This window comes from Streptosporangium sp. NPDC002524 (assembly GCF_040295985.1).
Lineage (GTDB): Bacteria > Actinomycetota > Actinomycetes > Streptosporangiales > Streptosporangiaceae > Streptosporangium.
Map to the genome: position 1 here is coordinate 1 of NZ_JBEOWK010000027.1, position 56,748 is coordinate 56,748.

Annotated in this window: 51 protein-coding genes (1 of these 51 only partly in view); 31 read left to right on the forward strand and 20 right to left on the reverse strand. The window is 72.3% G+C overall.

Annotated elements, in window-relative coordinates; translation table 11 throughout:
* Window positions 1-41: 41 nt before the first annotated feature.
* Window positions 42-1,394, reverse strand: coding sequence for an isochorismate synthase (locus ABT053_RS34770; protein WP_350975006.1), 1,353 nt, complete (start codon window positions 1,392-1,394; stop codon window positions 42-44).
* A 20-nt stretch (window positions 1,395-1,414) separates the two neighbouring features.
* A complete protein-coding gene (locus ABT053_RS34775; protein ID WP_350975007.1) occupies window positions 1,415-2,176 on the reverse strand; it encodes a 2,3-dihydro-2,3-dihydroxybenzoate dehydrogenase in 762 nt (253 codons plus the stop codon).
* Window positions 2,177-2,572: 396 nt separating this feature from the next.
* On the opposite strand from ABT053_RS34775, the gene ABT053_RS34780 reads away from it, so the two are divergent.
* The gene (locus ABT053_RS34780) at window positions 2,573-2,782 is read left to right on the forward strand and encodes an MbtH family protein (RefSeq protein WP_350975008.1); all 210 of its coding nucleotides are present in this window, start codon (window positions 2,573-2,575) and stop codon (window positions 2,780-2,782) included.
* A gap of 212 nt (window positions 2,783-2,994) precedes the next feature.
* Here ABT053_RS34780 and ABT053_RS34785 read toward each other — a convergent pair whose 3' ends face one another.
* The 3 genes from ABT053_RS34785 to ABT053_RS34795 all read right to left on the reverse strand — a co-directional run bounded on the left by ABT053_RS34785 (window position 2,995) and on the right by ABT053_RS34795 (window position 6,212).
* Window positions 2,995-4,440 (reverse strand): RNA polymerase sigma factor, encoded by a 1,446-nt coding sequence (locus ABT053_RS34785; protein ID WP_350975010.1) that lies wholly within the window; start codon window positions 4,438-4,440, stop codon window positions 2,995-2,997.
* Between the two features lie 195 nt (window positions 4,441-4,635).
* Entirely contained in the window at window positions 4,636-5,010 is a 375-nt protein-coding gene (locus tag ABT053_RS34790; protein ID WP_350975011.1) for a hypothetical protein, read from the reverse strand.
* Between the two features lie 50 nt (window positions 5,011-5,060).
* Window positions 5,061-6,212 (reverse strand): AMP-binding protein, encoded by a 1,152-nt coding sequence (locus ABT053_RS34795; protein ID WP_350975013.1) that lies wholly within the window; start codon window positions 6,210-6,212, stop codon window positions 5,061-5,063.
* Between the two features lie 151 nt (window positions 6,213-6,363).
* On the opposite strand from ABT053_RS34795, the gene menB reads away from it, so the two are divergent.
* A complete protein-coding gene (menB, locus tag ABT053_RS34800) occupies window positions 6,364-7,215 on the forward strand; it encodes a 1,4-dihydroxy-2-naphthoyl-CoA synthase (protein ID WP_350975188.1) in 852 nt (283 codons plus the stop codon).
* A gap of 329 nt (window positions 7,216-7,544) precedes the next feature.
* Window positions 7,545-9,200, forward strand: coding sequence for a 2-succinyl-5-enolpyruvyl-6-hydroxy-3-cyclohexene-1-carboxylic-acid synthase (gene menD, locus ABT053_RS34805; RefSeq protein ID WP_350975014.1), 1,656 nt, complete (start codon window positions 7,545-7,547; stop codon window positions 9,198-9,200).
* On the opposite strand, the gene ABT053_RS34810 is transcribed toward menD, so the two are convergent.
* Window positions 9,193-9,927, reverse strand: coding sequence for an ABC transporter permease (locus ABT053_RS34810; protein ID WP_350975016.1), 735 nt, complete (start codon window positions 9,925-9,927; stop codon window positions 9,193-9,195). The two genes, menD and ABT053_RS34810, sit on opposite strands and share 8 nt — an antisense overlap.
* A complete protein-coding gene (locus ABT053_RS34815) occupies window positions 9,924-10,610 on the reverse strand; it encodes an ABC transporter ATP-binding protein (RefSeq protein WP_350975018.1) in 687 nt (228 codons plus the stop codon). Before ABT053_RS34815 ends, ABT053_RS34810 begins: the two co-directional genes overlap by 4 nt.
* Before the next feature lie 154 nt (window positions 10,611-10,764).
* Between ABT053_RS34815 and ABT053_RS34820 the strand changes: the two genes are divergently transcribed.
* From ABT053_RS34820 to clpB, 8 genes are all read left to right on the forward strand, one after another.
* Entirely contained in the window at window positions 10,765-11,865 is a 1,101-nt protein-coding gene (locus ABT053_RS34820) for a sensor histidine kinase (RefSeq protein WP_350975020.1), read from the forward strand.
* 371 nt (window positions 11,866-12,236) lie between these two features.
* Window positions 12,237-12,878, forward strand: a complete 642-nt coding sequence (locus ABT053_RS34825; protein ID WP_350975021.1) for a response regulator — start codon at window positions 12,237-12,239, stop codon at window positions 12,876-12,878.
* A gap of 395 nt (window positions 12,879-13,273) precedes the next feature.
* The gene (locus ABT053_RS34830; protein WP_350975023.1) at window positions 13,274-13,756 is read left to right on the forward strand and encodes a YflT domain-containing protein; all 483 of its coding nucleotides are present in this window, start codon (window positions 13,274-13,276) and stop codon (window positions 13,754-13,756) included.
* Window positions 13,757-14,229: 473 nt separating this feature from the next.
* On the forward strand, window positions 14,230-16,146 hold the full coding sequence (gene dnaK, locus ABT053_RS34835) for a molecular chaperone DnaK (RefSeq protein WP_350975024.1): 1,917 nt from the start codon (window positions 14,230-14,232) through the stop codon (window positions 16,144-16,146).
* A 433-nt stretch (window positions 16,147-16,579) separates the two neighbouring features.
* A complete protein-coding gene (locus tag ABT053_RS43525) occupies window positions 16,580-17,050 on the forward strand; it encodes a nucleotide exchange factor GrpE (RefSeq protein ID WP_502991941.1) in 471 nt (156 codons plus the stop codon).
* The gene (locus ABT053_RS34845) at window positions 17,050-18,012 is read left to right on the forward strand and encodes a DnaJ C-terminal domain-containing protein (protein WP_350975027.1); all 963 of its coding nucleotides are present in this window, start codon (window positions 17,050-17,052) and stop codon (window positions 18,010-18,012) included. The genes ABT053_RS43525 and ABT053_RS34845 overlap by 1 nt, the downstream gene beginning before the upstream one ends.
* The gene (locus ABT053_RS34850; protein WP_350975030.1) at window positions 18,009-18,653 is read left to right on the forward strand and encodes a chaperone modulator CbpM; all 645 of its coding nucleotides are present in this window, start codon (window positions 18,009-18,011) and stop codon (window positions 18,651-18,653) included. The genes ABT053_RS34845 and ABT053_RS34850 overlap by 4 nt, the downstream gene beginning before the upstream one ends.
* Complete coding sequence (gene clpB / locus ABT053_RS34855; RefSeq protein ID WP_350975033.1) at window positions 18,650-21,250, forward strand: ATP-dependent chaperone ClpB; 2,601 nt, start codon at window positions 18,650-18,652, stop codon at window positions 21,248-21,250. Before ABT053_RS34850 ends, clpB begins: the two co-directional genes overlap by 4 nt.
* A gap of 274 nt (window positions 21,251-21,524) precedes the next feature.
* Here clpB and ABT053_RS34860 read toward each other — a convergent pair whose 3' ends face one another.
* Together ABT053_RS34860 and ABT053_RS34865 are read right to left on the reverse strand one after the other, a co-directional pair.
* Window positions 21,525-23,834 carry an AAA family ATPase gene (locus ABT053_RS34860; RefSeq protein ID WP_350975035.1) on the reverse strand — a complete coding sequence of 770 codons (2,310 nt, stop codon included), beginning with the start codon at window positions 23,832-23,834 and terminating at the stop codon, window positions 21,525-21,527.
* A gap of 423 nt (window positions 23,835-24,257) precedes the next feature.
* The gene (locus ABT053_RS34865) at window positions 24,258-24,998 is read right to left on the reverse strand and encodes a GntR family transcriptional regulator (RefSeq protein ID WP_350975037.1); all 741 of its coding nucleotides are present in this window, start codon (window positions 24,996-24,998) and stop codon (window positions 24,258-24,260) included.
* A gap of 331 nt (window positions 24,999-25,329) precedes the next feature.
* Between ABT053_RS34865 and ABT053_RS34870 the strand changes: the two genes are divergently transcribed.
* The 3 genes from ABT053_RS34870 (at window position 25,330) to ABT053_RS34880 (ending at window position 29,043) form a co-directional block, all read left to right on the forward strand.
* Complete coding sequence (locus ABT053_RS34870; RefSeq protein ID WP_350975039.1) at window positions 25,330-26,133, forward strand: inositol monophosphatase family protein; 804 nt, start codon at window positions 25,330-25,332, stop codon at window positions 26,131-26,133.
* A 231-nt stretch (window positions 26,134-26,364) separates the two neighbouring features.
* Complete coding sequence (locus ABT053_RS34875) at window positions 26,365-27,687, forward strand: lanthionine synthetase LanC family protein (protein ID WP_350975041.1); 1,323 nt, start codon at window positions 26,365-26,367, stop codon at window positions 27,685-27,687.
* 465 nt (window positions 27,688-28,152) lie between these two features.
* Window positions 28,153-29,043, forward strand: coding sequence for a glycoside hydrolase family protein (locus tag ABT053_RS34880; protein WP_350975043.1), 891 nt, complete (start codon window positions 28,153-28,155; stop codon window positions 29,041-29,043).
* A gap of 102 nt (window positions 29,044-29,145) precedes the next feature.
* On the opposite strand, the gene ABT053_RS34885 is transcribed toward ABT053_RS34880, so the two are convergent.
* Window positions 29,146-30,132, reverse strand: coding sequence for a sulfotransferase family protein (locus ABT053_RS34885; protein WP_350975044.1), 987 nt, complete (start codon window positions 30,130-30,132; stop codon window positions 29,146-29,148).
* A gap of 721 nt (window positions 30,133-30,853) precedes the next feature.
* On the opposite strand from ABT053_RS34885, the gene ABT053_RS34890 reads away from it, so the two are divergent.
* From ABT053_RS34890 to ABT053_RS34900, 3 genes are read left to right on the forward strand one after another with little or no spacing between them, the layout of a single operon-like run.
* Entirely contained in the window at window positions 30,854-31,849 is a 996-nt protein-coding gene (locus ABT053_RS34890) for a sugar ABC transporter substrate-binding protein (RefSeq protein WP_350975046.1), read from the forward strand.
* A complete protein-coding gene (locus tag ABT053_RS34895) occupies window positions 31,846-32,874 on the forward strand; it encodes an ABC transporter permease (protein WP_350975048.1) in 1,029 nt (342 codons plus the stop codon). Before ABT053_RS34890 ends, ABT053_RS34895 begins: the two co-directional genes overlap by 4 nt.
* Before the next feature lie 14 nt (window positions 32,875-32,888).
* Complete coding sequence (locus ABT053_RS34900; protein ID WP_502991947.1) at window positions 32,889-33,737, forward strand: ATP-binding cassette domain-containing protein; 849 nt, start codon at window positions 32,889-32,891, stop codon at window positions 33,735-33,737.
* Between the two features lie 69 nt (window positions 33,738-33,806).
* Here the strand turns inward: ABT053_RS34900 and ABT053_RS34905 are convergent, their stop codons facing one another.
* A complete protein-coding gene (locus ABT053_RS34905; RefSeq protein WP_350975049.1) occupies window positions 33,807-34,943 on the reverse strand; it encodes a ferredoxin reductase family protein in 1,137 nt (378 codons plus the stop codon).
* Between the two features lie 43 nt (window positions 34,944-34,986).
* On the opposite strand from ABT053_RS34905, the gene ABT053_RS34910 reads away from it, so the two are divergent.
* Window positions 34,987-35,136, forward strand: a complete 150-nt coding sequence (locus tag ABT053_RS34910) for a hypothetical protein (protein ID WP_350975051.1) — start codon at window positions 34,987-34,989, stop codon at window positions 35,134-35,136.
* A 376-nt stretch (window positions 35,137-35,512) separates the two neighbouring features.
* Here the strand turns inward: ABT053_RS34910 and ABT053_RS34915 are convergent, their stop codons facing one another.
* Together ABT053_RS34915 and ABT053_RS34920 are read right to left on the reverse strand one after the other, a co-directional pair.
* Window positions 35,513-36,112, reverse strand: coding sequence for a DUF305 domain-containing protein (locus tag ABT053_RS34915; protein ID WP_350975052.1), 600 nt, complete (start codon window positions 36,110-36,112; stop codon window positions 35,513-35,515).
* Between the two features lie 109 nt (window positions 36,113-36,221).
* Window positions 36,222-37,679, reverse strand: a complete 1,458-nt coding sequence (locus tag ABT053_RS34920) for a DUF1996 domain-containing protein (protein ID WP_350975055.1) — start codon at window positions 37,677-37,679, stop codon at window positions 36,222-36,224.
* Window positions 37,680-38,272: 593 nt separating this feature from the next.
* Here ABT053_RS34920 and ABT053_RS34925 point away from each other — a divergent pair.
* The 3 genes from ABT053_RS34925 to ABT053_RS34935 all read left to right on the forward strand — a co-directional run bounded on the left by ABT053_RS34925 (window position 38,273) and on the right by ABT053_RS34935 (window position 42,085).
* On the forward strand, window positions 38,273-40,195 hold the full coding sequence (locus ABT053_RS34925) for a sigma-70 family RNA polymerase sigma factor (protein WP_350975056.1): 1,923 nt from the start codon (window positions 38,273-38,275) through the stop codon (window positions 40,193-40,195).
* Between the two features lie 88 nt (window positions 40,196-40,283).
* The gene (locus tag ABT053_RS34930) at window positions 40,284-40,913 is read left to right on the forward strand and encodes a YigZ family protein (RefSeq protein ID WP_350975058.1); all 630 of its coding nucleotides are present in this window, start codon (window positions 40,284-40,286) and stop codon (window positions 40,911-40,913) included.
* A gap of 536 nt (window positions 40,914-41,449) precedes the next feature.
* Window positions 41,450-42,085 (forward strand): DedA family protein, encoded by a 636-nt coding sequence (locus ABT053_RS34935; RefSeq protein ID WP_350975059.1) that lies wholly within the window; start codon window positions 41,450-41,452, stop codon window positions 42,083-42,085.
* 99 nt (window positions 42,086-42,184) lie between these two features.
* Here the strand turns inward: ABT053_RS34935 and ABT053_RS34940 are convergent, their stop codons facing one another.
* Window positions 42,185-42,475, reverse strand: a complete 291-nt coding sequence (locus ABT053_RS34940) for an antibiotic biosynthesis monooxygenase family protein (RefSeq protein ID WP_350975060.1) — start codon at window positions 42,473-42,475, stop codon at window positions 42,185-42,187.
* A gap of 62 nt (window positions 42,476-42,537) precedes the next feature.
* On the opposite strand from ABT053_RS34940, the gene ABT053_RS34945 reads away from it, so the two are divergent.
* A complete protein-coding gene (locus ABT053_RS34945) occupies window positions 42,538-42,990 on the forward strand; it encodes a MarR family winged helix-turn-helix transcriptional regulator (RefSeq protein ID WP_350975063.1) in 453 nt (150 codons plus the stop codon).
* A 154-nt stretch (window positions 42,991-43,144) separates the two neighbouring features.
* Here ABT053_RS34945 and ABT053_RS34950 read toward each other — a convergent pair whose 3' ends face one another.
* Complete coding sequence (locus ABT053_RS34950; protein WP_350975066.1) at window positions 43,145-43,621, reverse strand: DUF6194 family protein; 477 nt, start codon at window positions 43,619-43,621, stop codon at window positions 43,145-43,147.
* Window positions 43,622-43,684: 63 nt separating this feature from the next.
* Here ABT053_RS34950 and ABT053_RS34955 point away from each other — a divergent pair, with 63 nt between their 5' ends.
* The 3 genes from ABT053_RS34955 (at window position 43,685) to ABT053_RS34965 (ending at window position 46,341) form a co-directional block, all read left to right on the forward strand.
* Window positions 43,685-44,401 carry a MerR family transcriptional regulator gene (locus tag ABT053_RS34955; protein WP_350975068.1) on the forward strand — a complete coding sequence of 239 codons (717 nt, stop codon included), beginning with the start codon at window positions 43,685-43,687 and terminating at the stop codon, window positions 44,399-44,401.
* Window positions 44,402-44,539: 138 nt separating this feature from the next.
* Complete coding sequence (locus tag ABT053_RS34960; protein WP_350975070.1) at window positions 44,540-45,706, forward strand: sensor histidine kinase; 1,167 nt, start codon at window positions 44,540-44,542, stop codon at window positions 45,704-45,706.
* Window positions 45,697-46,341 carry a response regulator transcription factor gene (locus tag ABT053_RS34965; RefSeq protein ID WP_350975072.1) on the forward strand — a complete coding sequence of 215 codons (645 nt, stop codon included), beginning with the start codon at window positions 45,697-45,699 and terminating at the stop codon, window positions 46,339-46,341. The genes ABT053_RS34960 and ABT053_RS34965 overlap by 10 nt, the downstream gene beginning before the upstream one ends.
* A gap of 27 nt (window positions 46,342-46,368) precedes the next feature.
* On the opposite strand, the gene ABT053_RS34970 is transcribed toward ABT053_RS34965, so the two are convergent.
* From ABT053_RS34970 to ABT053_RS34985, 4 genes are all read right to left on the reverse strand, one after another.
* Window positions 46,369-47,079, reverse strand: a complete 711-nt coding sequence (locus tag ABT053_RS34970) for a L,D-transpeptidase family protein (protein ID WP_350975073.1) — start codon at window positions 47,077-47,079, stop codon at window positions 46,369-46,371.
* 283 nt (window positions 47,080-47,362) lie between these two features.
* Window positions 47,363-47,863: a M15 family metallopeptidase gene (locus ABT053_RS34975; RefSeq protein ID WP_350975075.1), complete on the reverse strand. Its 501-nt coding sequence runs from the start codon at window positions 47,861-47,863 to the stop codon at window positions 47,363-47,365.
* 466 nt (window positions 47,864-48,329) lie between these two features.
* On the reverse strand, window positions 48,330-48,824 hold the full coding sequence (locus ABT053_RS34980) for an NUDIX domain-containing protein (protein WP_350975076.1): 495 nt from the start codon (window positions 48,822-48,824) through the stop codon (window positions 48,330-48,332).
* Entirely contained in the window at window positions 48,821-49,483 is a 663-nt protein-coding gene (locus tag ABT053_RS34985; protein ID WP_350975077.1) for an XRE family transcriptional regulator, read from the reverse strand. Before ABT053_RS34985 ends, ABT053_RS34980 begins: the two co-directional genes overlap by 4 nt.
* Window positions 49,484-49,727: 244 nt before the next feature.
* On the opposite strand from ABT053_RS34985, the gene ABT053_RS34990 reads away from it, so the two are divergent.
* The 4 genes from ABT053_RS34990 (at window position 49,728) to ABT053_RS35005 (ending at window position 54,575) form a co-directional block, all read left to right on the forward strand.
* The gene (locus ABT053_RS34990) at window positions 49,728-50,174 is read left to right on the forward strand and encodes a hypothetical protein (protein WP_350975078.1); all 447 of its coding nucleotides are present in this window, start codon (window positions 49,728-49,730) and stop codon (window positions 50,172-50,174) included.
* A 241-nt stretch (window positions 50,175-50,415) separates the two neighbouring features.
* Window positions 50,416-51,525 (forward strand): aldo/keto reductase, encoded by a 1,110-nt coding sequence (locus tag ABT053_RS34995; protein ID WP_350975080.1) that lies wholly within the window; start codon window positions 50,416-50,418, stop codon window positions 51,523-51,525.
* Window positions 51,522-52,349, forward strand: coding sequence for an endonuclease/exonuclease/phosphatase family protein (locus tag ABT053_RS35000; protein WP_350975082.1), 828 nt, complete (start codon window positions 51,522-51,524; stop codon window positions 52,347-52,349). Before ABT053_RS34995 ends, ABT053_RS35000 begins: the two co-directional genes overlap by 4 nt.
* A gap of 93 nt (window positions 52,350-52,442) precedes the next feature.
* Window positions 52,443-54,575, forward strand: coding sequence for a B12-binding domain-containing radical SAM protein (locus tag ABT053_RS35005; RefSeq protein WP_350975084.1), 2,133 nt, complete (start codon window positions 52,443-52,445; stop codon window positions 54,573-54,575).
* An 11-nt stretch (window positions 54,576-54,586) separates the two neighbouring features.
* Here ABT053_RS35005 and ABT053_RS35010 read toward each other — a convergent pair whose 3' ends face one another.
* Window positions 54,587-55,216, reverse strand: a complete 630-nt coding sequence (locus ABT053_RS35010; protein WP_350975085.1) for a hypothetical protein — start codon at window positions 55,214-55,216, stop codon at window positions 54,587-54,589.
* 313 nt (window positions 55,217-55,529) lie between these two features.
* Here ABT053_RS35010 and ABT053_RS35015 point away from each other — a divergent pair, with 313 nt between their 5' ends.
* Together ABT053_RS35015 and ABT053_RS35020 are read left to right on the forward strand one after the other, a co-directional pair.
* Window positions 55,530-56,189 (forward strand): class I SAM-dependent methyltransferase, encoded by a 660-nt coding sequence (locus tag ABT053_RS35015; protein WP_350975087.1) that lies wholly within the window; start codon window positions 55,530-55,532, stop codon window positions 56,187-56,189.
* Window positions 56,190-56,417: 228 nt separating this feature from the next.
* A protein-coding gene (locus tag ABT053_RS35020; protein WP_350975089.1) for a helix-turn-helix domain-containing protein crosses the window boundary here: on the forward strand, window positions 56,418-56,748 show its 5' portion. 53 nt of this gene lie beyond the right edge of the window; only the first 331 of its 384 coding nucleotides appear in the window; it begins with the start codon at window positions 56,418-56,420; the stop codon falls past the right edge of the window.

Below are 56,748 nucleotides of genomic sequence, written 5' to 3' on the forward strand. Positions count from 1 at the left end.
CAAGCGGCTGGTGGTCGGCGGGCTGGAGAAGGTCTTCGAGATCAACCGCAACTTCCGCAACGAGACCCCCGGGGCCTCTCCCCGATGACGGTGACGGCGCCCATCCCGGCAACCGGGTCCGCGCCCAGGCCGGTGCCCACGTCGGTGCCGTGGCCGCCCACGTCGGTGCCGTGGCCGGTGCCCAGGCCGGTGTCCAGGTCAGTGCTGTGGCCGGTGTCCAGGTCGGTGCTGTGGCCGGTGCCGAGGTCCAGGTCCACGTCGAGGTCCGGGGCCAGTCCGAGGGCCTGCAGGAGGGTGCGGAACTTCGCGGAGGTCTCGGCCAGCTCCTCCTCGGGGACCGAGCCCGTGACGATCCCGCCACCGGCGAACAGCCGGACGCCGCCGCCGGTCACCTCCGCGCAGCGGATCGCCACCGCCCACTCGCCGTCCCCCGAGGCGTCGCACCAGCCGACCATGCCGGTGTAGAAGCCCCGGTCGAAGGGTTCGATGCCGGCGATCGCGGCGCGCGCCGCGGCGGTGGGCGTCCCGCAGACCGCGGGGGTGGGGTGCAGGGCGACCGCCAGGTCGAGCGCGGTGGTGCGCGGGTCGGCGAGCCTCCCGGTGATCCTGCTGGACAGGTGCCACATGGTGGAGGTGCAGATCAGCGACGGCTCGGCCGGGACGCTCAGCGTCCGGCAGTGCGGGGCGAGCGCGGCGGCCACGGCCTCGACCACGACCGCGTGCTCGTGCTGCTCCTTGGCCGAGCAGAGCAGCGCCGCCGCGCGGCGGCGGTCCTCGGCGCGGTCGGCGCTGCGCGCGGCGGAGCCGGCCAGCGGGTTGGCGACGACGGCGGGCCCGTCCCTGGAGACCAGCAGCTCGGGGCTGGCGCCCACCAGGGTCCGCCCGCCGGGCAGGTCGACGGCGAAGACGTGGCCGTGCGGGTCGCGGACCGCCAGGCGCCGGACCATCGCGGCGACGTCGACCGGCTCCGGCCTCGTCAGCTCCAGCGACCTGGCCAGCACCACCTTCTCCACCGCGCCGGTGCCGAGCAGCTCCAGCACGCGTCGTACGCTCTCCAGGTGCTCCGCGGGGGTGGGGACGGGGGTGATCCGCCATGGTCGGGCGCCCTGGCGGGGAGGGGGTTCGCCGGGGACGAAGGGGTCGGCCCAGCGGGCCCGTACCGGGGTGATCAGCCGGGCCGAGGCGGGGTCGTCGAACGGGATCGCGCCGAGAACCAGGTCGTGGTGCTCGCGTACGCGTTCGGCCAGCTCCCGCATGGTCCAGGCGGGCGCCACCACGTCGGCGACGCCTCCGGCGAGAAGGGTGTGCCGGGGAGAGGAGAAGATCGATGAGGAGCCCGGCCGGTACTCGCCGAGAAGTTCGGTGGCGCTGACCGCCTCGTATGCGATTGTCAAGGCTGACCTTTCGGGGGAGCTCAGGCCCTGAGCGTGGCGCCGCCGTCCACGTACAGGTCTTGCATGGTGATGTGCCGGGCGCGGTCCGAGGCCAGGAAGATCACGGCCTCGGCGACGTCCTCGGGGTCGGCCAGCCGGCCCAGCGGGATGCCCACGCGATAGGAGGAGGGGTCTCCTTCGAGCACCGCGCGGGGGTCGAACCCCGCCTGCATGGCGGTGTCGGTCGATCCGGGCGAGACCACGTTGCAGCGGATGCCGTGGCGGGCGAGCTCCAGCCCGGCGCACCGGGTGAACATCACCGCGGCGGCCTTGGACGCCGCGTACGCCGCCATGCCGACGCGCGGCACGCCCGCGGCGTTGGACGCCACGGTCACGATCGTCCCGCCGCCGCGGGGGATCATGCGGCGGGCGACGGCCCGGACGGCGTGGAAGACCCCGCCCGCGTTCACCGCGAACACCCGGGCCCAGTCGTCGGCGCCAATCTCGGTCACCGCGCCGGTGCGCAGCACGCCCGCGACGTTGACCAGGATCCCGATCGGTCCCAGCTCGTCCTCGACCTTCCCGACGACCGCGTCCACCTGCCCGGGGTCGGCGACGTCGGCCCGGTGGCGGGCCACCGGCCCTTCGCGGCCGTCCCAGGGCCCGTCTCGTACGTCGACTCCGGCCACGACCGCCCCGGCACGGGCGAGGGCTACCGCGACGGCGGCCCCGATGCCCCCGGCGGCGCCCGTGACGAGGGCCACCGTCCCGGGAAGCCCGGGATGGTCCTGCCTATCGATCACGCTCACCTCACTGATAAGTTAGGTTAGCCTTGCCTCATTTACCCTGATTGTCGAGAGTGCGGCGGTTGAGAGTCAAAGTTGATCTGCTTCCTGATGATTGGTCATCTTGACATTGGCGTCAATGGGGTAGATTTTAGGTTAGGCTTCCCTAATAAGACACTCCGCCCCAGTGGTCTCTCCGGCCACTCGTACAACGTCGTGACCAGGCACTTCGCTGAGGTGCACGCAGTTATGCCATTTTCGTCTGCCTTTTTCTCGTGCCCGGACGGGCTCCTCGCGTCCGGCGGGAAAACGGCGGCCGCCGCCCCCGGGCGCGCCGGTGGGAGACCCCGCACCGCCCGTGCGGGCGGCCGGCGCCGGGTTCGCCGTCCGACACGATCACGCTGGAGGTATCCGATGACCAACCCCTTCGACGACGAGAGCGCGTCCTTCGTGGTGCTCGCGAACGCCGAGGGCCAGCACTCGCTGTGGCCCGCGTTCGCCGACGTCCCCCCGGGTTGGGAGATCGTCCACGGTGAGGACTCCCGCGCCGGCTGCCTGGCCTACGTCGAGGGCTCCTGGACCGACATGCGTCCCAGGAGCCTCGTCGCCGAGATGGGCGGCTGATTCCCACAGGACCTTCGAGGGCCGGTACGGGAACCGTCGCCCCGGTTTTCCGTACCCGGACCCTCGGGGAGGGGCGCTCCGGCGCTCCTGCCGGTCCCTCCGGGGGGCACTCCCCGCGAGGGCCGGAACGCGGCGAAGGGCGCCACCGCGGACCGGGAGGTTACGCGGTGGCGCCCTTCGTGATGCCGGGACGGGGGCCTGGCCTGGCTGGGTCAGCTGGCCCAGTCGAGCAGCGGGCGGGTGTTGCTGGGGTGGCGGAGCTTGGAGAGCGACTCCTTCTCCAGCTGGCGGATGCGCTCGCGCGTCAGGCCGAGATACTTGCCGATCTCGTCGAGGGTGTGGGGCTTGCCGTCGACGAGGCCGAAGCGCAGGGCCATGATCTTGGCCTCCCTGGGGGAGAGGTTGCCGAGCACGCCGCGCAGCTGCTCGCCCAGCAGCTGGCGGTCGACGACCTCCGAGGCCTCGGGCGAGTCGACGTCCTCGATGAGGTCGCCGATGGTGGTCTCGCCGTCCTCGCCGATGGTGGCGTTGAGGCTGATCGGCTGGCGGCTGGTGCGCAGCAGCTCCTCGATCTGGTCGGGGGTCTTGTCGAGCTCGGCGCCCAGCTCCTCCGGCGTGGGCTCGCGGCCCAGACGCTGGTGCATGTCACGCTCGACGCGCGACAGCTTGGAGAGCATCTCCAGCACGTGCACCGGCAGCCTGATGGTGCGGGCCGAGTCGGCGAAGCCGCGCTGGATGGCCTGGCGGATCCACCACATGGCGTAGGTGGAGAACTTGTAGCCCTTGGTGTAGTCGAACTTCTCCACCGCGCGGATCAGGCCCAGGTTGCCCTCCTGGACCACGTCGAGCAGGGCCATGCCCCGGTCGGTGTACTTCTTCGCCACGGAGACGACCAGGCGGAGGTTGGCCTCCAGCATGTGGTCCTTGGCCCGGCGGCCGTCCTCGGCGATCCACTCCAGGTCGTCGCGCGCGACCGCGGACAGGCCCGGCTCGGCCTCCAGCTTGGACTCGGCGTACAGGCCGGCCTCGATGCGCTTGGCCAGCTCGACCTCCTGCGCGGCGGTGAGCAGGGTGCGGCGGCCGATCGACTTCAGGTAGGTGTGCACCGAGTCGCCCATGACGGAGGACTGGTCGTCGAGGTCGAGGGTCGGCTCGGCCTCCACCTCGGCCACCTCGGCCTCCTCCGGCGGGTTCCACTCGTCGTCGAGCTCCGCCGCGACGGCCTTGGCGTCCTTGACGTCCTTGACGTCCTTGACGTCCTTGGTGGTCGTGGCGCTCGTGGTCTTCTTCGCGGCCCTGGCGGTCTTGAGACCGCCCGCGGGCTCGGCGCCGGCCGGGGCGTCGGCCGCGGTCTCGGTCCTCGCCGTGCCCTTGCGGGCGGGCGCGGTCTTGGTGGTCTTGCGCGCCGGGGTCTTGGCGGCGGTCTTACGGGTGCTCTTGGCGCCGGACAGCGCGGGCTCGTTCTCCGCCGCCAGGCTGACGCCCGCCTCGGTGAGCTCCCGCAGGATCGACCTGCCCTCGGTGGGGCTGATCCCCGCCTCGGCGAAGGCGTGGCGCAGCTCCGCGAGGGAAAGGTGGCCCTGGACTCGCCCTCGGTCAAGGAGCTGGTCGAGGGTCGTCGGGGCCTCAGATGAGGTCGCCACGGCGGTTGGGGGCATGAGGACACCTCCTCCATCACGGAGTCTTCGGAATTTACGGTCTGCTGGTCTTGGGGTGGGGCGGTCTGGGGGCCGCTCAGCGCACCAGTACCAATAACCCCAGTCAAGAACTTTCTGTTCCCGACCCGGCCCGGAAAATATGAGGGGCGGACCGCCTTCCCGGCGATCCACCCGCGTCCGAGCGCCGGAAAAAGCCTATTCGATCACTTCTGCGGGACCCTCTGGAGCCGGGTCGGAGGACCCTTCGAGCAGGGGGCCGTCGACCATGGGCATCGGGAAGGGCTCGGCCTCCTCCAGACGGTTCTCGTTCCAGTAGCCGATGACCTTCTCGGGGTCGGGGTTGACCTCCCTGGACACCACGTAGTCCTCCGCGGGAGGGGTGGACGCGGTCGGGGAGGGCTCGTGCGAGGGCGGACCGGGCTCGTTCGGGGCGATCGGCACCGGCTCGGCCGCCGGTTTCTCCGACCTCCCGATCCCGCCCGACGCGGCGGCCGCCGTGACGGATATGCCGCCGGCGAGGACCAGGCTCACGATTCCGGCCGAGACCCATGTCTTCCGGGTGACGTTCATCGGGCTTGTCCTTCCTGCTTCGGCTCTCTGTTGGACGTGTCTCGGCACCTTCACGGTTCCCGATCACGACCATAACGGAGAGTTTCAAGATCTGGCTTGCCATTGGCCAAAAGCGGTATTTCGGGCACAACGACCAGCTCGGCGGGGGCCGCGTAGGCGGGCAGCCGCTCCTTGGCGAAGGCGCGCACCTCGGCCAGGGACGGCGGAGACGGCGAGACGACGACGGCCACCACCCGCTCGCCCCACTCGGGGTCGGGACGGCCGACCACGACGGCGTCGGCGATCGCGGGATGCTCGGCCAGCACGGCGGCCACCGCCGCGGCGACGACCTTCTCGCCCCCGGTGTTGATAACGTCGTCGGCCCGCCCCAGCACGCGCAGCCGCCCGCCCTCCAGGACGCCCAGGTCGGAGGTGAGGAACCAGCCGCCGTCGCGGACGGCCTCGGTGAGGTCGGGGCGCAGCCGGTAGCCGGAGAACAGCACGGGCCCGTCCAGGCGGATCCGGCCGTCGTCGCCGACGCCGACCCCCACCCCGTCGAGGGGCTCGCCGTCGTAGACGCACCCGCCGCAGGTCTCGCTCATGCCGTACGTGGTGACCACCCGGGCCCCGGCCGCGCGGGCCTCGGCGAGCAGGCCGGGGGGAGCGGCGGCACCACCGAGCAGGATCGTCTTGAACACCGATAAATCCGTCTGGCCCGCCTGGAGCAGGCGGCGCAGCTGGGTCGGCACCAGCGAGACGTGGTCCGCGCCGCTGGAGAGCACGGCCTCGGGGGAGAACCCGTCGTGCACGATCGGCTCGGTCCCGCCCAGCAGCGACCTCACCAGGACCTGCAGGCCCGACACGTGCGAGGGGGGCAGGCAGCACAGCCAGCGCTCGCCGGGCCCGGCGCCCAGGCGCCGCAGCGAGGCCGACGCGGAGGCGAGCAAAGCCTCGGCGGACAGCTGCGCGCCCTTGGGGACACCGGTCGAGCCGCTGGTGGCGATGACCACCGCGACCTCGGCGGGCACGCCGACACCGCCCTCGCGGGGGACCCCGTCGACGTGGGTCGGGCGCAGCGCGTCGAGCGCCGCCCGCAGCGCGGGAGCGGGCAGGGAGGGGGAGAGGGGCAGCACGGCGGGACCGCTGCCGTCGAGTGCCGCGCCGACGGCCCGGAACAGCTCCGGGCCCGGCGCCGAAACCACGGCGTGCAATTCCCTTTGCACGGAAAGCCACTCCTCATGCACAGGAATGGTCATCACAGTCGTAAGGTTAGTGCCGAAAGCCGGACAACTGCCGGGGTGGTCCCGGTAAAGCGGAGAGGGTGAAGCCAACGTGGGCACGGAGCGGGTCGACCCGGGCGTGGAGGAGCAGGTGGTGACGGAGACGGCCTCCGAGCGCGACGGCGCGGTCGACTGGAAGAGGTCCGGGCAGTACGAGGACATCATCTACGAGACCGGCGAGGGCATCGCCAAGATCACGATCAACCGCCCCGAGCGGCACAACGCGTTCCGCCCGACCACGCTCTTCGAGCTCAGGGACGCCTTCAACGCCGCCCAGGAGGACGCCGAGGTCGGCGTGATCATCTTCACCGGCGCGGGCGACCGGGCCTTCTGCTCCGGGGGCGACCAGAAGATCCGCGGCGACGACGGCTACGTCGACAAGTCCACCCCGCACGTCGGCCGCCTCAACGTGCTCGACCTCCAGGTCCAGATCCGCCGCTGTCCCAAGCCGGTCATCGCGATGATCGCCGGTTACGCCATCGGCGGCGGCCACGTGCTGCACGTGTGCTGCGACCTGTCCATCGCCGCCGACAACGCGGTCTTCGGCCAGACCGGCCCCAAGGTCGGCTCCTTCGACGGCGGCTACGGCTCCTGGCTGCTGGCCGAGACCGTCGGCCTGAAGCGGGCCCGCGAAATCTGGTACCTCTGCCGCCAGTACGACGCGCAGAAGGCCCTCGACTGGGGCCTGGTCAACGCGGTCGTGCCGCTCGCCGATCTTGAGACCGAAACGGTCAAATGGGCCAGGGAGATGCTGGACAAGTCGCCGCTGGCCCTGCGCATGCTCAAGGGCGCGCTGAACGCGGTGACCGACGGCGCCGCGGGGATGCAGCAGTTCGCCGGTGACGCCACCCTGCTCTACTACATGAGCGAGGAGGCGCAGGAGGGCCGCAACGCGTTCAAGGAGAAGCGCGCCCCCGACTTCGGCAGGTTCCCGCGCCGCCCCTAGGGGCGGTCCAGAGGCATCGGCCCATGACAGGCCGCCGTTCCCAGGAGCGTCCCAGGAGCGGCGGGAAGACAGGTCGCCGTCCTCGGGGACGGCCGAAGGCAGGTCGTCGTTCCCGGGAGCGGCGAGGACGGATCGCCGCCCCCAGGGGCGGCCCGAGACAGGTTCCGGCGCGGCGGCGGGCGGTGCGGGCGCGTTCCCCGGCCGCTCCCCGGGGCGGCGGGGACCCGGACGGATTCGGTCCCGGCGCGCGCCGTCCCGCGTAGGCGAGGTCGCTTCCGCGCGCCTCGAGACGGACTCACCCCCGGGTGCTGAGATAAGGAGGCGGTGCGGTGAATCCCGCGACCGCGCTCGCGACGGTGCTGGTCGACGAGCTGGCCCGCTGCGGTCTCACGGACGTGGTGCTCGCACCCGGTTCGCGCTCGGCGCCGCTCGCCCTGGCCGTGCACGCCGACAGCCGCATCCGCCTGCACGTGCGGGTGGACGAGCGCTCGGCCTCCTACCTGGCGGTGGGCCTGGCCCGCCGCAGCGAGCGTCCGGTCGTCCTGATCTGCACCTCCGGCACCGCGGCGGCCAACTTCCACCCGGCCGTCGTCGAGGCGCACGAGTCGGGGGTGCCGCTGCTGGTGCTCACCGCCGACCGCCCGCCCGAGCTGCGCGACACCGGCGCCAGCCAGACCGTCGACCAGGTCAAGCTGTACGGCACGTCCGTCCGCTGGTTCAGCGAGGTCGGCGTGCCCGAGGACCGCCCCGGCCAGGTCGCCTACTGGCGCTCGACGGCCTGCCGCGCCTACCAGCGCGCGATGGGCCCGTACGACCCCGGCCCCGTCCACCTCAACGTGGCCTTCCGCGAGCCGCTGATCCCGGACGGCGACCCGTCCTGGTGCGAGTCCCTGGAGGGCGACGCCGGGGGCCCGTGGGTCCGCGCCAGGGTGTCCTCCCCGCCGGTGGCGCTGCACCTGCCGCCGACCAGGCGGGGCGTGCTGGTCGTCGGCGACGGCGCGACCAACACGCGCAGATACGTGGCGGCGGCGGGCATGGCCGGGTGGCCGGTCCTGTCGGAGCCCAACGGCGGCGCCCGCTACGGCGACCACGCGATGTCGGCCTACCACTTCCTGCTGGGCACCCCGGAGTTCGCCGACCGGCACCGCCCCGACGTCGTGGTCACCCTGGGCCGCCCCGGCCTGTCCCGGCCGCTGCTCAACTGGCTGAGGCACGCGGGCGAGCACATCGTGGTCGCCCCCGACCTGACCCGCTGGCCCGACCCGACCCGCTCGGCCACCCAGGTGGCCCAGGTGGTGGAGATCCCGGTCGCCGCGGGCGACGACGCGTGGCTGCACTCCTGGCGCCGCGCGGAGACGGCGGCGAGGAACGCGATCGACGAGGTGCTCGACGCGGAGGGGCTCAGCGAGCCGCGCCTGGCCCGCGACCTGGCGGAGGCGCTGCCCAACGGGTCGCTGCTGTTCTCCGGCTCCTCCATGCCGATCCGCGACCTCGACCAGGCGATGCGTCCCCGGCGGGGTCTGCGGATCATGGCCAACCGGGGGGCGGCGGGGATAGACGGGGTGGTGTCGTCCGCGATGGGCGCCGCCCTCGCCCACAACGGCCCCTCCTACGCCCTGATGGGCGACCTGACCTTCCTGCACGACCAGAACGGGTTGCTCCTCGGCTCCCGCGAGCCGCGCCCCGACCTGTGCCTGGTCGTGGTGAACAACGACGGCGGCGGGATCTTCTCGCTGCTTCCCCAGGCCGCGCTGCGCGACCCCTTCGAGCGGGTCTTCGGCACCTCGCACGGGGTGGACCTGGGCTACGTGGCCGCCGCCACCGGCACTCCGTACACCTTCGTGGACGAGCCGGGGCAGCTGGTCAAGGCGTTGCGCGGCGACGGGCTGCGCGTCGTCGAGGTGCGCACCGACCGGGAGTCCAACGCGAGGCTGCACGCGGTGATGCGCGACGCCGCCCACGCCGCCGTCCGCGCGGTCACGTGACGTCGCGGCGGAGTGTCAGCGCGCGGGCGGCGAGCACGGCCGCCGCGACGTAGCCCGCGAACAGCAGTCCTCCGGCCCAGACGGGCAGCAGCTCGCCGCCCAGGGGCATGCCGCTCAGCGCGCGGGCCGCCCCGGTCGGCAGCCACCTGCCCAGGTCGGGCAGGAAGCTCACGAGCAGGTAGTCGGCGTACATGAACCAGGCCAGGGCCACCGCCACCGCCGCGACCTGGTTGCGGATCAGGGCGCCCAGGCCCACCCCGAGCAGGGCGTACAGGGCGACCGCGAGCGCCGAGCCGAGCAGGACCGCGGGCACCCGGGGGGTCCAGGCCGGGTACCCGGCCAGGCCGAGCATGACCAGGCCCGCCACCAGCGTGACCAGCGCCGAGGCCGCGGCGATCAGCAGGCCGACGATCCCGTACGCGGCCAGCTTCGCCCTCACCACCCGGTCCCTCCTGGGGGTGACCAGGAACTGCCAGGTGATCGTCTGGTGCCGGTTCTCCCCGGCCATGCCGAGCACGCCGAGCACCAGGGTGAAGACGTAGGCCTGCTGGGTCATGCTGTAGACGTTCTCGATCCGCGCGTCGAGCGGCATCCCGCCGCCCTGTCCCATCAGGAGGACCATCAGCCCCGCCCAGGCCACGCACAGCGGGGGCGCGAGGGCGGCCAGGACCCAGGTGGTACGGCTCGCGCGCGCCTTGAGCAGCTCGGCGCGGATCAGGCCGGTCACGCGGTCACCTCCATGTAGAGCTCCTCCAGGTCGGTCTCCGGGCTGAGCGGTCCCTGCCAGGCGAGGCGCCCCGCCCGTACGACGATCGCGTGGTCGGCGATCTGCTGGATCTCGGCGAGCACGTGCGTGGAGACCAGGACCGTGCGCCCCTGGTGGGTGTAGGCCCGCAGGAAGCCCCGCAGCCAGCGCATGCCCTCCGGGTCCAGGCCGTTGGCGGGCTCGTCGAGGACGAGGATCTCCGGGTCCCCCAGCAGGGCGGAGGCCAGGGCGAGCCGCTGGCGCATGCCCAGGGAGAAGCCGCCCACCCTGCGGCCGGCCGAGGCGGTGAGGTCGACCTGTTCCAGCACGTGCTCCACGCGCTCGGGATCCAGCCCGGCGGCGAGGCGGAGCGCCTCCAGGTGGGTGCGGGCGCTCAGGCCCGGGTGGAAGGCCGTGGCCTCCAGTACCGCGCCGACCGTGGAGACCGGGTGCTCCAGGTCGCGGTAGGGGCCGCCGCCGACGGTCGCGGTGCCCTCGGTGGGCGTGACCAGGCCGAGGATCATGCGCAGGGTGGTGGTCTTGCCCGCCCCGTTGGGGCCGATGAAGGCCGTGAGTGTTCCCCGTTCCACCGTGAACGACAGGTCGTCGACGGCTCGTACCCCGCCGAACGACTTGCCGAGGTGGGTGACGCTGATTGCTGACATGCCTCGACGATGGCTCCCGGGCGGGTGGGGAAGCACGGTCCCGGGGGTGGAACCCGCGACGTCCACCCGGGGGGAGGGCGTGGCGGCCGGGGTGGAGACGATCTCCACCCCGGGGCCCATGGCCCGCCGCCGGGGGCACGGATAACTTGTGGTCGTGACGTTCCTCCGCCGCCCCTGGGTGCGCCGGCTCCTCGCCGTCGCGCTGGCGGTGTACCTGCTCTCCAGCCCGGTGCTCGTCGTGGTCGAGACGGGCTGGCCGGGCGCGCTCACGGTGCTTCCCCTCGCCGCCGCCGCCTTCGGCTGCTGCGTGTGGGCGCTGCTGGGCCGGGACACGCGGCGCAACGCCTGGCTGCTCGCGGCCGCCCTGGCCGGAGGGCTCGCCCTGCACGTGATCAGTCGCTACAGCGGCATGGGGTTCCTGTACTTCGTCGTCTTCGCCACGCCGTTCAGGACCCGTTTCTGGACGGCGGTGATCCTGGTCACGGCCGACATGGCGGGAACGACGGCCCTGTCCTTCCTGCTCGGGCTGCGGGGCTGGGAACTGCTGGGCAACCTCTTCGGCCTCACCTACGTCGCCGTCGTCATCTTCCTGATGCGGCACGTGAGGACGACCAGGGAGCACGCCGCGGCGCTCGCCGAGGCGCGGGCGGGCGAGGCGGTGCTGGCCGAGCGGGCGCGGCTGGCCAGGGAGGTCCACGACATCCTGGCGCACTCGCAGTCCGCGCAGATCGTCCACCTGGAGGGCGCGCGGCTGCTGCTGGAGCGGGGCGAGGACCCGGCGGCGGCCCTCGACCGGGTCAACCGCGCCGTGCGGCTGGCGCGCGCGGGGCTGGAGGAGACCCGCCGGGCGCTCGACGTGCTGCGCGGGCAGGAGCTTCCGCTGGCCGAGCGGCTGGAGCGGCTGGCGGTGGAGTTCCGGTCGGTGACCGGCTCGTCCTGCGCGGTCTCGGTCACGGGGGACCTCGGCTCGCTGGAGGCGGGGGCCAGGCTGGCGGTGGCCAGGACCGCGCAGGAGGCACTGACGAACGTACGCAAGCACGCGCCGGGCGCCGCGGTGTCGGTGGCGCTGCGCCGCACCGGCGCGTGGTGCGAGCTGGAGGTACGCGACACGGGCGGCCCGGCGGGGGCGCCGGCGCCGCAGGGAGGGGGATACGGGCTGGTGGGGATGCGCGAGCGGGCCGAGCTGATCGGCGGTTCGCTGGCCGCGCGGCCGGGCGTGGAGGGCTTCGAGGTCCTGCTGCGGGTCCCGGCGTGAGCCGCCCGCGATGTCGTTCCGCCACGGGGGCGGGAACGGCACCGGGGTGCGGGTGCGGGTCCGGGGGGTCCGAGGGGGTTTCTTGGGGTTTCGGGGTTCAGGGGACTCCGGGAGACTTCAAGGGGCTCCGGAGGACTGCGAGGGATCGCGAAGGACTGGGGGCTCCGGGGCTTCGAGGGGCGGGGACTCCGGGGGACTTCGGGGGACTCCAGGGGACTTCGGGGGACCGTGAGGGACGTCAGGGGACTTCGAGGGACTTGGAAGTACTGCGAGGGATTTTCGGAGGACTCCAAGGGCTTTCGGGGGACTTCAAGGGAACGCGAGGGACTTCGGGGGACCTCGGAGGACTTCGAGGGACGAGGAGGGCCGGTGTGACCGTGCGGGTGCTGGTGGCCGACGACCAGACGGTGGTGCGCGAGGGGCTGGTGCTGCTGCTGGGGCTGCTGCCCGGGGTCGAGGTCGTGGGGGCCGCGGCCGACGGGCGGGAGGCGGTCGGGCTCGCCGGTTCGCTCAGGCCCGACGTGGTCCTGATGGACCTGCGGATGCCCCGCATGGACGGGGTGGAGGCGACCCGCAGGATCAGGGCGGCCAACCCGGAGATCCACGTGGTGGTCCTGACGACGTACTCCGACGACGAGTCGGTCTTCGCCGCGCTGGGCGCGGGGGCGCGGGGCTATCTGACCAAGGACACCGACGCGGAGTCCCTGGCCTCGGCCATCGCCACCGTGGTCGGGGGCGAGGCCCAGTTCGACCCGGCCGTCCAGCGGCGGCTGGCCGAGGCGGTGGCCGGGAGCCGCCGCGCGCCGGACCTGCCGGACGGGCTGACCCGCAGGGAGAGCGAGGTGCTGGGGCTGATAGCGGCGGGCCGCTCGAACGCGGAGATCGCCGGGGAGCTGTTCATCTCCGAGGCGACGGTCAAGACGCACATCAACAACCTCTTCGCCAAGGCGGGGCTGCGCGACCGGGCTCAGGCGGTGACCTACGCCTTCCGGCACGGCCTGGTCCCCGACTGACCGGACTCGGGGCACCGGCCGGTCTCGGCACGCCTCGGTCCTCGACTGACCCGGATGGGACACCGACGCTGGAGGTAACCGGAACGGTCGATTTCGGCATGGTCTGGTCCCCCGACCGACTTGGTCCGGGACATCGGCCCGGGGATGGAGGGAACGGCCGGTTCCGGCATGGCCCGGCTCTCGGCTGACCTGGCTCGGGACACCGGCACCGGGGATGGCCGGAAGGGTCGGCTCCGGCATGCTCTGATCCCCGAGCGGCCAGGCCCGGGGGCCGGTGCCGGGGAGGGCGGGGACGGTCGATGACTGTCAGGTCTGGGGATGTGGGGAGGCCGTCACGGGGTCAGGCTGGATCGCGTACGGATTCACCTCGCGGGTGCCCGTCGAAGGGAAGTGCCATGCGACCTGACGTCAGTTTGACCGGACACGAGACGGTGGCGGGTTTCGGCGACTACGCCGAGGCCCAGCGTGCCGTGGACCGGTTGTCGGACCAGAAGTTCCCGGTCGAGCACACGATGATCGTCGGGGTCGGTCTCCGGCTCGTCGAGCAGGTGCTCGGGCGGCTGACCTATCTGCGCGCCGCGGGGATGGGCGCGGCGACCGGAGCCTGGTTCGGACTGCTGATCGGCCTGTTCTTCGCGATCTTCACTCCCGGGCGGTTCCCCTTCGTGCTGGTCCTGTGGGGCCTGATCTGGGGTGCCATCGCCGGAGCGATCTTCGGACTGGTCGGCCACGCGCTCACCGGGGGCAAGCGCGACTTCCTCTCGTCGAGCGCGATCGTCGCCGACCGTTACGAGGTGCTGGTCGCGGCCCCGCACGCCGCCGAGGCGCGCAGACTGCTCGACGTGGGCACGTCCCAGCAGATGCATCAGCAGATCTGACCGGCGTCCGCCCGCCGCCCCCGGCCCTCGGGCCGGAGCCCGCACGGACGGGGGCGCGGGGCGCGGGCGACGCCGTCCGCGTCACCGTCCTGTGCTTGGACGGCCGGTCGCCCGGTTGCTCGGCCGCCTGGCCGCGGGGACGCTCGGCCGGGCGGCCGGATCCGCCGGGTCCTGGTTCGCGTCGGCCACGGTCGTCATCGGGTCCTGGTCTTCATCGGCCCAGATCCTTGTCGGCTCAGGTCTTCGTCGGTCCGGGTCTTCGCCGGTTCCGGCTTCTCGCCGGGCCCGGCCCGCATCGAGCTCGATCTTCGACCGGGACCGGTCCTCGCCGGGGCCCGGCGGGGCGCGGAACCACCGGGCCCGGGGACGCCGGGATGTCGTGGGCGGGGCGGCGGTGCCGTCCGGCGAGCGCCGGTGCCACAGCGCAACCGGTGCCACAGCGCAGCCGGTGCCACAGCGCATAGGAGGGCAACATGCCTAAAGCAGTCGGAATCGACCTGGGTACCACCAACTCGGTGATCGCCACGATGGAGGGCGACAAGCCCACGGTGATCCCCAACGCCGAGGGAGCGCGGACGACGCCCTCGGTCGTGGCGTTCACCGACAACGGTGAGCGACTGGTCGGGCAACTGGCCCGCCGCCAGGCGATCCTCAACCCCAAGGGAACGATCTACTCGGCCAAGCGCTTCATCGGCCGCCGCCACGACGAGGTCGCCAGCGAGCTGACCGCCGTGTCGTTCGACGTCGTCCCCGGCCCCGACGGAGCCGTCCGCTTCAAGATCAATGAGAAGCTGTACGCGCCCGAGGAGATCGCCGCGGCCGTCCTGCGCAAGCTCGTGGACGACGCCTCGAAGTTCCTTGGGGAGAAGGTCACCGAGGCGGTCATCACCGTGCCCGCGTACTTCAACGACTCCCAGCGCCAGGCCACCAAGGACGCCGGGAAGATCGCCGGTCTGGAAGTCCTGCGGATCATCAACGAGCCGACCGCGGCGGCCCTCGCCTACGGCCTCGACCGCCAGGAGAGCGAGACCGTGCTCGTCTTCGACCTGGGCGGCGGCACCTTCGACGTCAGCGTCCTCGCCATCGGGGACGGCGTCGTGGAGGTACGGGCGACCGCGGGCGACTCCCACCTGGGCGGCGACGACTTCGACCGGCGCGTGGTCGACTACCTCGCCGACGAGTTCCAGCGGGACAACGGCATCGACCTGCGCCAGGACCCGCAGGCCCTGCAGCGGCTGTTCGAGGCCGCGGAGAAGGCCAAGGTCGAGCTGTCGGCGGTCACCCAGACGCAGATCAGCCTGCCCTTCATCACCGCGGACGCCTCGGGCCCCAAGCACCTGAACACCACGCTCAGGCGCTCGACCTTCGAGGAGATCACCGCCGACCTGCTCGAACGGTGCCAGGGGCCCGTCCGGCAGGCCATGGCCGACGCCAAGCTCACCGCCGACGACATCGACGAGGTGATCCTGGTGGGCGGCTCGACCCGGATGCCCGCCGTGCAGAACCTGGTACGCCGCATGACCGGCGGCAAGGAACCGAACATGACGGTCAACCCGGACGAGGTCGTGGCGCTGGGCGCCGCGGTCCAGGCGGCCGTCATCAAGGGCGAGCTGAAGGACGTCGTACTGCTCGACGTGACCCCGCTCTCCCTCGGCATCGAGACGCTCGGCGGGGTGATGACGAAGGTCATCGAGCGGAACACCACCATCCCGGCCCGCCGTTCCGAGACGTTCAGCACCGCCGAGGACAACCAGAGCGCCGTGGACGTCGTCGTGCTGCAGGGCGAGCGCGAGCGCGCCGCCGACAACCGCCCCCTGGGCCGGTTCCGGCTGGAGAACATCCGCCCGGCGCCCAGGGGCGTGCCGCAGGTCGACGTGACGTTCGACGTCGACGCCAACGGGATCCTCAACGTCTCGGCCAAGGACAAGGACACCGGCGCCGAGCAGCGCATCACGATCAGTGAAAGCTCGAACCTGGACATGAGCGAGGTCGAGCGGATGGTCGCCGACTCCGAACGGCACCGCGAGGAGGACCAGCGGATGCGGCAGGTGGTGGACGCCCGCAACGAGCTCGACAGCGCCGCCTACCAGGTGGAGCACCGCCTGGCGGAGCTGGGCGACGCGGTCCCCGTCCACGAGAGGGCGCGGGCCGACATGCTGTCGCACGACGCCCGTGACGCGATCAAGCAGGAGGCCCCGCTCGACCGGGTCCGCTCGCTCACCGCCGAGCTCCAGCAGGTCTACCACAGCCTCGGCACGGCCGGTTCCGGCGCCCAGGGTGCGGGGGGCGGCCCGGGAGCCGCGGGCGGTGCGGGGGCCGCGGGGGCGTCCGGTTCGCCGGGCGGCCGGGACGACGACGTCATCGACGCGGAGTTCACGACCGATGAGTGAGACACCCGGACGTGGCCGCCCCGCCCCGCGCCGTGCCGGGGAGCCGCGCGGCGGGTACGACCCGCCCGGCCGGGAGCCGCGGGACCGGAGGCCGTACGACCCGGAGCGCGGCCGGGACCCTGGTCAGGATCACGACCGGGGGCGTCACCGGGAGGATGGCCCGGGGCGGGATGCCGGCCGGGAGGCGCGGGCCCACGAGCGGCCTTCCGATCAGCCCTCTGACCGGCCTTCCGAGCCGTCCCCCGAGCGGTTCTCCGACCAGCCTTCCGGCCGTCGCGGGAACGGGGAGCCTCAGGGCTCCCCGGGGTCCGAGACCCGGCGCGATGGGCAGGGGACGAGTGACCAGGGGGCGGACGTCCAGGAGGGGCAGGCGGGCGTCCCGGGTGCCCAGGGTGCTCAGGGCACCTCAGACGCTTCAAACACCTCGGACGCCTTGGACACCCCGGACGGACTTCAGAGGCGCGTTCTGGAGCTGCAGGCTCTGGTGACCGACCTCCAGGACCGCTGGCGGCGCGCTCTCGCCGACCTCGACAACCTGCGTAAGCGCGTCAGCAGGGACGCCGAGCGGACCCGGTCGGACGAGCGGGCGCGGGCCGCCGGGGAATGGCTGCCTGTACTGGACAACCTGGATCGCGCGCTGGAGCACGCTGAGACCGATCCCGGCTCCATCGTCGACGGGATGCGGGCGATCCGCGACCAGGCGCAGGAGGTGCTGTCCCGCCTCGGCTACGCGCGCCGCGACGACACCGGGGCCGTGTTCGACCCGGCCAGGCACGAGGCGGTGGGCGTGCTCGCGCGGGAGGGCGTTCCCGACGGCACGGTCCTGCAGGTGCTGCGCCCCGGCTACGGGGACGGCGAACAGCAGCTGCGGCCCGCGCTGGTCGTGGTGGCCAAGGGGGCATGATGCCCCCCGACCGGGACTTCTACGAGATCCTCGGCGTACGGCGGGGGGCGAGCCAGGAGGACATCCAGCGCGCCTACCGCAAGCTGGCGCGGGCCAACCACCCCGACGTCAACAAGGACCCGTCCGCCGAGGACCGCTTCAAGGAGGTCTCCGAGGCCTACAGCGTGCTGTCCGATCCCGAGACCCGGCGCCGCTACGACGCGTTCGGGCCGGAGTTCCGCCAGGTGCCCGACGACGTGGACCCGGAGACGTGGGCGCGTTCCAGGAAACGCGGGGCGGGCGCCGGACAGGGCGGGGCCGGTGCCCGGGGCGGGGGCGGTGCCCGGGGCGGGGGCGCGGGCTTCGGCGGCTTCCAGGAGGGGGTCGACCTCGACGACCTCTTCGAGGGGCTGTTCTCCGGCAGGAGGGGCCGGTCCGGCGCGAGCTGGGGGCCGATCCCCGGCGCCGACCAGGAGGCGGAGATCGTCCTGACCGTCGAGGAGGCGTACCGGGGCGGGCCTCGTTCCATCACCGTCGGTTCGCGCGGGCTGCGGGTCGACATCCCGCCGGGCGTCACCGACGGGCAGCGCGTCAGGCTGGCCGGGCAGGGCGGCCGGGGCGGCGACGGGGCGGCCCCGGGCGATCTCTACCTGATCGTCAGGATCGCCCCGCACCCCCGCTACCGGATCGAGGGACGCGACCTCCACGTCCTGCTCCCGGTCACCCCGTGGGAGGCGGCGCTCGGCGCCTCCGTCGTGGTCGACACCCCCGCGGGCGAGGCCAAGGTCAAGGTGCCGCCGGGAACGTCCAGCGGCAGGCGGCTGCGGCTGCGCGGCCGGGGGATGCCCAGCCGTGGCGACAAGCCCGGTGACCTGTACGCCGAGGTGCGGATCATGGTCCCGGACCGGCTGGCGGAGGAGGAACGGGAGCTGTTCGAGCAGCTCGCCGCTGTCTCCGCGTTCGACCCGAGGAGGCGGCGATGACCCACTCGTTCCCGGAGCGCGGGACGCCCCGCCCGGACCCGCGCCCCGGCCGCTCGCGGGGGGACAGGGCGGGCAGATCGGACGCGGCGGACACGGCGGACACGGCCGGTGGAGAGCGCGCCAGGCCCGTCCCGGACAGCGCCAGGCCCGTCCCGGACAGCGCCAGGCCCGTTCCGGACAGCGCCAGGCCCGTCTCGGACAAGGGCGCGGCCTCCCAGCCACGGGAGGGGCGGCGGGAGGCCCGGCAAGAGATCCGGCAAGAGGTCCGGGGAAAGGCCCGGCGAGGGACGCAAGAAGAGGCCCGAAGAGAGGCACAGCCGGAGACGGTCAGGACCTATCAGCTGGCCAGGCCCGAGCGGCTGGATCTGGAGACGTTCGCCAGGGCGACGGGGACCCACCCCGAGCTGGTGCGGCGCCTCGTCGTGCTGGGCGTGCTCGACGCCTGGACCGACGCCGCCGGGCACCTGTGGCTCCCGCCCTCCCAGCTGCTCGTCATGGCGCGGATCCGGCGGCTGCGGGCCGGGTTCTCGATCAACTACGCGGCGATCGGCCTCGTACTGGACCTGCTGGACCGCATCGCCGACCTGGAGGCCGCCCAGCGCGGTCGTCCCCGAACCATCGGAGGCTCGCCGTGGACATGAACCGGCTGACGCAGAAGTCGCAGGAGGCGCTGCACGACGCGCAGACCAAGGCCCTGCGGTTCGGGCACACCGAGGTGGACGGCGAGCACCTGCTGCTGGCGTTGCTCGACCAGCCAGAGGGGCTGACACCCCGCCTGCTCTCGTACGCGAACGTCGACACCGACCGGCTCAGGGCCGAGCTGGAGGCGGAGCTGGGCCGCCGCCCCCGGGTGAGCGGCCCCGGCGCCTCGCCCGGCCAGGTATACGTGACGCAGCGGCTCTCGCGCCTGCTGGAGACGGCCAAGCGGGAGGCCGACCGGCTGAAGGACGAGTACGTGTCGGTGGAGCACCTGCTCGTCGCCCTGGTCGAGGAGGGCAGCTCGGCCTCCGCCGGGCGGCTGCTGCACGAGCAGGGGCTCACCAGGGACGGCTTCCTCAAGGCGCTCACCGCGATCCGCGGCAACCAGCGGGTGACGTCCGCGATGCCCGAGGTGGCGTACGAGGCGCTGGAGAAGTACGGGCGCGACCTGGTGGCGGACGCCGTGTCGGGCAAGCTCGACCCGGTCGTCGGGCGCGACGCCGAGATCCGCCGCGTCGTCCAGATCCTGTCCCGCAAGACCAAGAACAACCCGGTCCTCGTCGGCGACCCCGGCGTGGGCAAGACCGCCATCGTGGAGGGACTCGCCCTGCGGATCAGCCACGGGGACGTGCCCGAGGGGCTCAAGGGCAAGACGGTCTTCAGCCTCGACATGGGCTCGCTGGTGGCCGGGGCCAAGTACCGGGGCGAGTTCGAGGAGCGGCTCAAGGCGGTGCTCAACGAGGTCAAGGCCGCCGAGGGGCGGATCCTGCTCTTCGTCGACGAGATGCACACCGTGGTGGGCGCCGGGGCCGCCGAGGGCGCGATGGACGCGGGCAACATGCTCAAGCCCATGCTCGCCCGGGGCGAGCTGCACATGATCGGGGCGACGACGCTCGTCGAGTACCGCAAGCACGTCGAGAAGGACGCCGCCCTGGAGCGCCGGTTCCAGCCGGTGATGGTCGACGAGCCGTCGGTCGAGGACGCCGTGTCCATCCTGCGCGGCCTGCGCGAGCGCCTGGAGATCTTCCACGGGGTGAAGATCCAGGACAGCGCGCTGGTGGCGGCCGTCGTGCTGAGCCACCGCTACATCTCCGACCGCTTCCTGCCGGACAAGGCCATCGACCTGGTCGACGAGGCGTGCGCGATGCTCCGTACGGAGATCGACTCGATGCCCGCCGAGCTCGACGAGCTCACCCGCAGGGTGATGCGCCTGGAGATCGAGGAGGCCGCGCTCGCCAAGGAGGAGGACTCCGCGAGCGGGGCCAGGCTGGAGGAGCTGCGCAGGGAGCTCGCCGACCTGCACGCCGAGGCCGACGCCATGCGGGCGCAGTGGGAGGCCGAGCGGCACGCCCTGCGCGCCGTCCAGGCCCTGCGCGCGGAGATGGAGCAGGTACGCGCGGAGGCCGAGCGGGCCGAGCGCGACTACGACCTCAACCGCGCCGCGGAGCTGCGGCACGGCAGGCTGCCCGAGCTGCTGCGGCGGCTGGAGTCGGAGGAGGAACGGCTGTCGGCCAAGCAGGGGACGTCGCGCCTGCTGCGCGAGGTCGTCACCGACGAGGAGATCTCGATGATCGTCTCCCGGTGGACGGGCATCCCGGTGAGCCGGTTGCGCGAGGGCGAGCGGGAGAAGCTCCTGCGGCTCGACCAGATCCTGCACGAGCGGGTGATCGGCCAGGACGAGGCGGTGCGGCTGGTGGCCGACGCCGTCATCCGGGCCCGCTCCGGCATCAAGGACCCGCGCCGCCCGATCGGGTCGTTCATCTTCCTGGGGCCCACGGGCGTCGGCAAGACGGAGCTGGCCAAGGCGCTCGCTGAGGCGCTCTTCGACACCGAGGACAACATGATCCGCATCGACATGAGCGAGTACCAGGAGCGGCACACGGTGAGCCGCCTCGTCGGCGCGCCCCCCGGCTACGTCGGGTACGAGGAGGGCGGCCAGCTGACCGAGGCCGTGCGGCGCAAGCCGTACTCCGTGGTGCTCTTCGACGAGGTGGAGAAGGCGCACGCCGACGTCTTCAACACGCTGCTGCAGGTGCTCGACGACGGGCGGCTCACCGACGCGCAGGGCAGGACCGTCGACTTCCGCAACACCGTCCTGATCATGACCTCCAACCTCGGGTCCGTGTACCTCCTCGACGGCGTCACGCCGGACGGGGAGATCGAGCCCGAGGCGCAGCAGCGGGTGATGGCCGAGCTGCGCTCGCACTTCCGTCCCGAGTTCCTCAACCGCGTCGACGACGTCGTGGTCTTCAAGCCGCTCACCCCCGAGGAGATCGAGCGCATCGTCGGCCTGATGTTCGTCGAGCTGCGGACCCGCCTGGAGCGGCGGGGCATCCGGCTGGAGGTCACCGAGGCGGCGCTGCGGCACATCGCCGAGCGGGGCTACGACCCCGTGTACGGCGCGCGCCCGCTGCGCCGGTTCATCGCCAGGGAGGTCGAGACGCGCATCGGCCGCGCGCTCCTGTCGGGGGAGGCGGACGAGGGTGCCGTGGTCCGGGTGGACCTCGCCGGGGACGAGCTCGACGTCACCTATGGGTGAGCCGTCTACCGGGGGAGCCGGTCCATCGTCGGCCCGCCTGGCGGGGGCTGTGCCTCAGCGGCTACGGGTACAGGGAGAGCCGGTCCACCGTCGTCCCGCCCGACGGGGGGCCGTGCCTCAGCGGACGAGTTCGCCGTCACCTACAGATACGGGGAGAGCCGGTCCACCGTCGTCCCGCCTGACGGGGGTCGTGCCTCAGCGGACGAGCTCGCCGTCACCTACAGGTACGGGGAGAGCCCGGTCCATCGTCGTCCCGCCTGGCGGGGGCCGTGCCTCAGCGGGGGCACCGGGGGTCGTTCTCCTGCGCGGCCAGCCTGGCCAGCTCGACCCGCGAGTGGATGCCCAGCTTGCGGAAGACCTGCCGCAGGTGGAAGGCGACGGTGTGCTCGCTGATGAACATCTGCTCGGCGGCGTTCCGGTTCGTCAGCCCCTGGGAGACCAGGTCGCAGACGGCCTGCTCGGTACCGGTCAGGCTCGCCCACCCCGACACGGGATGGTCGGTCCTGGCCCAGTGGCGGCACCGCTCGCCCAGCAGCCGCAGCCTGCCCCGTACCCGCGCCGCGTCCCGGGTGGCCTCCACGGCCCCGTAGCAGGCCAGCGCGGCCTTCAGGTTCTCCACGGCCAGGTCCCGGCAGCCGTCGCCCGCGCCGAGCAGCACGCCGAGGTCCTCCGCGGCCGACCCCCTGGCCCAGGGGTCGGTGTGCCCGGCCACCGCGCGGCGCAGCGACTCGGCGTCGCCCTCCCTGAGGCCCCGCGCGTGGTGGGCGGACGCCGACGGGCCGGGCAGGGCCGGGTTGCGCCGGGCGATGTCCTCGGCCGCGCCGACCACGGTGTCGGCCCTGCGCCGGTCGTCCGCCGCCATCGCCACCCGTACCAGCCACGCCGCGGCGGTGGGCTCGCCGGTCAGGGCCCCGATGTGCCGGGGCAGCGCGTCGTAGATCCCGCCGAGCGAGCTCATGCCGCCCGCCGCGCCGTCGCGCGCCTCGCTGATCCGCCCGGCCGTCAGTTCCGACCACAGCCGGGTGCGGGGAGGTGTGCCGGGCGCCGACCTGACCAGGTCCCTCTCCATGTACCTGATGGCCCCCGGCAGGTCGCCCGACCGCAGCGACGCGGTACCGAGCACCGACAGGGCCGAGGAGGCCAGGAGCGGGGCGTCCAGGGTCCCGGCGGCGGTCAGGCCGGCCTCCCCGTGCTCGATCGCGCCGCCGAGACGGCCCGCGGCCAGGTCCAGCCGGGCGCGCAGGACGGGGATCTCGGCGGCCCACTCGGGCTCGCCCTCGGCGTCGGCCTCCTCCGCGGCGCCCTCCGTCGCCAGTCCCGCCTCGTCCAGCAACCAGAGGTCGATCAGCATCGAGGCCAGCACCGCCCTCGGCTGCCGGTGCCGGCCGCAGGCCGGTCGTCCCGCGGCCTCGCGCGCCAGGTCCAGCCCCCGCGAGAGCCCGCCCTCGTCCCACGCGAGCAGGGCCAGGTCCACGAGCCTCCCCGTCCCGCCGTCGCCGCCACGGGACGGGAGGGACCGGCGGGCCCCGGCGGCGCGCTCGACCTGCTCCCGCAGTGCCCGCCGCACCGGTGCCGGCACCTGGTCGACGATCGACCGCCACACCAGCTCGTGCCGGAACGACAGCTCGTCGCGGGTCGCCACGAGCACCCCGGCCGCCAGCGCCTCCTCCAGCGGGGGAAGCAGCGCGGCCGGGGTCTCGCCGAGCATCTCGGCCGCGTACGCCGGGGTGAACGAGCGCCCGAGGACCGCGACGGCCTCCAGCAGGTACCGGGTCCTGGTGCCGAGCTCGTCCAGCCGCCGCCGGACGGCGGCGTGCAGGCGCGGGGGCAGCCCCGGAGGCACCGCCCCGGCGGGCGTGTTCCCGGCCGGCCGCGCGACGCCGTCCTCGACCAGGACGGCGTCCTCCTCGCGCAGCCCGGTGAGAAGCTCGGTGAGCAGGAGCGGGTTGCCACCGGCCTGGGCGGCCAGCGCCGCGAGCCCCTCCCCGGGGGCCGCGCCCAGGATGTCGGCGGAGACCTCGGCCACCGCACCCTCGTCGAGGGGGCCCAGGACGATCCGGGTGGCCCCCTCCTCCTCCAGCAGGCCGAACAGCCGTCCCGCCTCGCCGCGCGCCGGGGTGTCGCGGCAGGCCAGCAGCCACGCCACGGGGTACGAGGCCAGCCGCGAGGGCATCGTCCGCAGGGCCATGACCGTGGCGGGATCGGCCCACTGGAGATCGTCCAGCACCACCAGCAGCGGCCCCGAGGCCAGCCTCCGCTCCAGCGAGGTGCGGACCTGCTCGGCCAGCCACAGCAGCAGTCCCGGCCCGTCGGGAAAGGCGTTGCTGGTCGTGGGCACGAGGGCCGCCGGTGACTCGTCGAGCGCGGCCAGCAGCGGTCCCAGCGGGGTCAGCCGCCCCAGCTCGTCGGCCCGCCCGCTCGCCACCGCCGTCCCCCGCGCGGTCGCGGCGCTCGCGGCCTCGGCGAGCAGCAGTGACTTTCCCGTCCCCGGTTCGCCCTCGACGAGTACGACGTTCCCGGTGGCGGACGTGACACCTCCCAGCAGGGCGAGGACCGCCGCCCACTCATCTTTCCGGCCGCGCATAGTCTTGTCTCGGATCTGGGGTCATACGGCGGGCTTCCTGAGCAGTGATTACGCGTATGACATCCCCAGGGGACGAATCATCACGCGTCGGGCACCGCCGCGCACCGGTGGTTTGGGACAGATTTGACCTCATGCCCACTCATGCCCCCTTACGACCTCTTACGGCCGGGCCCTCTTACGGCCCGGCCGCGCCCGGTGAGCGCGCGGGAAGCGGCTCGGCGGGCGCCTGAGCAGCGTGGTCTCCTCGTCCGACGGGCGTCCGACCGGCGTCCGGCGGGCGTGGCCTCTTGCCGGCGTGCGGCTCGACGGCGTGATCTCCTCACCCGGCCGGTGTCCGGCGGGCGTGATCCCCCGTTCGGCAAGGGCTCGACGGGGGTGATCTCTTGACCGGCCGGGGCTCGGCGGGGGTGATCGCCCGCCCGGTCAGCGCTCGATGAGCGTGACCTCCAGGGAGTAGTGCGAGGCGCGGTAGACGTGGGAGCCGTGCTCGACGGCCCTGCCCTGGTCGTCGTAGGTGGTGCGGACCATCGTGAGCAGCGGCGCCCCGCGCCGCTCGCCGAGCAGCCTCGCCTCGGCCGCCGTGGCCGCCCGTGCCCCCATGCGCTGGTTGGCCACGCGCATCCGAACCCCCGCGGCGCGGAGCATCTCGTACAGCCCGCGCTCCTGGAGGCCCTCGGTGGTGAGCGGGGCGAGACCGGAGGGCAGCCAGTTGTGCAGCAGGGCCAGCGGCTCCCCGGCGGCGTAGCGGATCCGCTCCAGGCGGAGCATCTCGGTGCCGGGCGCGACGCCGAGGACCGTGGCGACCTCCTCCTCCACCGGGGCCGGACACAGGACCAGCACCCTGGTGGCCGGCTCCTGGCCCGCCCTGCGCAGGTCGTCGTAGAGGCTGGTCAGCTCGACGGAACGCTTGACCTGGCCGTGCACCACCTGGGTGCCGACGCCCCGCTTGCGCACCAGCAGGCCCTTGTCGACCAGGTACTGGATCGCCTGGCGGACGGTCGGCCGCGACAGGCCCAGCCGGTCGGCGAGCAGGATCTCGTTGTCGAGCCGCGACCCGGGGGGCAGGTCGCCGCGGCGGATGGCCTCGGAGATCTGCTCGGCCACCTGGAAGTAGAGCGGGACCGGGCTGGACCGGTCGAGATCGATGGCGAGCTGCGCCGTCATTCGCCCTCCAGGTTGACACGCCGCGCCGTCAGGCTAGCGGACATCAGAATGTCTTGACAAAAACCGGCCAGGGCTCGCGGAGGTGCCCGGCCGGCGCGTGCGGGGCCGGGGTCCTCGTACAGGATGGGAGGCGGGGGCGAGGCGGGCCCGGCGCGCCGGAACGGTCCCGGATCCCCGCCGTCCGGCGGGCCGGTTCGCGGCACCGTCCGCGTCACCCGGCGCGGCCGGTTCGCGTCACGTCCCGCCGCCCGGCGGGCCGGTTCCCGGCACGTCCGCGTCACCGCCCGCGTCACCGGCCGTGTCACCGGCCGGAGGAAGCACTGGAGGAAGCATGGACCCGAGCACCGCGACAGAGCTCTCCGCGATCGCGGTCGAGGCCGCCCGCGCGGTGGGCGACCGGCTCCGCGGGGCGTTCAGGTCGCGTCCCGCGGTCGAGACCAAGAGCGACTTCCACGACCCGGTGACCGAGCACGACCGCGCCGCGGAGGAGACCATCCGGGAGGTCATCGAGAGGCACGTACCCGGGAGCACGATCGTCGGGGAGGAGGGCGGCAGCAGGGGCTCCGGCGAGATCCGCTGGTACGTCGACCCGATCGACGGGACCGCGAACTTCGCCGCCGGGCTGCCGTTCTTCTGCGTGTCGATCGCCGCCGCCGTCGGGGACGAGGTGGTCGCCGGGGTGGTGTACGACCCGGTGCGCGACGACGAGTTCCGGGCCGACCTGGACGGGGCCTGGTGCAACGGCGTGCGGCTGCGCAGCTCCGGTGCCGCCCGCGACCGGGAGGGGGTGCTGCTGACCAGCTATCCCACCCCCTGGGAGCTGGCCGAGGCCGGGGAGGAGGCGCTGCGCCGGTTCGGCAGGATGGTGGAGGCGTTCGCCTCCACGCGCCGTCCCGGCAGCACCGCGCTCAAGCTGGCGCACGTCGCGGGAGGGTGGGCGGACGTCGCCTACGGCAGTAAGGTCAGTCCGTGGGACATGGCGGCGGGGTCGCTGCTGGTCCGCCAGGCGGGAGGCGTCTTCATCCCGCTCGACGGGTCGGTCTTCGAGCCCGGCGGTTACCTCGCCCACGTCGGCGGCTTCGACCTGGCGGGGTCGGTCATGAGCGACCTGCTCCTCCACGGCCGCCCGGCCTGAGCGCCGCCGGTGGGCCGGTGAGCCGGGCGGGGCGCGGACGGGGGGCGCGGAACGGGGAGCACGGGCGGGGTCGCGTCGGCCCGCACGGGTTCGCCCCGGCCGCGTGGTCTCGCGGGGCCTCGCATGGGAGACTCTCGCTCGGGCAGGTCCCGCGTGTCGGTCACCGCATTACCTATTGATCCTGTAGGAAATACAGGTAAAATGATTGTCTCGCCGTACGAAGGAGCCGCCATGAGCCTGGAGCCGGAGGCCGAGAGCCCGCTGGCAGCCGCGATCGGGGCCGCGCGCTGGATCCGTTCGGCGGCGGTGGACGACCAGCGGGGGCGCCACTGGCGGGCCAACCCCGATCCCCGAGGCCGGGCCGCGATGCCCGACCACCCCCTGTCGCTGTACTCGGGGGCGGCCGGGATCATCCTGTTCTTCCTGGAGCTCGCCGCCGCCACCGGCGACGGCGGCTACCTGGACGACGCCAGGGCCGGGGCCCGCTACCTCACCGCCACCTGGCGGGAGCAGGCCGACCTCTCCCTCCACCACGGCCTGGCCGGGGTGATGTTCGCCCTGGCGGAGGCCGGGTGGGCCACCGGCGAGGAGGCCTTCGAGGTCGAGGCCGGAGCCGTCGCCGACCGCATCGTGCGCAGCGCCCGCCCCATCGACGGCGGCCTGGGCTGGACCGGCGACCCCGCCCAGCGAGGCGACGGCGGGATCATCCTCGGCCTGCTGCACGCCGCGGGCATCCTGGGGGTGCCCGCCTACCAGGAGGTCGCCGTCGAGGCCGGTGCCCGCATCGCCACGCTCGTCGTTCCCGGCCACCGCTTCGGCGAGGGCGCCTGCGCCGACCTGCCGCTGGACGCGGTCACCCCGGGCTTCCTGTCCGGGACCGCGGGGACCGCCTTCCTGCTCGCCCGCCTGTACGGCGTGACCGGCGAGAGCCACTTCCTCGGCGCCTCCCGCAGGGGAGCCGACTTCGTCCGCGCGGTCAGCGCCGTGACCGAGCGGTGCGCGCTGGTGCCGCATCACATCCCGCAGGGCCGCGACCTGCACTACCTGGGCTTCTGCTCCGGCTCCGCCGGCGTCGCCCGGATGTTCTACGAGCTGCACCGGGTCTCGGGCGACGCCGGGGACCTCGACTGGGCCGAGCGGCTGGCCAGGGGGATCGTCCGCAGCGGCGCCCCCGCCAACCAGAGCGGCGGATCGTGGAACTCGGCCTGCCAGTGCTGCGGCACCGCCGGTCTGGTGGAGCTGTTCGTCGGGCTCTGGGCGGCGACCGGCCACCGCCGGCACCTGGAGTTCGCCCGCACGCTGGGGGAGAGCCTGACCGGCCGGGCCACCGGCCACGACGGCCGGGGCACCCGCTGGTACCAGGCCTACCGGCGGCTGCGCCCCTGGGAGGTCACCGCCGACACCGGCTACATGGTCGGCGCCGCGGGCATCGGGGCCGCTCTCCTGCACCTGGACGCCACCGCCCGCCCGCAGGAGGCCAGGCGGCTCGTCCTGCCCCCGGACAACCCCTTCCCCGCCATCCCGCTGCCGAGCGCGACGCTCCGCCGGTCCTGACGGTCCCGAAGATCGTGAAAGGCGCGTCGCCGGTGAGCCGGCAGGTCATCGCCGACAGGCGTGACGAGGGGGCCGGCGGGGCCGCGAGACCTTCGGAGAGCGCGGCGCGGGCCGCGCCCCGGCGGCGCGGGAGAGCGCGAGGCGAGTGCCGTCACGGCCCACCGCGCCCGTGCACGTCCCCGCACCCTGTACGGTCGGGCATCGAGGCCTCCAACGGGCCCGGCGCCACGGACACGACTCCCGGCACCGGCCCGGCACCCCGGACCGTGTCAACCCCCGGTACGCCCGATCGTGCCGATCCGGCCGATCCGGCCCTGGAGAGGCGGCAGCCACCGGTGCCCCTCGCGCCGGAGGAACCAAGGATGAGGATGATGCGCCCTTTGGCCGTCAAGGGGTGACAAAGCTCGTGATGACGATTGGTGATTCTCCGTGAGTGCTACCCAAGGCTTGCCTAATCTCGGTGTCGTGACAATCGAGGATTTCCTTCCCGACCCCGACCGTTCCACCGTCGCCGTCGAACCCGCGCAGCCGGGTGCCGGCCACTGGGCCGGCGCCCCGAGCGCCGTGGCGAGCGACGGCCTGATCTACCTCGCCTACCGGCTGCGCCGCCCCATCGGAGAGGGCCGGGGCTACGCCGTCGCCGTCGCCCGCTCCACCGACGGCGAGCGTTTCGAGACCCTGCTCACGATCGGCAGGGAGGAGATGGACACCGAGTCGCTGGAGCGGCCCACCCTGATCCGTACGCCCGAGGGGCGCTGGAGGCTCTACCTCAGCTGCGCCACCTACGACACCAAGCACTGGCGGGTCGAGGTGCTGGAGGCCGACGACCCGTCCGGTTTCCAGGCCTCGCAGCGGCAGGTCGTGCTGCCCGGTGACCCGAAGACCGGCGTGAAGGACCCGGTGATCGTGCTGCGCGACAACGTGTGGCACCTGTGGGCCTCCTGCCACCCGCTGGACCACGCCGACGAGGCCGACCAGATGGTGAGCGACTACGCCACCAGCGCCGACGGCATCGAGTGGACCTGGCAGGGCACCGCGCTCAGCGGCCGTCCCGGCCTCTGGGACTCCCGGGGCGCGCGGGTGGCGGCTGTCCGCTTCCTCGGCGACCGGGTGGTGGCCTTCTACGACGGCAGGGCCACCGCGGCGGAGAACTACGAGGAGAAGACCGGGGTCGCGGTCGGCGCCGACCCGGCGGAGCTGACCCCGTTCGGCACCGAGCCCGTCGCGGTCTCGCCGCACGCGGGCGGCGGCCTGCGTTACCTGGACATCGTGGACCTGCCGGGCGGCGGGCGGCGGCTGTACTACGAGTACACCCGCGCGGACGGGGCGCACGAGCTCCGTACCGAACTGCGCTGATCACGGCCGAACCGCGCTGATCACGGCGAACCGGCCGGTCCAGGACCTGGACCGGCCGGTTCGTGCGGCCACGCCGGTGCTCGTTCCGTCAGGCGCCGGGCGCTACGCCTGGGGGCGGCCGTTGCGCGCCTGGCGCTGGCCGTTGGGGCGGGTGCCCACCAGGCCGCCGGAGCGCTCGCGCGGGCGGAGCCAGTCGCTGAAGTCCTCCCCGGTCACCTTCTGCAGCAGCGCCACGTCCTCGGTGAAGTAGGGGATGAGCTTCTCCCGCTGGTCCCAGGTCAGCGGCTGGCGCGAACGAGCCCGCTCCTGCAGCCTGCGCTCCAGCGGGTCGGTCAGCGCCACGCTCACCCGCGACGGCAGGAACCGCCCCACGGACGACCCCACGCGCAGCGCCCGCGACAGCATCCGGTGCCCCCGGGTCGGCTCCGGGTGGGCGGTCACGTTCTCCCGGGGGACCTCGGTGACCACGCCGGTCTCCACCCCGAGGAACCGGAAGATCCGGTCGAGGGTGTCGGCGGGGCGGTCGACCAGGTCGCGGTAGCGGTAGACGAGCACCTGCTCGCGGGGGAAGAGGGTGAACAGGTGGTCGAGCTGCTCACCGTACTTGCCGAGCCCGCGATAGTGCCAGAACGGGGCCCAGCCCGCCTTGATCCGCCGCTCCTCCTCGGCACAGGCCCGCACCACGTCGCCGATCGGCTCCAGCCCGGCCGACCACAGGTGCGTCCAGTTGGAGTGGGCGCGCTCCACCGGGTCGCGCAGCACCACGATGAGCCTGGCGTCGGGGATGGCGGCCTTGATGCGCCGCTGCGCCGCCAGATCGTAGAGATAGAACGGGGTGGACTCGCCGGTGAGCGTTCCCGGCGGTGCCGCGCCGAACAGGGCCTCGTAGTCCTCGCGTCTCCAGACGTGCTCGCGGTAGGTCTGCGCGTCGCCCGGTCCTCCCCTGGTCGGCGGAGGGCCGTCGCTGAGGAAGAATTTCGGCTCCTTCACCGGGGACATGAACAGTCCCGGGTGCCGGGCCAGGGCGGCGTGCAGAGCGGTGGTCCCGGACTTGGGAGCACCGATCGTGAGGAAATTCGGCAGGGGCATCGTTATTACCCTTAATCCCTACTATGATTATTGGTAAATATAGCCCCTTCTCCGGCGAAGGCAAGCGCTCGGCCGCGCGATCGCCGTGATCCAAAGGGCTTCCCGGTCGCGGGGATTCCAGTCGTCGGCGCCTATCTCCAGGTCGTTGGACGTGAAGGGTGTTGTCCCGTTCAGTGAACGCTGAGTTCTTTTCCTCTATTTCATTGCCGGGGAGGAGTTTTGTCGTGTTGCGAATAAACAGGATACTCGTGCCGTATTCCAGATTCGAGCTCACCCCGCGGATCTTCACCCCCGCCCGCCCGCGACCCGGTCCGGCAGGCCTTCGGATCACGGCGATCGCGCGGCGCCGTGACGTGCCACGCCGTGCCCTGATCGGGTTCTGGTCGTGTCCTGACCGGGCTCTGACCGGGCTCCGGCCGTGCTCTCCGGCCGTACGGAGGCGGGTGCACGGGACGTTCCGGGGGGCCGTCCGGTGATCGCATGGCGGGCCGTACCGTCACGCCGCGCCGACGAGCGGTGAAAGCCCCGGTGACGGCGGGCGCGAATGTCATGGTACGAAGGCGGACCCGGTGCCATGGTACGTAGACGGACCCGTGCGGACGCACGCCGCCGCCGCGATTTCATAAGTCCTAATGTCACGACAAATCATTGACATGTAGGTAATGCGTGGTTACAAACCAGGAACGAGGGAGATCCGGCGAGGCGACGCGCGGAGGTACCGATGAAGTGGACGACAGGGCTGGTCGCGGTGGCCGTGCTGGGCCTTTCCGCGCTGACCGGCTGTTCGGCGGGGCAGGCCGGAGGGCAGCCCTCGGGGGAGAGCGCGGGCGCGGCGAGCGGCCCCGCCCCGGCGGCCGGTGGCGGCACCTTCGCCGTCGTCACCCACGCGAGCGCGGGGGACGCCTTCTGGGACGTGGTCAAGAACGGCGCCGAGGCGGCCGGGAAACGGTACGGCGTCACCGTGACCTACCAGGGCGACGGCGACCCGGCCAGGCAGTCCCAGCTCATCGACCAGGCCGTCAGCCAGAAGGTCGACGGCCTGGTGGTCTCCATGGCCAACCCGGACGCCCTGAAGGAGTCCGTCGGCAAGGCCGTGACCGCCGGGATCCCGGTGATCACCATCAACTCCGGGGGTGACGTCTCCCGCGAGTTCGGCGCGGTCACCCACGTCGGCCAGTCGGAGGACGTGGCGGGCCGGGGCGCGGGGGAGAAGCTCAAGGCCGAGGGGGTCACCAAGCTGCTCTGCGTGATCCACGAGGCCGGGAACGTCGGGCTCGACCAGCGCTGCAACGGCGCGACCCAGGGGCTGGGCGGCACCGTCGAGCGGCTCCAGGTGGACGTGAGCAACCTCGCCGACGCCACCTCCAAGATCAAGGCGAGGCTCCAGTCGGACACCTCCCTCAACGGCGTCCTCACCCTGAACCCCGCGGTGGCCGTCGCCGCCCGCGACGCCATCGCCGACGGCGGCTCGAAGGCGAAGCTCGGCACCTTCGACCTGTCGGCCGACGTGGTCGCCGCCATCGAGGACGGCGAGATCCTGTTCGCGGTCGACCAGCAGCAGTACCTGCAGGGCTGGCTGCCGATCACGTTCCTCACCCTCCACAAGGAGAACCTCAACACCGTCGGCGGAGGGCTCCCGGTCAACACCGGCCCCGGCTTCGTCACCAAGGACAACGCCGCGCAGGTGGCGAAGCTGGCCGAGAGCGGCACCCGGTGACGGTGGCCGACGAGCGGCTGGCCGGGACCGGGGTCGCCCGCAGGCTGCTGATCAGGCCGGAACTCGGCGCCGTCGTCGGCGCCCTCGTGGTCTTCGCGTTCTTCGCCGGGCAGTCGGAGGTCTTCCGCTCGGTCGAGGGCGTGGCCAACTGGCTGGACCCGGCCTCCACCCTCGGGATCATGGCGGTGGCGATCGCGCTGCTGATGATCGGCGGCGAGTTCGACCTGTCGGCCGGGGTGCTCACCGGCACCGTCGGCCTGGTCACGGTGATCCTCGCCACCCGCTACGACCTGCCGGTGTGGGCGGCGATGCTCGCCGCCCTGGCCGTGGCGCTGCTCGTCGGCTTCCTGAACGGGCTAGTCGTGGTACGCACCGGCCTGCCCAGCTTCATCGTCACCCTCGCCACCTTCCTCATGCTCCAGGGCGTCAACCTGGGCGTCACCAAGGCCCTCACCGGGACCGTGCAGGTCGGCGGCCTGCGCAGGGCCGAGGGGTACGAGGAGGTGCGGGCGGTGCTCGCCGGGACGATCCCGGTCGGCGGGACCGAGTTCCGGGTGGCGATCCTGTGGTGGCTCGCCGTCACCGCCCTGGGCACCTGGGTGCTCACCAGGACCAGGGCCGGAAACTGGATCTTCGCGGTGGGCGGAGACGAGCGGGCCGCCCGCGCGGTCGGGGTCCCCGCCGAACGGACGAAGATCGCGCTCTTCGTGACCACCGCCGCGGCCGCCTGGCTGGTCGGCTCGATCATGGCGCTGCGCTTCACCTCGGTGCAGGCGGGCTCCGGCGTCGGCCAGGAGTTCGTCTACATCATCGCCGCGGTCATCGGGGGCTGCCTGCTGACCGGCGGCTACGGCTCCGCGATCGGCGCCGCCGTCGGCGCGGTGATCTTCGGCATGGCCGACAAGGGCATCGTCTTCGCGGGCTGGGACGCCGACTGGTTCACGTTCTTCCTCGGCGCCATGCTGCTGCTCGCCACGCTCGCCAACCGGTTCGTCCGCCGGTACGCGGAGGAGGTGAAGCGGTGACGGGAGACGAGAGCGTGGCGGGCCGCGAGGCGGTGACGGAGGGCGGGACGGACGCCCCGCCGCTGCTGGAGGTCCGCGACGTGGGCAAGACGTTCGGCGGCGTGATCGCGCTGCGGGACGTCTCCATGCGGGTCCGCGCCGGGGAGGTGAGCTGCGTCCTCGGCGACAACGGCGCGGGCAAGTCCACGCTGATCAAGATCCTGTCGGGCGTGCACGCCCCCGATTCCGGCTCGTACCTGGTGGACGGCGCCCCCGCCGCCTTCGCCAGCCCCCGTGACGCCCTCGACAAGGGCATCGCGACCGTCTACCAGGACTTGGCGATGATCCCGCTGATGTCGGTCTGGCGGAACTTCTTCCTCGGCTCCGAGCCCGTGCTCGGCCGGGGGCCGCTGCGCCGCTTCGACGTGGCGGGGGCGAAGCGGACGGTCCGCGAGGAGCTGCGCTCCATGGGCATCGACATCCGCGACGTCGACCAGCCCGTCGGCACCCTGTCCGGCGGCGAGCGCCAGTCCGTGGCCATCGCCCGCGCGGTCCACTTCGGCGCCCGCGTCCTCATCCTGGACGAGCCCACCTCCGCCCTGGGCGTCAAGCAGGCCGGAGTCGTCCTGCGCTACATCGCCCAGGCGCGCGACCGGGGCCTGGGCGTCGTCTTCATCACCCACAACCCGCACCACGCCCACCCGATCGGCGACCGCTTCCTGCTGCTGAACCGGGGGGCGAGCCTCGGCGAGTACGCCAAGGCGGACATCACTCCCGAGGAGCTCACCTCCCTGATGGCGGGGGGTGCCGAGCTGGAACAGCTCGCCCACGAGCTGAGCCGGAACGGCCCTCCGGCCGGGCCGGGGACACCGCCGCCCCCGTGAGCCGGGGCGGACCCGGCAAAAACGCCGCTCCCCATGAGAGAGATGAAGCGGGCAGGCCGGGTGAACCGTTCAGAAGTCGAAGGACTCCACGTGGATGCGGCGGCCGGGGACGCCCGCGCGGCGTAGGGCCTGCCGTGCCGCGACCGTCATCCCGGCGGGGCCGCACAGGTAGACGTCGTGGACGGCCAGCCCGGGGATCAGGGTCCGCAGGGCGCGCCCGGTCAGCGGCACGTTCCGCTTGCCGGCCGACCCGGTCAGCTCGTCCACGGTGTAGTGGACCGTGGCGCCGCGCACGGCCGCGATGGCGTCCAGCTCGTGGCGGAGGATCAGCTCCTCGTCGCGGCGCGCCATGTAGACGAGGGTCACCTCGCCGGGCAGCGTCTCGAAGAGCGCGCGCAGCGGGCTGATGCCCACGCCCCCGCCCACCAGCAGCACCTGCGGCCTGCGGCGCCGCGCGGCGGTGAGGGCGCCGTACGGACCCTCGGCCCACACGCGGGTGCCGGGCCGCAACCCGGCCAGCGCGCGGCTGTGACCGCCGACGCCCTTGACGGTGATCCGCAGGAAGCGGGAGTTGGCGGGCGCCGACAGCGAGTAGGGATTGGCCGTCCACCACATGCCGGGGGCGAGGAACCGCCACCGGAAGAACTGGCCGGGTTCCGCGCCCAGCTCGTCCAGACGCTCACCGGTCAGATAGACCGACACCACCGAGGACGACTCGCGGCGGACCTCGGCGACCCGGAGCCCGTGGCGCAGGGCGCGGTGGACGGGGACGAGGAAGCGGTGCCAGACCAGCAGGGCGACGACGGACACGTACAGCGCGTACCAGAACACGCTCATGACCGCGCTGCCGGCGAAGTCTGGCCCGGTGAGCTGGTGGCCGAACCCGAGGAAGACGGCCACGTAGGTGACGAAGTGCAGATAGTGCCAGGTCTCGTACCGCATCCGGCGCCGTACCTCGCGCACCGAGACGACCGCGACGCCGATCAGCAGCAGGAGGGCGACCGCCGCCTCCAGCATGGCCGGGCCGTCCAGGAGCAGCCCCGCGATCCCCTCCAGCACGCCCGTGCCGGAGCGCGCCACGTGGGCCGCGACGGCGAACAGCATGTGGGCCACCGACAGGACGATGGTGTGACGGCCGCCCGTCGCGTGCCAGCGGGCCAGCCGGTCGGTCCCGACCCCCCGGTCCAGCGCGGGGACGCGGGCCATCAACCCCAGTAGGACGGCGCAGGCGTAGCCCGCGAGCAGGCCGGTGAGCCTGCCCGCCCAGGCCAGTGCCTCGGTGATCCCGGAGATCGAGGCCAGGTCCGGCCAGCACGTCGCGGTCGCCGCGACGGCTCCGGCGCAGATCAGGGCGAGGACCAGGGACGGCCGCGCCCGGCGCGCGGGCGGGCGGACGTGAACCCTGCGCCGCCGCGTACGCGCGCCGGAGTGTGCACCCGCGCCGGAACGCGTATCCGCACCGGAGCGCGCACCCGCGCCGGGCCGCGGATGCGTGCCGGAGCGCGGGTCCGTGCCGGGCCGCGGACGCGCGTCGGGGTGAGGACGCGTGCCGGGCTGCGGATGCGTGTCGAAGTGCGTATCCGTGCTGGAGCGTGGGTCCGTGCCGGCGTGGGGATACGTGTCAGGCTGCGGACGCGTGTCGAAATGCGTATCCGTGCCGGTGCGTGGGTCCGTGCCGGGGTGGGGACGCGCGTCGGGGTGAGGACGCGCGCCGGGGTGCGGGTACGCGCCGGTATGCGGGTGCGTGCCGGAGTCGGGGGCGGGGGCGGCGCCTCTCACGGCTCCAGCCGGGTGAGCTGGCCGCCGTGGGTTTTCTCCATGGCGGCGGCGAACGCCTTGGTCTCCTGGTCGGAGCCCGCCTTCTGCTCGCTCTTCGCGACCAGGACGGACTGCGTGAGGTACTCGCGCGCGTCCTTGGTGAAGAGCCGGTCGAACGCGGCGCCGTCGGCCCGCTTCAGGGCCGCGAAGTCGTCGGGAATCACCATGCCCGGTATGTCATGCCCCTCGTGCTCGTTGCTCTCCGGCACCCCGGACCGCCGCAGCAGTTCGCGCAGTTCCCGGAGCGTCGTACGGCGATCGTCGACGTGCTCCTCGGCGAACCGCCTGAGCTTCGGATCGGAGGTCTTGCCCGGCGCCAGTTCCAGCAGGCGTACCGCCTGCTCGGTCATCGGGATCATCAGCTGCAGCCACGCGATGTCGGTGCCGTTGAAGGAGCCCGACGCGCTTCCGGTCGGTGTGGGGAGCGCGGCGGGACCGCTTCGCGACGGCGGGTGGTTCGCCGCCGTATGGGTCTGGGGCTCGGCCGCGACACATCGCGACACCAGCAGGACGGTGAGCACGACGAGTACCAACGCACCGATCGTGGACGCCTTCATGCCGCTCCTTCGCTCGCCGTTCCCTTGGTGAGGCGAGGCCCGGTATGCCGGGCCTCGCCCCGTTCAGGTCAGACGGTACGCTTCCGTCCGAAGACGGTCACCTGCCGTCTCAGGGGGTGCCGTCGGCGCCGCACTTGACGACCGGGCGGATGCAGTCGCGCACGCGGCGCTCCATCTCGGCCTCGGGCCAGGCGTTGAAGAAGTCGGCGTGCATGGTGTAGCCGGGGCCGGACGAGAGCCGGAACTTGGCCGGGTCACCGCTGACCGGGTAGCGCAGCACCTGGCGCAGCTTGGGCACGATCACCGGGTGCGATGCCGGGCAGGCGCCGTTCACCGGGTAGGACATGTGGCTCTTGTGGTCGGGCGAGTCCAGGTCCTTGCCGTTCCAGCAGTGCGGGAAGTCCAGGTAGGACTCCATCATCTTGCCGGCCGGGCAGTTGACGAAGTTCTTGGAGGAGCCCACCTCGCCGGCGTGCAGGCACGACCAGCGCGAGCTGCTGGTGGGGTCGTTCGGGCCGGTCGCCTTGGCGTTGCCGGCCACGATCCGCAGGCCCAGCGGCAGCGCCCGGGTCTGGGCCATCAGCTCGTCCTTGATGCCCTCACCCAGGTAGTAGAACGTGGTGCCGGTCGGCTCGACGGGCTTGTCGTCGCTGTAGAGGGTCGGCACCCAGTACGAGGAGAGGTCGGCCTTCGGGCTGCAGGTGGTCCCACCCTCCAGCAGGCTGTCGATGTCGGAGTCGGCGTTCGTGGTGGTGTTGCCGAAGAAGCTGTGCATGTGCGACCCGCCGGCGAGGCCCGGCATCACGATCGGGTCGTCGGGCAGCCGGTGGGTGTAGGGGCACTCGGCGAGGAACTCCGCCACCCGCACCGCGCCGGGCGGGACCGGGCCCTTGGGCAGGTTGCCGCCGGAGGGCACGGTCGGGGTGGTGCTCGGCTTCGGCGTCGTGCTGGGCTTGGGAGTGGTGCTCGGCTTCGGGGTGGTGCTGGGCTTGGGGGTGGTCGTGCCGGTCGGGGTGGCGCTCGGCTGCGGGGTGGCGCCCGAGCCGGTGCCGTAGACCTCGAACTCCCACAGCGAGACCCCGTACCGGGAGGAGCGCTTGGTGGCGTTCAGCCGGACGTAGCGGCCGGTGGCCGAGACGTCCAGGGTCTGCACCCCGCCCTTGCCCGCGGTCGTGGTGTGGATCGTCTTCCACTCGCCGCCACCGGGGGAGGTCTGGATGGTGAAGGCCGTGGCGTAGGCGTTCTCCCAGTTCAGCACGATCTTGTCGATCGCCTTGGACGCGCCCAGGTCGACCTGGAACCACTGGGGGTCGCTGAAGGCGCTCGACCAGCGGGTGTCCTCGTCGCCGTCGATCGCCGCCGAGGCGGGCAGGTCGCCCCTCTCGGACGAGGAGGCGGTGGCCTTGCCACTCTGCGACAGCGGGGCGTCGGCCGCGCTGGCGGGGAGGACGCCGTTCACCAGGGAGGCACCCAGGATGGTCACGAGGGCACCGGCGAGCGCGAAGCGGCGGGCTCGCCTGCCGGGTCCGCGACCCGGGGCCGTGGTGCTCGGAACAGTCTCACTCATGTGGATGAGGTCCTTAGGGGGTCGGGAGGTGATGGACGTGATGCTCGACGGCGTCTCGGCCGGACCGGTTCGTGGCCCGGCGTGTCAGCGGACGGCGTCCGGTGGGGGAGGTGCCGGCGGTGCCGGGAGGCCGTGACCGCTCCGGCAGGGGGCCCCGGCCGGGAGGCGTCCGGAGGCCGCCGCCGGTGCTGGCGGGGGAGAGGGCGAGGCCGTGCCGCTCGGACGGGGTGCGGGAACGGGGGCGCGAAGACCGTCGCCGTGCACGACGGTACCGCACTGAACAGGACATATAGTCCTGTGACAGCGCCACGGTGCGCCTCCCCGATGCCACCGCCATGAGCCTCCTTCGCCGTCACACCCGGCGCCGGGCGTGTTCTGCTCCTGTACAGGAGACCGGCGGGGGGACGGGCGACAACAAAAACTCAGAAAAAGGGCGGAGAAAATTTTCGTTGTCCATCTGACCTGCCGACGGTCTCCATAGAGGGGGCTCGTCGGTCTTCCGCTATGAGGAGTTATGGAGAGAATCGTCCCTGCCCGCGCCCGGCATGACGCGGGGACGACGAACCGTGGACGACGACAGGAAGCGGAGTGCGATGCTCGGAACCGGTAGGGGCGGACCCGACACGGCGATGGTGGCCGCGGCGCGCGACGGAGACCAGCGGGCGCTGGACGCCCTGGTGGCCGACTCCCTCCCGCTCGTCTACAACATCGTCGGGCGAGCGCTGAACGGCCACACCGACGTCGACGACGTGGTCCAGGAGACGTTCCTCCGGGTCGTCCGCGCCCTGCCCGACCTGCGGGACCCGCAGGCGTACCGGTCCTGGCTGGTGGCCATCGCCGTCCGCCAGGTGCGCGACCACGAGCAGGACCGCAGGACCACCCAGCACCGCAGGGCCGACCTCGACACCGCCGAGGAGGTGCCCGACCCCGCCTCCGACTTCGCCGCCGTGACCATCCTGCGGCTCGGGCTCACCGACCAGCGCCGCGAGGTCGCCGAGGCCACCCGCTGGCTGGACGGCGACGACCAGGCGCTCCTCGCCCTGTGGTGGCTGGAGGAGACCGGCGAGCTCGGCCGCGCCGACCTCGCCGGAGCCCTCGGCCTGTCGGGACGCCACGCCGCCGTACGCGTCCAGCGGATGAAGGAGCAGGTCCAGACGGGACGCACCATCGTGCGGGCGCTGCGCGCCGACTCCGGGTGCGCCGAGCTGCGCGCCCTCACCGCGAACTGGAACGGCGTCCCCAGCCCGCTGTGGCGCAAGCGCTTCGCCCGGCACATCCGCGACTGCGCCGTCTGCCAGGGGCGCACGGCGGGCCTGCTGCCCATCGACCGCCTGCTCAGCGGGCTGCCGCTGCTGCCCCTGCCCATCGGCTTCGCCCTGCACCACCTCAACGCCGTCCCGCCCGCCGTCGAGGCGGTGGCGCACGCGACCTCCTGGGGGGCGTCCCACGGCGCGCACGCCCTGGAGACGGCGCGGCCGGGCCTGTTCGCCTCGCTGCCCCCCGCCCCGATCGCGATCGGCGGCGCGACGGCCGTCGTCGTCACGGGTGTCCTGATCTTCGGGCAGCTCACGTCCCCCGCCCCCGAGCCCGCCCCGCCGCTGGCCGTGCCCACGCGGACGGTCTCGCCGCCGCCCTCACCCCCGCCGCTGCCGTCGCCCCAGTCGGCGAGCGCCACGCCCGAGCCCTCCCCGTCTCCCACCCCCGCCCGCAAGAAGGCCTCCCGCACCCCCACCCCCACGCCGACCCGGACGACGACGCCGCCGCCCGCCGCCGTCGCGAGCTCCCCCCGGAAGGGCGTGGGCGTGTGGAAGATGCCCGGACTCAGCACGGCCTTCGCGAAGTCCGGCGCGAGCTGGTACTACACCTGGTCCACCCGCCGCGAGGGCGTCACCGGCCCCCGGGCCGACGGGTTCGTCCCGATGATCTGGGGGTCGGGCAGCGTCACCCCGGAGAACCTCGCCGAGGCCAGGAGCGCCGGGCCCTACCTGCTCGCTTTCAACGAGCCCGACCTGCCCCAGCAGGCCAACATGAGCGTGGAGGAGGCGCTGTCGCACTGGCCGAAGCTCATGTCCGCGGGCCGCGTGCTCAGCAGCCCCTCCGTCGCGTTCGGCGCCGCCACCCCGGGCGGCTGGCTGGACCGCTTCATGACCGGCGCCAGGGAACGGGACTACCGCGTCGACTTCATCGCGCTGCACTGGTACGGGGCCGACTTCCGCACCCAGCCGGCGGTGAGCCAGCTCAAGTCGTACGTCCAGGCCGTGTACAAGCGCTACCGCAAGCCGATCTGGCTCACCGAGTACGCCCTGATCGACTTCTCGAACGGCACCCGCTACGCCAGCGACGCCCAGCAGGCCGCGTTCGTCACCGCCTCCACCAAGATGCTGGCCTCCCTGCCGTACGTGCGGCGCTACGCCTGGTTCGGCCTGCCCTCCTCGGACACCGAGCCCAACAGCGGGCTGTTCCGCCACGACGGGACCGTCACCCGCGCGGGCCGCGCCTTCCAGGCGGCCCGCTGACCGCGCCGGTCGTGCTGGCTACGCTGACCGTGCTGGTCGTGCCGGCCGCGTCGTCCCGGGGCGGCACGCGGGTGGATACCCTTGCCGGGTGCCCGACCCGTACCTGACTCCGCAGGACACCACGGAACACGAGATCGAGATCAAGCGCTCCCGGTTCCTGTGCGCGGTCGGCCCGGCCCCCTCGGAGGAGGCGGCGAAGGAGTTCGTCGCCACCCGCAGGCGGCTGTACGGCGACGCCACGCACAACTGCTCGGCGTACGTGATCGGCGGCGACCGCCTGGTCCAGCGGGCCGACGACGACGGCGAGCCCGGCGGCACCGCCGGGACCCCGATGCTGGAGACCCTGCTGCGCCGGGGCGTCGCCGACGCGGTGGCGGTGGTCACCCGCTACTTCGGCGGGGTGAAGCTCGGCGCCGGGGGCCTGGTCCGCGCGTACGGCTCGTCGGTCGGCAGGACGCTGGACCTCACGCCGCTGGTCGAGATGGTGCCCGCCCAGGTCATGACCGTGACCGTGGACCACGTCAGGGCCGGGCGGCTGGAGAACGACCTGCACGCCTCGCCGTACGAGGTCAGGGAGGTCGTCTACGGCGAGGAGGTCGGCTTCCGCGTCGCGGTGCGCGAGCGGGACCTGCCCGCCTTCCCCGGCTGGGTCGCCACCCTGACCGCGGGCCGGGCCGGGATCGAACCGGGCGAGGCGATCCACCTCCGGGACACCTGACCCGCTCCGGGGGTGCCTGGCCAGAACCAGGTCCGCGTCCGGCTGGTTCCGGGTCCACGTTCGACTTGTGCCGGCCTGTGTCCGGCCCACCTCCGGGGCACCTGACCCGCTCCGGGGATGCCCGGCCTGTGCCGGGCTCGCGTGGGGCCGCGCCTGACCGCCCGGACCCGCGGCTGGGAACGCGCCCGGCGCGCCCGTGGGAACCGGGGACCTTTCCCCGTGGAAGCCCCGGACACGCCTCGTCCCCGCGAGCGGTAAATGTGGGATGGGTCACACTCGTCATGGGGCGACGGCGCCGATCGGCGGTCACGGTCACCCGCTTCCGGGCCGTGAGGGGCTTCGCGGGCACCGCCGCCATCCCCGCCCTGGCCGCGCGATGCCCCGCTGACGTGCGGGAATCCCGGAGAACGACCGGCCGTCACGGCCGGGTGGCGGGCGGCTGGGGTTTTCCGCAGCCGCGCTCTGCGGCGCGCGCCAGACGGGGCGGGGAGCGTTCCGCATCCACACCGTACGCAGCTCTCCGTAGCCTTGTCCCTATGAGTTCACCGAATGTCGACGGGATCGCCGGATGGGCGATCAACCTTATGGAAACCCTGGGTGCGCCCGGGGCGGGGCTGGCGATCGCGCTCGAGAACCTGTTCCCGCCCCTGCCCAGCGAGGTGATCCTGCCGCTGGCCGGGTTCACCGCGAGCAAGGGGAACATGGGGCTGTTCGACGCCGTGCTCTGGACGACCCTGGGATCGGTGATCGGCGCGCTGGCGCTGTACGGGGTCGGGGCCCTGCTGGGCCGGGAGCGCGTGGTGTTCATCGCCTCCAAGCTGCCGCTGGTCAGCGTCTCCGACATCGAGAGGACCGAGGCCTGGTTCGCCAGGCACGGCAGGAAGACCGTCTTCTTCGGCCGGATGATCCCCATCTTCCGCAGCCTCATCTCGATCCCCGCGGGGGTCGAGCGCATGCCGATCATGATCTTCACCCTCCTCACCACCCTGGGCAGCCTCATCTGGAACACGGCCTTCGTGATGGCGGGGTTCCTGCTCGGTGAGCAGTGGGACCTGGTCGAGCGGTACATGGGCGTGGTGTCGAAGGCGGTGCTGGCCGTCGTGATCCTCGCCGTGGTGGTCTTCATCGTGGTCAGGCTGTCTGACCGGCGCAAGGGCAAGCACCACGCCTAGCCGCTGACGCGCCGAAGGGCCTGCCGGACGACGGCGGGGCTCGCGCCCGGGGCCCCCGCTGCCCCGGCCGACCCCGTCCCCCTCCCGGCGGGCCCTTGATCAGGACTGCGACGTCCCCTCCTCCGTGGAGACGAGTTCGTCGATCAGGGCGAAGAAGGCCTGGATTCCCGGCAGGTTGCCGCCCTTGGCGCGGGAGGCCGCGAAGTCGGCGGGCGAGCGCCACTCCACGATGTCCAGCCACTCCCCGTCGGGCAGCCGGACCAGCTTGGCGTCCAGGAAGCCGTCCCGGTCCGCCCGGAAGTCCGCGATCATCCCGTCCCGGGCGGCCAGGAGGTCCGTCGCGCGCTCCGGGGAGACACGGAACCTGGTGATTTCCACTGTCGTCGTCACGCCGCGACAATATGGTCAAATTTAGTGACAGTCAAAATCGGTGACTAAATTGGAGGCGTGCGGTGTCGAGGAGCGAGCGCAAGCGGGAGCGGCCCGACCTGGGGATCCTGTCCGGCCGGACGCTGTTCGGCCTGCAGAGGGAGCTGTTCTCCCGGCTGTCGGAGATGGGCCACGCGCGGGTCAGGCCGCGGCACGGGGCCGTGCTCGCGTACCTGGACGTGGAGGGCAGCCGGGCCTCCGACCTGGCCGCGTGGTCGGGCCAGCACAAGCAGGTGATCGGCAACCTGGTGGACGAGCTGGTTGCCCTCGGGTACGTGGAGCGGCGGCCGGATCCCGCCGACCGCCGGGCCAAGCTCGTCGTGCCCACCGAACTGGGCCGCGATCACATGGTGAAGTCGGACGCCGTCCTGGTGGAGATGGAGGCCGAGCACGCGCGGGCGGTCGGCGAGGAGGCGTACGCGGAGTTCAAGCGCGTCTTCCAGCTGGTCGCCGAGCGCCAGGCCGGGACGAGGTGATCGTCGCCGGCCCCGCGGGGTCCCGGCCGCCCTCGGATCAGGCTCTCGAATCGAGCTCTCGAATCAAGCTTTCGGGTCAGGCTCTCGGATCAGAGTCTCGGATCAAGGTCTTGAACCAGGGTCTCGGATCATAGGCTCGAATCAGAGGCTCGGGTCAGGGGGAGGTCGATCCGGCGCGCCGCCGGTGGCGTGAGCGGGCCAGGTCGTGGGCCGTGCGGAGCAGCTCCCGGATCGCCGGTTCCGTCCGCGGCCCCGGGTTCACCACGGCGAGCCAGCCCAGCGTGCCGTAGACGGGGTGCGCCATCACGGAGTCGGCCACGCTCGGGTCGGTCTCGCCCGTGGCCGCGTCGCGCGGCTGCCGTCCCGTCCAGCCGACGAAGGCCTCCTTCCCGGCGAAGAGGTTCAGGCGGAAGGCGCCGGGACGGTCCAGCCGTGACAGCTCGTCCTCCGGGTAGTCCTTCGTCACGATCGTCGCGAAGGGCTGGGTCGCCTTCGGCACCTCGCCGTCGGGGGCGTAGTAGAAGAACGCGTCACCCCAGCTGATCTCGGGTGAACCGTCGCCGGGAGCCGGCCTGAGGGTGAGAACCCCGTCGAGGCCGGCGAGGAATTCGATGATCTCGTCGATACTCATGTGTTGTAGCGTTTCATTCATGTCCTTGTGGAGACTTCGCCCCGGAAACACCCAGGTCGACGGGTGAGAAGTCGCAAGTCGGCCGTCATGCGGACGGCCGACGTCGCGCGGCGTGCCGGGTGCTCGGTCCAGCAGGTGCGCAATCTCGAACGCGACGGCGTGCTGCCTCCCGTGGCGCGCACCGGCACGGGATACCGGGTCTACGACGAGACGCATCTGCTTTCCGCGCTGGCCTATCGGGCTCTCGCCGCCGGCGCGGGGCCGGTCGAGGCCAAGCGGATCATGCGCGCGGCGCACGCGTACCCCGCCTCGGACCTGCTCGCCCTGCTCGACGCGGCGCACGCCCGGCTCGACACGGAGCGGCGGGAGCTCGGGCTGGCCAGGGAGGCCGCCGCGACGATCTCCGGGGAGGCGATCGGCGACGTCCGCCCCTCGGACGTCATGAGCGTCTCCGAGCTCGCCGTCGCGCTCGGGGTGCGCCCCTCGGCGTTGCGGCACTGGGACGCGGAAGGTCTCGTCGTGCCCCGGAGGGCCTCCCCGGGAGGACCGCGACGCTACTTCCCGGACGACGTCCGGGACGCGCGGATCGTCCACCAGCTGCGCATGGCCGGTCACCGCGTCGCCTCGCTGCGGGCCCTGATGCCGGAGCTGCGGCGCACCCGCCGCTGGGACGAGGTGACGGCCACGCTGGCCGCCCGGGACGCGAGCATCGACGCCCGATCGAGGGCCCTCCTCGACGGTGCCGCCGCACTCGGCCCCCTGCTCCCGCCGGTGGGCTGAGCGTCGTACGCATGCTCTCGTGCCCCGGATGCCGGGACGACCCTCGGCCGGTTCTCGTCAGGGTGTGGTTTTCCGCAGCCCGGAAACGGCCATGCGCCTCATTACGGTCCCGTCCCGATGGTTTGTAACCTCTGGGGCATGTTGGCTGGATTGATGGAGAGCCTCGGGGCGCCGGGCCGGCCGGGCGACGCGAAGGACGGCACGCGTCCCGTCGCCGAGGGGCTGCGGCTGCTGAGCGCGGTGGTCCTCGGGGCGGCCACCGCCCTGCTCGACGTCGTGTTCCTGCTGCTCACGCTGCCGTTCGCCGGTCGCCCGGCCGTGCGGGGGGCCGCCCGGCGGCTGGCCGTGCTCGAAGTCCGCCGTCTGCGTCTCGATCCCGCCGCCCTCGACCTCGGCGCGGATCTTCCGGACGGGCAGGAGTCGCGCTACCTGGCGGCCAGGGTGCCGGTGGGCGTGCTCGGCGGCCTGGTGGCCGCCCTGCTCGTCGTCGGCGCCGGGATGGCCGCCGCCCTCGCCTGGTCCTGGGGGAGGGGCCTGCCGTTCGACGGCATGACGCCGAGCGTGCCGCTGCTCGCCTACTTCCTCCTGGGGGGCGGCGTCATGCTGTTCCTGGCGCTGTCGGGCCTGGTGGGGGTGCACGCGATGGAGCGGTGGCTGGCCGCGCGCATGCTCGGTCCCGACCCCACCGAGGCGCTGCGGCGCCGCATCGCCGAGCTGGCCGAGAGCCGCGCGGGCGTGCTGGCGGCCGTCGACTCCGAGCGGCGCAGGATCGAACGGGACCTGCACGACGGGCTGCAGCAACGGCTGGTGGCGCTGTCCATGCTGGTCGGACGGGCGCGCAGAGGACGGTCCGAGCTGCTCGGACAGGCGCACGAGGAGGCGCAGCAGGCACTGGCCGAGCTCCGCGAGGTGGCCTGGCGGGTCTACCCCTCGGGGCTGGACTCCCTCGGGCTCGCCAACGCGCTGGCCGGGGTCGCCGAACGCTCCGGCGTCCCGGTCAAGGTCGTCTGCGAGCTGCCCGTACGGCCGCCGATGGCGGTGGAGACGGCGTCGTACTTCGTGGTCAGCGAGGCGGTGACCAACGCGGCCAAGCACGCCCGCGCCACCACGATCACCGTCGAGGTCCGCGAACGCGGCACAATGGTCGTCGTGCGGGTACGGGACGACGGCGTGGGCGGGGCGAGCGCGGCCGGTGGCGGGCTATCGGGCCTGGCCAGGAGGGTGGCCGCGCTGGACGGCCGCCTCGGCGTCGACAGCCCGCCCGGCGGGCCCACCACGATCACCGCGGAGCTCCCGTGCGGGTGATCCTGGCCGAGGACTCGACCCTGCTGCGCGAGGGGCTGGTCCGGCTGCTAGTCGAGGAGGGCCACGAGGTCCCGGCCGCGGTCGGCGACGGCGAGGCGCTCGTCGCCGCGGTCGCCGAGCACCGGCCCGACGTCGTGGTCGCCGACGTGCGGATGCCGCCGACCCACACCGACGAGGGGCTGCGGGCGGTGCTGGAGATCCGGCGCCGCCACCCGGGGACGCGGGTGCTGGTCCTGTCGCAGTACGTCGAGAAGCGCTACGCCACCGAGCTGATGACCGGTGACGTGGACGGGGTGGGCTACCTGCTCAAGGACCGGGTGGCCCAGGTCGCCGACTTCCTCGACGCGCTCGACCGCGTCGGCGCCGGGGGAGCGGCCTTCGACCCCGAGGTGGTACGGCAGCTGCTGGCCAGGACCACCCACGCCGACCCGCTGAGCCGCCTCACCTCCCGCGAGCGCGAGGTGCTCGACCACATGGCCCAGGGCCTGACCAACGCCTCCACCGCCGAGCGGCTGCACGTCTCCCAGAGCGCCGTCGAGAAACACGTCAACGCCATCTTCGACAAGCTCGGCCTGCTCCACGTCACCGGCTACAGCCGCCGCGTCCTGGCGGTGCTGCGCTATCTCGGCTCCTGAGCCCGGGTCTCGGCCTCCGGCGGGGTGTCAGGCGACCCTGATGTCTATCCGCGGGGAGCGCTTCGGGTCCATCCAGCGCAGCACCTTCAGCAGTTTGTCGACCGGCAGGCTGACGCAGCCGCTGGTGGGCACGCCGGTGTTGACGTGCAGGAAGATCGCGCTGCCCAGGTGGGGGGTGCGTTCCCCGGTGTTGTAGGCGATCACGGCGCCGTAGTCGTAGGCCGGGGGGTTCAGCATGTTCTCGGGAGAGACCCCCGGATCGGCGTGGCGGGCGTCCACCCACGTGTTGTAGAGGGGACTGGCGGAATCGTCGTCCCACTTGTCGTGGGAGCGCGCCTGCCGGTAGGGGAACCTCACACCGGGATCGGGCTTGGCCCCGAACATGAAGTCGAACCCGTACGTGCCGGACGGGGTGCGCCCGTCACCCTCCCGCTTCCGGCCCGGCGGGGCGATGCCGCTCTCGCCGACGTTCGCCGTCCACGGCCCGTACGTCCTCACCCAGCGGCCGTTCTCCGCGGTGTAGGCGACCAGCGTGGCGGTGCTCCTCTGGTAGGCGTCGGCCGTCACGGTGATGAGCTGCCGTCCCGGCGACGGGGGCGGCAGGGCGGCGGCCGTGGAGGCGGAGGCGGCACGGGCACCGGAAATCCCGCCGAAGGCCATGACGAGCGCGAACAGCGCGGCGCTCACGCGGAAGGCCGTTCTAGAGACCGCGGGCGATCTCCGGTCAACGTTGTCCATACGTGCAGGTTAACCAGGTGAGAGGCGTGCTCTGTATGGCTAAGGGCCAGGTCAGAGCCCTGCTCACGTTGGAGGCCTCGCTCGCGCCGGGCGTTCTCGGCCCCGTCGTACGGTGACGTCGGCCCCGGCTCACACCCGCCGGAACTCACCGGCCGGGGTCCCACGCCGTCGAGACGGCCACCGGTGGCTCCCGCCGTGGACGGCACCGGGAGATCTCAGCGCGAAGGCGTCGAAGGCGTCGAAGGCGTCGAAGGCGTCGAAGGTGTTGGAGGTGTTGGAGGTGTCATTGGCCGTTCTGGGAGAAGTGCTGGTAGTCCTTCGAGGTCGACCATGATCCGCCCCAGACCCAGCCGATCTTCTCGAACGCGCGAACCACCTTGTCGCCGGGGTTGATGACTCCCGGCCGGTCCAGGGGGCGCCGGACGTAGTCCTTCGCGTTCGGGGGATCGACGGTGCCGCCTGGATAGGGATGGATGTAGGGGTTCTCCCGGGTGTTGACGTCGATCGCGAGGCCGTAGGCGTGCTGCGACCACGTGCCGCTGGTCCCGACGCGCCGGCAGTTGAAGGCCGAGGTGTTGTCCGCCGCCATGGAGGCGTCGTCGCTGCCCTTGTAGACCTCAACCGGCTGCATCCGCCGGATGGGGAAGCGCTGTCCGTACAGCTTCTTGAAGACCGAGACGACCTGGCCGGCCACCGACTTGTTGATCACCATCTTTCCGGTGTGGGGCCTGCCGTCGAAGCCCCAGTAGGTCATGGTGATCATCCTGAGGTCGGCGGGTCCCACCGGGCACCCCCGACGCCAGGAATAACGAAGCTGGCCCGGAGTCACCGGCGTCACCGTGGCGGTGAACGCCTGTGGTGCGCCCGGGGCAGCAGGGGTCACCGGCGGAGACGCCTGTGGTGCGCCCGGGGCAGGTGTCGCCGACGGGGACGCCTGTGGTGCGCCCGGAGCGAGGGGCACCGGCGGGGACGCCGCGACCGTCACCGCGGCGATGCCGGTCACACTGAGCAGAGCGAGTGCCGCCGCGGCCGACGTGTGGCCTGGAATGAATCCCATCTCCCCAGACTAGGACCCTCCATCTGCCCGCCCTCATCGATACCCCGCCCTGGCGAGATGCCGGGAGGCCGCGTGGACGGCGCCTGCGAACCGTAAGGGCGGAAGACGCTCCACAGGCTTCCTAGGCGGAGGAGAGGCCGCTGAGACCGGTTGCCGCGGCAGGGCAGCGGTACGTGGAGGACGCGCCGACCGGCTATTCCACGTACGGTGCCTGATCGCTCAGACCGATCTCGATACGGCGCCACAGGGCGGGATGGACGGGATGATCGTCCAGGTCGGTGGGGGTCACCCAGCGCACCTCCCGTGCTTCGCGGGTGTCCGGCGCTATCGTGCCTCCGACCACGCGGGCCCGCAGGCAGACGTTGACCGGTTGCCGTACCTCGTCGACCTTGTCCTTGTGCATGTAGACGATCACGTGGTCCGGAGAGGAGAAGACGCCGACGAGGCCGGTGATCTCGACTTTCAGGCCGGTCTCCTCCTCGCATTCGCGGACGGCGCACTGCGCGACGGTCTCGCCTTTCTTGAGGCCGCCCGTGGGGATGGTCCACAGGTCGTTGTCGGTGCGCTTCAGCAGCAGCACGGCGCCTTCGTCGTTGCGGACGAACACGCTCGCCGACGGCTTGCGGCTCGTCGGCTTGGGAGCGTCCGGGTCCTGCCAGTGGTCGATCCGGCGGCTGCGCTTGCTCACAGGTCATCCTCCTCGACGGGCCGTGCACCCGCCCATACCCGTTCGTAGGACTCCAAGTACGTGTTGTAGTAGGCGCCGTCGATGCGGCGAATGTGCAGCGTTGGTGTGTACGCCGCCAGGATCCCGTAGACGTGGACGTTGACCAGCATCTCGTCGTCAAATCGGTAGATGGAGTTGTACAGCGGAGTGTCGTGCAGGCGGATCTCCACCAGGGGAGGCATGTTCTGCGTGTAGTGGGCCATCACCGCCGCGACCCGCCCGGCGACGCCGCCCCCGATGCGGTGCTCGGCGTCGCGGTACCCGAGCTGCTTGCCCTTGGGATCTCCCAGGAGCAGCCTTACACGGGCACCCGCGTTCGCCTTGGCGATGAGGGTGGGCATCCAAGCGGGGTGCTCCTCGGTGAGGAACAGGCCCGCGTACGCGAGCAGGTCGACAGTGCGCTCGGCACCGCGCAGCAGTTCGGTCCACAGGTGCCGGGGGACGTCGCTGCGCCGCGGGTAGGTGGCCACGAGCTCGGCACCGGCCAGGGAGGCGCCGTTGACCGTGTCGGGCCAGAGGTAACTTCCCTCTTCCCGAAGAATCGCGGCCACGCGGTAACGCGTCTTCGGGTAGGGCACCGACTCGCCGCTCAGCCAGCGCTCGACGGTTTTGGTCGACACTTCAGCGGCCTCCGCGAGGCTCGCGATGTCGTGTCCCGCGCGGTGAAGCGCTCGGCGAAGGCGTTCGTTGACCACACCGCCATGTTGCCATCTTTCGACAACTTCCGACGTCTATTTCGCAGATAGTTGTCGGCAGATGTCTGGCAGTGTCGATGCGCTGTCCGGTTACCCACCGTCACCCTGAGAGAACACCGAGCGAGGATCACCCTTGCGCGACTGAGGCATCACTCACGGAAGCCGACACATGACATCTCCACAGTTGCAGGACGCCGACGCTTCACAGGCTCCCCCTGACCCTGCGGTACTCATCACACAACTCGTTGAAGCCGCCCAGAAGCGCGGTCTGACCGTTAAGCGGGTCGCCTCCGCGATCCTGCTCTTCTCCCGGTCACCCGACCACAGCCAGGCAGGACCCGAAGAGCAGGTGATGGCCCGAGCGTTCTTCACCGGGCTGTCTCAGTTGGTGGTTCTCGTGAAGGACCGCCAGACGCCGCAGCCGGAAGGTGAACCGGTCCGCCTGGCCTGGTACTGGTGGTGGCAGGGGGACCGTTCTATCGGTCCAGGCAGATCCGACGAAATGGAGCGTCTCGCCGACGCAGCCGACATCGACGCGGCAGCCGCCCGGATCGCGTACGTCCTGAGCCTCGATGGCGAGTCCTCCACCATCCGAGCACGTCAAGCTACCCCCTGAGTCCGCTGAGGCGCTGCCGGCCGACGTGCCGATCCCCCTGGCGCCGACTAGACGGTCGTGGTTCACCCGCTGATCGCAGTGGCGCTCGCCACGAGTACCCGGCACGACGCGGAAGTGGCCTGTGTGATCGTTCCCACCCCCCACACTGAGTCGCGGCGGACCCGCGCGGCCCGCCTGGCCGTGGTGAAGGAGATCTGCTACTACGAGGCACCACCGGTGCCGCACACGAAGGAGAATTCCTGTGACGACATCGGCTCCTGGTTCTCTTCCGCAGCGCACCCTCGGCCGTTGCGGCATCACCGTGCCCGCTGTCGGCATCGGCTGCTGGGGCATCGGCGGACCGGCCGAAAATCTCGGCCTGCCGATGGGCTGGTCCACCGGCGCCTCACCGGAGGCGGCCGCCACGGGCCTGGAGACCGCGTGGCAGATGGGAGCCCGCCTGTTCGACACCGCCGACGTCTACGGGCACGGCCGCTCCGAACGGCTGCTCGGCGACCTTGTCGCGCAGGTACCGCGCGAGGAGATCGTGCTGGTGTCCAAAGTCGGCTACTTCGCCGGTACCGCGCCGCACGGCTTCGACTCCCGGCACATGCGCCGCCAGCTTGAGCAGACCCTGGACAACCTGCGTACCGGCTACCTCGACGCCTACTTCCTGCACCATTCCGATTTCGGTGAGGGGGAGCGGTGGCTGGAGCCCGCAGTGGAGGCGATGCGTTCCTTCCAGCGCGAAGGGCTGATCCGCGTGGTAGGTATGCGGGGTCCTCACCGGTTCGCCCGAGACCGCCTCACCGTCGTCGCCGACCAGCGCAGCGACAAGATCGCCCGGTTTCGGACGGTGTTCGACACGGTGCGCCCGGACCTGCTCGCGGTCCGCGACCACCTGCTGTCCCCGGCAGCCCGTTCCGAGGGCATCTTCGCGTTCGCCCGGCAGCACCAGGTCGGCGTGCTGATCAACAAGCCGCTGGCGCAGGGCCTGCTGACCGGCGCCTACGACCCGGCCGCCATGCCGCTGTTCGGCCCCGGCGACCACCGCTCGCGCAAACGGTGGTTCACCCCCGCGGCGGCCGAGATCATCGCCGAAGGGCTGAACGAGCTGCGCGGCCTGGTCGGGTGGCGTCGCGAAGACCTGATCCACATCGCCCTGTGGGCGTGCCTGGATCGCTGTGAACAGGCGGCTGTGCTGGTCGGGTTCACCACTGCGGAGCAAGTGGCGATGAACCTGTCCGCGCTGGGCGCGCCCCCACACCCCGAGGTGATCGACCAAGCTCGCACGATCATGGGGCAGGTGCAGGCCCGCCTCGACGCCCAGGGGGAGGTCTTCACCGACGAGACGGTGAAGGCACGCCAATGAGTGGAGACGACCGCCGGCAGCTCAGCCTCCTGCGGCCGGGGGAGCACCACGCCCGCCCCGACCAGGTGCGCATCCTGACGTTCAACGTGCAGCACGCCAACCTCGCCCGGTCCCGGAGGCAAGCCGACTGGCTCGCCGCCCAGGACGCCGACGTCGTCGTGCTGACCGAGGTCACGCCTGGAGCGCACGCCATCACCCAAGCGCTGGGCGAGCACGGGTTCACCGTGCATCTGGGCGACGACGGCGGCGCGGACTATCTGACGGTCGTCGCCTCCCGCATCGGCAAACAGGAACCGGTCCCGCGGATCCGTCCCGGCTATCTGCCGCACCGGTGCGGCGCCATCCGCGTCCACCTCGACGACGGATCCAGCGTCGGAGTGGTGGGCCTGTACGTGCCCTCCCGCGGCCCCCAGGAGCGGCGCAACGTCGACAAACGCCTGTTTCAGGACGCGGTGGCGGAACTGCTGCCCGCCCTGGCCGACGACCTCGCGGTAACCGGCCCGATCGTCATCGCCGGAGACCTCAACGTCGTCGAGCGGGGTCATCAGCCGCATCATGCGGTGTTCGGCAGGTGGGAGTACGGCTTCTACGACGCGTTCGCCGCCGCCGGATACGGCGACGCGTTCCGCCACCACCACCCCGAACTGGTCGATCATTCCTGGTACGGGCGCCGCAGCGGCGCCGGCTACCGCTTCGACCACATCTTCAGCTCCCCGGTCGACGCGATCGCCGACTGCCGCTACGTGCATGAGCCCCGCATCTCGGGGCTCAGCGATCACGCGGCGATGACCGCGATCGTCACTCTGCCCACCGGCACCCTCTAACCCCTTTCACCGCGCAGCCCTGAGCGCCCCTGCGGCGCCACAGGGCGGGTTCGTCATGCCCTCATTCACGTATCTCACGTACGGAGGCTTCGCATGCCCCCCATCATCGGCGCCGGCCACAGCCTGCTCCTGGAGGCCATCGGCCGACTCAGGTTCACCCCACTGCCCCCCGCCCAGCAGCAGGTGATCCACGACATTCCCCGCAGCCAGCCCAACGCGCTGCGCGACGCCATCGCCGGCCTCCTGCCCGGTCGTAACGTGGTGCTCACCGGGACGCTGGAGCGGCGGCTGCTCGCCGTCAGCACCGGCCGGCCCGGCGCGTGGCTGCTGGCCGACCTGTCCGGGCAGCCGCACGAGACACGCGCCTGGCCTGACTGGGCCACCCAGCACGTGCATCTGGACACCCCCGCCGCGTGGATCAGCCATGCCCTCCTGGCCCCGGCCGCCGTGACCCGGCTGACCCGGCCCCGTATCCTGCTCGCCGCCCTCTACCGGCCCGAACACTTCCCGCTGCCGCGTTTCCCTCTCGCTGTTTCCGACCTGGCCCGTGCAGCCCGCTCCACTCTGTCAGGCCGGGTCGACCTGATGGACATGCAGCTTGGCATCACCATGGACGACATCATCAGCGCGGTCGGCACCAAGCAGCCCGACATCCTCGGCATCAGCGCGACGTTCGGCCAGCACGACTTGATGATCCGCCTACTGGACGCCGTCCAGGGCAAGGTGCCGCTGATCCTCGTCGGCGGCAGCCTGACCGTCCGCAACGAGGCGCTGCTGCTGGAGCGCTACCCGCAGCTGCTCGTCGCCCGCGCCGCCGGAGAGCCGACCATGCGCGACGTCATCGCGCACTGGCACGGCGACCTTGAGCGCGACCAGGTCCACGGCATCGGCTACGTCGGCGCGGCACGCGGCGGCGCGATGGCCGTCGGCCGACGCCGCACCGCGGCCGTGCCCAACCGTGACGCCGACGACTTCTTCCCCGAGCTGGACCTGCTGCAGGCCACGTTCGCCCATCAGGGGGTGATGCAGCTGGAGACGAGTCGCGGCTGCACCAGCCAGTGCTCGTTCTGCCCGCGCGGACACAAAGGAATGTGGGCGGGCGGCGCACCCGAGCGACTGCCGTGGATGCTGGACGCGCTGAAGGAGGAGTTCGCCCGCCACCCCGAGATCTCCCGCACCCTGTACCTGGTGGACGAGGAGGCCATCGGACGCGGCGACGACGCCGTCCCGCGGGCCTTGGCCGTCGCCGCCGAAATCGCCAAAGCGGGCTTCAAATGGGAGTCGTCGTGTCGCATCGACCAGATCGTCCACCCCGGCCACGACCGGGCCTGGCACATCGCGCGGGCCGAGATGTGGCGGGCCCTCGTCCGCGACGGGCTGCGCCGCATGCTGTTCGGGGTGGAGTCCGGCGTCACCTCCATCCTGCGGAGGTTCAACAAAGAGACCACCGGCGAGCAGAACGCGGTGGCGATCCGCACCCTGTCGGCGCTCGGCGTGCCCACCAGGTTCACCTACATCACGTTCGACCAGCTGATGAGCACGGAAGAGCTGCGCGCCACACACGCCTTCCAGAGGCGAACGGATCTGCTGCTGCGTCCGCTGCCACACCTGAGCGCCGAGGAGATCGTCGACGGCGTCCGCGACCCGGCGTTCGTCGTCGAGCACAGCACTGGACAGTCGTTCTACACCGGCATCTCCTACATGCTGGTGTCGATGGAGCCGCTGGTCGGCGCCGCCTACACTCGCATGATCCAAACCGCAGGCCTGGCCGGGGAAGTTCGCCCGTCGATGGGACGCCTCGAAGCTCGTTTCGCCGATCCGCGCATCGGCATCTGCTCCGAGCGGGCGCAGCTGTGGGTCGACCGGCACTTCGCGCTGGACTATACGCTGAAGTCCCTGGAGAAGGTGCTGGACGGTGAGCCGCGCCGTGAGGTCCGCGTGGCCCGGGTCGTCATCAAGGACGCCGCGTACGCCGTCTTCACCGCCATGATCGATCTCATCGACGAGCACACCGAACCATCGCGGCTGAGGCAGCTCATCACCCGGCTGGACGCCATGTTGGACGAGCATGTCGAGGTGCTGCGCAGTCGCATGGCCGTCACAGTGCCGGGGGTCGTCGCGGCGCTGCCGCCGCGGGCCGCCGACCGGCTCGTCCGCGAGCACAGCCGGTGGGCGGCCACGACAGGCTGGGCATCGATCAACGCGGCTGATCCGTGTGGGACCTGACCCGCTGTGGGTCAGGCGGGCTCGGAGATCGGCACCCAGTTGAATTCGGGGCAGTAGCGGGAGTACGTGGACAGCTTCCAGGCCGCGTACTCCCGCGTCCGGCCGGTGGCGCGCAGGAGATGTTTGACCCAGGTGTGGGCGATCCGCTCCTCCCGGCTCATGCCGGTGTCGATCTCGTCGAGCATGCGGCACGCGACCGCGAAGTCCTCTTCGGTCAGCGCCGACAGGTCGATCTCGACACCGTCGACCTCGAAGGAGAAGACCAGCCGGGTGGTGGTGAAACGGGTGTAGCGCTCGCCCTTGAATGCCGCGTGCGGGGTGAGCGCCGCCATCAGGCCCTCGCGACCGGCGACCGGGTAACCGATCCCCAGGTCCAGATCGCTGGTCTCCAGGTTGAGCTGGATCCCGAAGGAGCCGACGTCGCGTGGCGTGTGCCCCGTCCAGGACTCGACAAGGTGGGCCGCCGTGGCACGGACCCGCAGGAGTCGCTCATCCTCAGCGCGGCGCGCCTGCCAGAACGCTTTGGCCCGGCGGAACTCCTCGGCGGTGAAGGACTCGGGGACGGCCCACCCCGCGGCCATGATGGCCTCCAGATCGAGGCTCGTCGCCGACCCACCTGCGGAGATCGTTTGATCGGTCATCAAGCCAGCGTAGTAACACCGGCATCACGAATCTCGGGAGTTTCCGGATTCCCGCCCTCAGGCGGTGCTGACGGGGCCGGTCAAAGAGCTTGGCAGGTCATGCGACGGCATCAGGCCAGGCTCGACGCCGTCGATTCCCGAGGAGAGGGGGCACTCACCAGTTGCCGGGCCGCTGGGGTCGTGGGCATCGGACGCATCGGACGCAGTGTCACGGCCCGGTCGAGACGATGCCGGAGGCCGAGGTCACCCGGCGGACGAAGGGGCCTCCGGTGCGGCGCGCGTTCTTGTCGGTGCCGGATGCCATGATCGGCCGATGCCGGAGAACAGTGTTTCGATCGCGTCGTTCTGGGATGCCTTCGCCGCTTCCTTCGACGAGGAGGCCGACCACGGCCTTCGTGATCCGGAGGTCAGGACCGCATGGGCGGAGCGCCTGCGGTCGTGGATGCCCGACGCGCCCGCCGACGTCCTGGACCTGGGGTGCGGCACCGGCTCGTTGTCCCTGGTGCTCGCCGGGCAGGGGCACCGGCCGGTCGGGGTGGATCTCGCGCCGCTCATGGTCGAGCAGGCTCGGCGCAAGCTCACGGAGGCCGGTTTCGACGCCGTGATGATGGTGGGTGACGCGAGCGACCCGCCCGCGCGGGCCGGGACGTCCTTCGACGTGATCCTCTCCCGTCACCTGCTGTGGACCCTGCCCGATCCGCGGGAGGCGTTGCGCCGGTGGGTCGGCCTGCTGCGCCCCGGAGGGCGTCTGGTGCTCGTCGAGGGGCGCTGGGCGAGCGCCGAGCCGGGCGAGGACCGGCCGTACGCGGCGGAGGCGGAGGCGATGCCGTGGATGGGCGGGGTCGAGGCCGAGCGGCTCGTGCGGGTGCTGCGCCCGCTGGTCGAGACGTTGCGTGTCGAGCCGCTCCCCGACTCCAGACTGTGGGGTCGGCCCATCCAGGACGAGCGGTACGCCGTCGTCGCCTTCGCGTAGTGGTTCGCCACGGCCGGTGGCACGTCTCTTGGCGGCACCCCTGCGAGTGCCGGACCTCTATTGCTACATCCGGTGATGTAGCGCGGAGTCGGCCGGGCAACGGATGTGGGTGCCGGGCCGGTCGGGGAGAGTGCCGGGGAGAGGGCCGCGCCCTCCGGAGACCAGGCCGAGGACGAAGGCGGGAAGGACATGACCGAGGGGCGAAGGGAAGATCGGGGAGCGTCGGGTGTGGTGCTGCGACGCTGGCGGGAACGGGCCCTGCTCACCCAGGAAGAGCTGGCCGAGCGTTCCGGGCTCAGCGTCCGGACCATCCGGCGGATGGAGGGCGGCAGCCTGCCACGCGTTCGCAGCACGTCGTTACGGCTGGTGGGCGAAGCGCTGGAACTGAACGAGGAGGAACGCGCGATACTCGCGGCGGACCAAGCTGCGGACCAGTCGGCGGACCAGGGTACGGACCGAGGTGTGGCACCTCCCGAGGCCGGGGCGGCGCCGCAGCCTGGGGGGTGCGGCACCTCCTGGGGCGGCTGGGCGGCCGGATGCCGGTGGCCCGGGTTCGTCC

What these genes read in the sequence shown, in the direction of transcription:
- ABT053_RS34915 (WP_350975052.1), bottom strand. Translation starts at nt 36,112, where the DNA reads ATGAAGGCGTCCACGATCGGTGCGTTGGTACTCGTCGTGCTCACCGTC.
- ABT053_RS34960 (WP_350975070.1), top strand. Translation starts at nt 44,540, where the DNA reads ATGTTGGCTGGATTGATGGAGAGCCTCGGGGCGCCGGGCCGGCCGGGC.
- ABT053_RS34935 (WP_350975059.1), top strand. Translation starts at nt 41,450, where the DNA reads ATGAGTTCACCGAATGTCGACGGGATCGCCGGATGGGCGATCAACCTT.
- ABT053_RS34920 (WP_350975055.1), bottom strand. Translation starts at nt 37,679, where the DNA reads ATGAGTGAGACTGTTCCGAGCACCACGGCCCCGGGTCGCGGACCCGGC.
- ABT053_RS34885 (WP_350975044.1), bottom strand. Translation starts at nt 30,132, where the DNA reads ATGCCCCTGCCGAATTTCCTCACGATCGGTGCTCCCAAGTCCGGGACC.
- ABT053_RS34815 (WP_350975018.1), bottom strand. Translation starts at nt 10,610, where the DNA reads ATGTCAGCAATCAGCGTCACCCACCTCGGCAAGTCGTTCGGCGGGGTA.
- ABT053_RS35000 (WP_350975082.1), top strand. Translation starts at nt 51,522, where the DNA reads ATGAGTGGAGACGACCGCCGGCAGCTCAGCCTCCTGCGGCCGGGGGAG.
- clpB (WP_350975033.1), top strand. Translation starts at nt 18,650, where the DNA reads ATGAACCGGCTGACGCAGAAGTCGCAGGAGGCGCTGCACGACGCGCAG.
- ABT053_RS34890 (WP_350975046.1), top strand. Translation starts at nt 30,854, where the DNA reads ATGAAGTGGACGACAGGGCTGGTCGCGGTGGCCGTGCTGGGCCTTTCC.
- ABT053_RS34875 (WP_350975041.1), top strand. Translation starts at nt 26,365, where the DNA reads ATGAGCCTGGAGCCGGAGGCCGAGAGCCCGCTGGCAGCCGCGATCGGG.
- ABT053_RS34950 (WP_350975066.1), bottom strand. Translation starts at nt 43,621, where the DNA reads ATGAGTATCGACGAGATCATCGAATTCCTCGCCGGCCTCGACGGGGTT.
- dnaK (WP_350975024.1), top strand. Translation starts at nt 14,230, where the DNA reads ATGCCTAAAGCAGTCGGAATCGACCTGGGTACCACCAACTCGGTGATC.
- ABT053_RS34830 (WP_350975023.1), top strand. Translation starts at nt 13,274, where the DNA reads ATGCGACCTGACGTCAGTTTGACCGGACACGAGACGGTGGCGGGTTTC.
- ABT053_RS34905 (WP_350975049.1), bottom strand. Translation starts at nt 34,943, where the DNA reads ATGGCCCGCGTCCCCGCGCTGGACCGGGGGGTCGGGACCGACCGGCTG.
- ABT053_RS35005 (WP_350975084.1), top strand. Translation starts at nt 52,443, where the DNA reads ATGCCCCCCATCATCGGCGCCGGCCACAGCCTGCTCCTGGAGGCCATC.
- ABT053_RS34860 (WP_350975035.1), bottom strand. Translation starts at nt 23,834, where the DNA reads ATGCGCGGCCGGAAAGATGAGTGGGCGGCGGTCCTCGCCCTGCTGGGA.
- ABT053_RS34845 (WP_350975027.1), top strand. Translation starts at nt 17,050, where the DNA reads ATGCCCCCCGACCGGGACTTCTACGAGATCCTCGGCGTACGGCGGGGG.
- ABT053_RS34850 (WP_350975030.1), top strand. Translation starts at nt 18,009, where the DNA reads ATGACCCACTCGTTCCCGGAGCGCGGGACGCCCCGCCCGGACCCGCGC.
- ABT053_RS34865 (WP_350975037.1), bottom strand. Translation starts at nt 24,998, where the DNA reads ATGACGGCGCAGCTCGCCATCGATCTCGACCGGTCCAGCCCGGTCCCG.
- ABT053_RS34790 (WP_350975011.1), bottom strand. Translation starts at nt 5,010, where the DNA reads ATGAACGTCACCCGGAAGACATGGGTCTCGGCCGGAATCGTGAGCCTG.
- ABT053_RS34990 (WP_350975078.1), top strand. Translation starts at nt 49,728, where the DNA reads ATGACATCTCCACAGTTGCAGGACGCCGACGCTTCACAGGCTCCCCCT.
- ABT053_RS34870 (WP_350975039.1), top strand. Translation starts at nt 25,330, where the DNA reads ATGGACCCGAGCACCGCGACAGAGCTCTCCGCGATCGCGGTCGAGGCC.
- ABT053_RS34780 (WP_350975008.1), top strand. Translation starts at nt 2,573, where the DNA reads ATGACCAACCCCTTCGACGACGAGAGCGCGTCCTTCGTGGTGCTCGCG.
- ABT053_RS34925 (WP_350975056.1), top strand. Translation starts at nt 38,273, where the DNA reads ATGCTCGGAACCGGTAGGGGCGGACCCGACACGGCGATGGTGGCCGCG.
- ABT053_RS35015 (WP_350975087.1), top strand. Translation starts at nt 55,530, where the DNA reads ATGCCGGAGAACAGTGTTTCGATCGCGTCGTTCTGGGATGCCTTCGCC.
- ABT053_RS35010 (WP_350975085.1), bottom strand. Translation starts at nt 55,216, where the DNA reads ATGACCGATCAAACGATCTCCGCAGGTGGGTCGGCGACGAGCCTCGAT.
- ABT053_RS34785 (WP_350975010.1), bottom strand. Translation starts at nt 4,440, where the DNA reads ATGCCCCCAACCGCCGTGGCGACCTCATCTGAGGCCCCGACGACCCTC.
- ABT053_RS34970 (WP_350975073.1), bottom strand. Translation starts at nt 47,079, where the DNA reads ATGGACAACGTTGACCGGAGATCGCCCGCGGTCTCTAGAACGGCCTTC.